Source organism: Kangiella spongicola (genome assembly GCF_003194565.2).
GTDB classification, from domain to species: Bacteria; Pseudomonadota; Gammaproteobacteria; order Enterobacterales; family Kangiellaceae; genus Kangiella; species Kangiella spongicola.
In genome coordinates, this window is record NZ_QICH01000001.1 from 1,093,952 (window position 1) to 1,151,622 (window position 57,671).

48 protein-coding genes, 1 tRNA gene and 1 riboswitch (1 of these 50 cut by a window edge) are annotated in these 57,671 nt (G+C 45.1%); of the genes, 38 read left to right on the top strand and 11 right to left on the bottom strand.

Going from position 1 to position 57,671, the window contains the following annotated elements:
• Positions 1 to 201 precede the first annotated feature (201 nt).
• The 4 genes from coxB to DL796_RS05005 are packed head-to-tail and all read left to right on the top strand — an operon-like array spanning position 202 to position 4,482.
• Complete coding sequence (gene coxB / locus DL796_RS04990) at positions 202 to 1,374, top strand: cytochrome c oxidase subunit II (protein ID WP_110200554.1); 1,173 nt, start codon at positions 202 to 204, stop codon at positions 1,372 to 1,374.
• A 2-nt stretch (positions 1,375 to 1,376) separates the two neighbouring features.
• Positions 1,377 to 2,936 carry a cytochrome c oxidase subunit I gene (ctaD, locus tag DL796_RS04995; protein WP_110200555.1) on the top strand — a complete coding sequence of 520 codons (1,560 nt, stop codon included), beginning with the start codon at positions 1,377 to 1,379 and terminating at the stop codon, positions 2,934 to 2,936.
• Positions 2,937 to 2,993: 57 nt separating this feature from the next.
• Complete coding sequence (locus DL796_RS05000; protein WP_110200556.1) at positions 2,994 to 3,548, top strand: cytochrome c oxidase assembly protein; 555 nt, start codon at positions 2,994 to 2,996, stop codon at positions 3,546 to 3,548.
• Positions 3,549 to 3,588: 40 nt separating this feature from the next.
• Positions 3,589 to 4,482 carry a cytochrome c oxidase subunit 3 gene (locus DL796_RS05005; protein WP_110200557.1) on the top strand — a complete coding sequence of 298 codons (894 nt, stop codon included), beginning with the start codon at positions 3,589 to 3,591 and terminating at the stop codon, positions 4,480 to 4,482.
• Positions 4,483 to 4,568: 86 nt separating this feature from the next.
• Here the strand turns inward: DL796_RS05005 and DL796_RS05010 are convergent, their stop codons facing one another.
• Positions 4,569 to 5,225 (bottom strand): Fe2+-dependent dioxygenase, encoded by a 657-nt coding sequence (locus DL796_RS05010; RefSeq protein ID WP_110200558.1) that lies wholly within the window; start codon positions 5,223 to 5,225, stop codon positions 4,569 to 4,571.
• Positions 5,226 to 5,320: 95 nt separating this feature from the next.
• On the opposite strand from DL796_RS05010, the gene DL796_RS05015 reads away from it, so the two are divergent.
• Both DL796_RS05015 and DL796_RS05020 read left to right on the top strand, forming a co-directional pair.
• Positions 5,321 to 6,163 (top strand): hypothetical protein, encoded by an 843-nt coding sequence (locus tag DL796_RS05015; protein WP_110200559.1) that lies wholly within the window; start codon positions 5,321 to 5,323, stop codon positions 6,161 to 6,163.
• Between the two features lie 163 nt (positions 6,164 to 6,326).
• A complete protein-coding gene (locus tag DL796_RS05020; RefSeq protein WP_110200560.1) occupies positions 6,327 to 8,114 on the top strand; it encodes a DUF11 domain-containing protein in 1,788 nt (595 codons plus the stop codon).
• Between the two features lie 37 nt (positions 8,115 to 8,151).
• Here the strand turns inward: DL796_RS05020 and DL796_RS05025 are convergent, their stop codons facing one another.
• Together DL796_RS05025 and DL796_RS05030 are read right to left on the bottom strand one after the other, a co-directional pair.
• Complete coding sequence (locus tag DL796_RS05025) at positions 8,152 to 9,174, bottom strand: YheT family hydrolase (protein WP_110200561.1); 1,023 nt, start codon at positions 9,172 to 9,174, stop codon at positions 8,152 to 8,154.
• 129 nt (positions 9,175 to 9,303) lie between these two features.
• The gene (locus tag DL796_RS05030) at positions 9,304 to 10,608 is read right to left on the bottom strand and encodes an HD-GYP domain-containing protein (RefSeq protein WP_110200562.1); all 1,305 of its coding nucleotides are present in this window, start codon (positions 10,606 to 10,608) and stop codon (positions 9,304 to 9,306) included.
• Between the two features lie 285 nt (positions 10,609 to 10,893).
• Between DL796_RS05030 and ndhC the strand changes: the two genes are divergently transcribed.
• The 23 genes from ndhC (at position 10,894) to pnp (ending at position 35,422) form a co-directional block, all read left to right on the top strand.
• Positions 10,894 to 11,250 carry an NADH-quinone oxidoreductase subunit A gene (gene ndhC, locus DL796_RS05035; protein ID WP_110200563.1) on the top strand — a complete coding sequence of 119 codons (357 nt, stop codon included), beginning with the start codon at positions 10,894 to 10,896 and terminating at the stop codon, positions 11,248 to 11,250.
• Between the two features lie 3 nt (positions 11,251 to 11,253).
• Positions 11,254 to 11,820, top strand: a complete 567-nt coding sequence (locus DL796_RS05040) for a NuoB/complex I 20 kDa subunit family protein (RefSeq protein WP_227592970.1) — start codon at positions 11,254 to 11,256, stop codon at positions 11,818 to 11,820.
• Positions 11,813 to 12,505, top strand: a complete 693-nt coding sequence (locus DL796_RS05045) for an NADH-quinone oxidoreductase subunit C (protein ID WP_110200564.1) — start codon at positions 11,813 to 11,815, stop codon at positions 12,503 to 12,505. Before DL796_RS05040 ends, DL796_RS05045 begins: the two co-directional genes overlap by 8 nt.
• Positions 12,498 to 13,751: an NADH-quinone oxidoreductase subunit D gene (locus tag DL796_RS05050; RefSeq protein ID WP_110200565.1), complete on the top strand. Its 1,254-nt coding sequence runs from the start codon at positions 12,498 to 12,500 to the stop codon at positions 13,749 to 13,751. The genes DL796_RS05045 and DL796_RS05050 overlap by 8 nt, the downstream gene beginning before the upstream one ends.
• Entirely contained in the window at positions 13,732 to 14,286 is a 555-nt protein-coding gene (locus DL796_RS05055; protein ID WP_227592972.1) for an NADH-quinone oxidoreductase subunit NuoE family protein, read from the top strand. The genes DL796_RS05050 and DL796_RS05055 overlap by 20 nt, the downstream gene beginning before the upstream one ends.
• 19 nt (positions 14,287 to 14,305) lie before the next feature.
• Positions 14,306 to 15,589, top strand: coding sequence for an NADH-quinone oxidoreductase subunit NuoF (gene nuoF / locus DL796_RS05060; protein WP_110200566.1), 1,284 nt, complete (start codon positions 14,306 to 14,308; stop codon positions 15,587 to 15,589).
• A 33-nt stretch (positions 15,590 to 15,622) separates the two neighbouring features.
• Positions 15,623 to 17,857, top strand: coding sequence for an NADH-quinone oxidoreductase subunit NuoG (nuoG, locus tag DL796_RS05065; RefSeq protein WP_110200567.1), 2,235 nt, complete (start codon positions 15,623 to 15,625; stop codon positions 17,855 to 17,857).
• Entirely contained in the window at positions 17,857 to 18,897 is a 1,041-nt protein-coding gene (gene nuoH / locus DL796_RS05070) for an NADH-quinone oxidoreductase subunit NuoH (RefSeq protein ID WP_110200568.1), read from the top strand. Before nuoG ends, nuoH begins: the two co-directional genes overlap by 1 nt.
• Entirely contained in the window at positions 18,897 to 19,388 is a 492-nt protein-coding gene (gene nuoI / locus DL796_RS05075; protein WP_110200569.1) for an NADH-quinone oxidoreductase subunit NuoI, read from the top strand. The genes nuoH and nuoI overlap by 1 nt, the downstream gene beginning before the upstream one ends.
• A 32-nt stretch (positions 19,389 to 19,420) precedes the next feature.
• The gene (locus DL796_RS05080; protein WP_110200570.1) at positions 19,421 to 20,158 is read left to right on the top strand and encodes an NADH-quinone oxidoreductase subunit J; all 738 of its coding nucleotides are present in this window, start codon (positions 19,421 to 19,423) and stop codon (positions 20,156 to 20,158) included.
• Complete coding sequence (nuoK, locus tag DL796_RS05085) at positions 20,155 to 20,457, top strand: NADH-quinone oxidoreductase subunit NuoK (RefSeq protein ID WP_110200571.1); 303 nt, start codon at positions 20,155 to 20,157, stop codon at positions 20,455 to 20,457. The genes DL796_RS05080 and nuoK overlap by 4 nt, the downstream gene beginning before the upstream one ends.
• Complete coding sequence (nuoL, locus tag DL796_RS05090) at positions 20,457 to 22,475, top strand: NADH-quinone oxidoreductase subunit L (protein ID WP_110200572.1); 2,019 nt, start codon at positions 20,457 to 20,459, stop codon at positions 22,473 to 22,475. Before nuoK ends, nuoL begins: the two co-directional genes overlap by 1 nt.
• 27 nt (positions 22,476 to 22,502) lie before the next feature.
• On the top strand, positions 22,503 to 24,014 hold the full coding sequence (locus tag DL796_RS05095) for an NADH-quinone oxidoreductase subunit M (RefSeq protein ID WP_110200573.1): 1,512 nt from the start codon (positions 22,503 to 22,505) through the stop codon (positions 24,012 to 24,014).
• A 2-nt stretch (positions 24,015 to 24,016) separates the two neighbouring features.
• A complete protein-coding gene (gene nuoN / locus DL796_RS05100; RefSeq protein WP_110200574.1) occupies positions 24,017 to 25,447 on the top strand; it encodes an NADH-quinone oxidoreductase subunit NuoN in 1,431 nt (476 codons plus the stop codon).
• Between the two features lie 176 nt (positions 25,448 to 25,623).
• Positions 25,624 to 25,700, top strand: a tRNA-Met gene (locus DL796_RS05105).
• Between the two features lie 420 nt (positions 25,701 to 26,120).
• Positions 26,121 to 26,573: a ribosome maturation factor RimP gene (gene rimP, locus DL796_RS05110; RefSeq protein WP_110200576.1), complete on the top strand. Its 453-nt coding sequence runs from the start codon at positions 26,121 to 26,123 to the stop codon at positions 26,571 to 26,573.
• 65 nt (positions 26,574 to 26,638) lie between these two features.
• On the top strand, positions 26,639 to 28,132 hold the full coding sequence (gene nusA, locus DL796_RS05115) for a transcription termination factor NusA (protein ID WP_110200577.1): 1,494 nt from the start codon (positions 26,639 to 26,641) through the stop codon (positions 28,130 to 28,132).
• A gap of 37 nt (positions 28,133 to 28,169) precedes the next feature.
• A complete protein-coding gene (infB, locus tag DL796_RS05120; RefSeq protein WP_110200578.1) occupies positions 28,170 to 30,815 on the top strand; it encodes a translation initiation factor IF-2 in 2,646 nt (881 codons plus the stop codon).
• Between the two features lie 27 nt (positions 30,816 to 30,842).
• Positions 30,843 to 31,244 (top strand): 30S ribosome-binding factor RbfA, encoded by a 402-nt coding sequence (gene rbfA, locus DL796_RS05125; protein ID WP_110200579.1) that lies wholly within the window; start codon positions 30,843 to 30,845, stop codon positions 31,242 to 31,244.
• Positions 31,245 to 31,272: 28 nt separating this feature from the next.
• Positions 31,273 to 32,190: a tRNA pseudouridine(55) synthase TruB gene (gene truB, locus DL796_RS05130; RefSeq protein WP_110200580.1), complete on the top strand. Its 918-nt coding sequence runs from the start codon at positions 31,273 to 31,275 to the stop codon at positions 32,188 to 32,190.
• A gap of 7 nt (positions 32,191 to 32,197) precedes the next feature.
• Positions 32,198 to 32,770, top strand: coding sequence for an alpha/beta hydrolase (locus tag DL796_RS05135; protein ID WP_110200581.1), 573 nt, complete (start codon positions 32,198 to 32,200; stop codon positions 32,768 to 32,770).
• Positions 32,771 to 32,925: 155 nt separating this feature from the next.
• Complete coding sequence (rpsO, locus tag DL796_RS05140) at positions 32,926 to 33,195, top strand: 30S ribosomal protein S15 (RefSeq protein WP_110200582.1); 270 nt, start codon at positions 32,926 to 32,928, stop codon at positions 33,193 to 33,195.
• Positions 33,196 to 33,301: 106 nt separating this feature from the next.
• Positions 33,302 to 35,422: a polyribonucleotide nucleotidyltransferase gene (gene pnp, locus DL796_RS05145; protein ID WP_146205069.1), complete on the top strand. Its 2,121-nt coding sequence runs from the start codon at positions 33,302 to 33,304 to the stop codon at positions 35,420 to 35,422.
• Between the two features lie 249 nt (positions 35,423 to 35,671).
• On the opposite strand, the gene DL796_RS05150 is transcribed toward pnp, so the two are convergent.
• Positions 35,672 to 35,848, bottom strand: a complete 177-nt coding sequence (locus DL796_RS05150; protein WP_170114214.1) for a hypothetical protein — start codon at positions 35,846 to 35,848, stop codon at positions 35,672 to 35,674.
• Between the two features lie 562 nt (positions 35,849 to 36,410).
• Between DL796_RS05150 and DL796_RS05155 the strand changes: the two genes are divergently transcribed.
• Together DL796_RS05155 and DL796_RS05160 are read left to right on the top strand one after the other, a co-directional pair.
• A complete protein-coding gene (locus DL796_RS05155) occupies positions 36,411 to 36,929 on the top strand; it encodes a hypothetical protein (protein WP_110200584.1) in 519 nt (172 codons plus the stop codon).
• A 2-nt stretch (positions 36,930 to 36,931) separates the two neighbouring features.
• Positions 36,932 to 37,324 carry a hypothetical protein gene (locus DL796_RS05160; protein WP_110200585.1) on the top strand — a complete coding sequence of 131 codons (393 nt, stop codon included), beginning with the start codon at positions 36,932 to 36,934 and terminating at the stop codon, positions 37,322 to 37,324.
• Between the two features lie 30 nt (positions 37,325 to 37,354).
• Here the strand turns inward: DL796_RS05160 and DL796_RS05165 are convergent, their stop codons facing one another.
• The 7 genes from DL796_RS05165 to DL796_RS05195 all read right to left on the bottom strand — a co-directional run bounded on the left by DL796_RS05165 (position 37,355) and on the right by DL796_RS05195 (position 49,718).
• On the bottom strand, positions 37,355 to 38,434 hold the full coding sequence (locus DL796_RS05165) for an endonuclease/exonuclease/phosphatase family protein (protein WP_110200727.1): 1,080 nt from the start codon (positions 38,432 to 38,434) through the stop codon (positions 37,355 to 37,357).
• 149 nt (positions 38,435 to 38,583) lie between these two features.
• Complete coding sequence (gene thrA / locus DL796_RS05170) at positions 38,584 to 41,982, bottom strand: bifunctional aspartate kinase/homoserine dehydrogenase I (RefSeq protein WP_110200586.1); 3,399 nt, start codon at positions 41,980 to 41,982, stop codon at positions 38,584 to 38,586.
• An 8-nt stretch (positions 41,983 to 41,990) separates the two neighbouring features.
• A complete protein-coding gene (locus DL796_RS05175; RefSeq protein WP_110200587.1) occupies positions 41,991 to 43,274 on the bottom strand; it encodes an O-acetylhomoserine aminocarboxypropyltransferase/cysteine synthase family protein in 1,284 nt (427 codons plus the stop codon).
• 109 nt (positions 43,275 to 43,383) lie between these two features.
• Positions 43,384 to 43,497, bottom strand: a riboswitch (SAM riboswitch).
• Positions 43,498 to 43,776: 279 nt separating this feature from the next.
• Positions 43,777 to 45,687, bottom strand: a complete 1,911-nt coding sequence (locus DL796_RS11820; RefSeq protein WP_110200588.1) for a M20/M25/M40 family metallo-hydrolase — start codon at positions 45,685 to 45,687, stop codon at positions 43,777 to 43,779.
• Between the two features lie 95 nt (positions 45,688 to 45,782).
• Positions 45,783 to 47,996: a M4 family metallopeptidase gene (locus tag DL796_RS05185; RefSeq protein WP_110200589.1), complete on the bottom strand. Its 2,214-nt coding sequence runs from the start codon at positions 47,994 to 47,996 to the stop codon at positions 45,783 to 45,785.
• Between the two features lie 428 nt (positions 47,997 to 48,424).
• The gene (locus DL796_RS05190) at positions 48,425 to 48,934 is read right to left on the bottom strand and encodes a hypothetical protein (protein WP_146205070.1); all 510 of its coding nucleotides are present in this window, start codon (positions 48,932 to 48,934) and stop codon (positions 48,425 to 48,427) included.
• A gap of 172 nt (positions 48,935 to 49,106) precedes the next feature.
• Positions 49,107 to 49,718, bottom strand: a complete 612-nt coding sequence (locus DL796_RS05195) for a YceI family protein (RefSeq protein ID WP_110200591.1) — start codon at positions 49,716 to 49,718, stop codon at positions 49,107 to 49,109.
• A 209-nt stretch (positions 49,719 to 49,927) separates the two neighbouring features.
• Here DL796_RS05195 and miaB point away from each other — a divergent pair, with 209 nt between their 5' ends.
• From miaB to leuS, 7 genes are all read left to right on the top strand, one after another.
• On the top strand, positions 49,928 to 51,277 hold the full coding sequence (gene miaB / locus DL796_RS05200; protein ID WP_110200592.1) for a tRNA (N6-isopentenyl adenosine(37)-C2)-methylthiotransferase MiaB: 1,350 nt from the start codon (positions 49,928 to 49,930) through the stop codon (positions 51,275 to 51,277).
• 26 nt (positions 51,278 to 51,303) lie between these two features.
• Positions 51,304 to 52,323 (top strand): PhoH family protein, encoded by a 1,020-nt coding sequence (locus DL796_RS05205; RefSeq protein ID WP_110200593.1) that lies wholly within the window; start codon positions 51,304 to 51,306, stop codon positions 52,321 to 52,323.
• 49 nt (positions 52,324 to 52,372) lie between these two features.
• A complete protein-coding gene (gene ybeY, locus DL796_RS05210; protein WP_110200594.1) occupies positions 52,373 to 52,897 on the top strand; it encodes an rRNA maturation RNase YbeY in 525 nt (174 codons plus the stop codon).
• A gap of 47 nt (positions 52,898 to 52,944) precedes the next feature.
• Complete coding sequence (locus tag DL796_RS05215) at positions 52,945 to 53,796, top strand: HlyC/CorC family transporter (protein ID WP_110200595.1); 852 nt, start codon at positions 52,945 to 52,947, stop codon at positions 53,794 to 53,796.
• 334 nt (positions 53,797 to 54,130) lie between these two features.
• Positions 54,131 to 55,663, top strand: coding sequence for an apolipoprotein N-acyltransferase (gene lnt / locus DL796_RS05220; protein WP_110200596.1), 1,533 nt, complete (start codon positions 54,131 to 54,133; stop codon positions 55,661 to 55,663).
• Positions 55,663 to 55,941, top strand: a complete 279-nt coding sequence (locus tag DL796_RS05225; protein ID WP_110200597.1) for a hypothetical protein — start codon at positions 55,663 to 55,665, stop codon at positions 55,939 to 55,941. The genes lnt and DL796_RS05225 overlap by 1 nt, the downstream gene beginning before the upstream one ends.
• Positions 55,942 to 56,451: 510 nt before the next feature.
• A protein-coding gene (leuS, locus tag DL796_RS05230) for a leucine--tRNA ligase (protein ID WP_110200598.1) crosses the window boundary here: on the top strand, positions 56,452 to 57,671 show its start. The gene runs 1,387 nt beyond the window's last position; the window shows 1,220 of its 2,607 coding nt (coding positions 1-1,220); its start codon is at positions 56,452 to 56,454; the stop codon falls past the right edge of the window.

The window sequence follows — 57,671 nt, forward strand, 5'->3', positions numbered from 1 at the left end:
ATAACTTTTTTGATAGAAAATGTTGTGGTCTGCCTAGTTTTTTTCATACATTGGGAGTAGTATGTTTGCCTAAATGTTGACCCAAATCATTGTGAAGCTGTTCTGCTTTAGAGTAGGACGGGGGTTTTTTTAGTGTTTGGGCCGTTTGTTTTTTAATAATAAATTCCGCATCAGCGGATAAATAGTAATGGAGAGAAGAGCATGTCATTGTTCCGCAAAATGGCTTTGTTCGTTGCTTCTTTCTCAGCCTTATTGTTGAGTGGTTGTGGTGACGATATAAAGTACAATATGCGTGAGGGTGTGACCGAAATTAGTAGAGAAGTCTACGAATTGCATATGATCGCTATCTGGGTCTGTGTGATTATCGGTATTATCACGTTCGGCGTAATGTTTTATTCGATGTTCGCACATCGTAAAAGTAAAAATCCAAACCCTGCTAAGTTTTCTCACAGCACCGTTGTTGAGATTATCTGGACTGCCATCCCTTTTATTATTCTTATCGCACTAGCTGTTCCTGCGATTGGTTTATTAATCAAAATGGAAGACGCTAGTGATTCAGAACTTACCGTTATGGTTAAGGGCTATCAGTGGAAGTGGGAATATAAGTATATTGATGGCGACGACAACTTAGCGAATGACGTAAGATTCTTTTCTAACTTAGATCAAGCTTCGCGTGATATGTCGAGAAATGCCGGCTCTGGCTTCTCTGGCGTTAAGATTGAAGACGAAAACTATCTATTAGAAGTCGACAACCCATTGGTAATCCCTGTTAATAAAAAAGTTCGCTTCTTAGTCACTTCGGATGATGTGATTCACTCTTTCTGGGTGCCTGATTTCTCAGTGAAGAAGGACGCTATTCCAGGTTTCATCAATGAAGTTTGGGCCAAAGTAGACGAGCCAGGCACTTATCGAGGTGTTTGTGCTGAGCTTTGTGGCCAAGACCATGGCTTCATGCCGATTGTGGTCAAAGTATTACCGCAGGATGAGTACGATGCTTGGTATGCCGAGAAGGTTGCCGAAGCAGAAGCAGGTCCTGATTTGAACGAGCGTACCATGAGCCAGTTAATGGCTGAAGGTGAAGCTGCGTACAACACTTATTGTAAAGCATGTCATATGGAAAATGGTCAGGGTAGTGGTCCATTCCCATCATTGGTCGGCACCGAGATGGTAACTGGTGAAGGTAGCTTAACCAAGCATATCGACACTGTATTAAACGGTGTACCAGGAACGGCCATGCAAGCGTTCGGCAATCAATTAACCGAAGCCGAAATTGCTGCAATTATCACTTATGAGCGTAATGCTTGGGGCAACGATACGGGTGATATAGTACAGCCACAAGAAATTCACGATATTAAAAATGGTGGAGGGGAATAATCATGGCTGACCATAAACCAAAAGGTATTTCTCGCTGGTTGTTTACGACCAACCACAAAGACATTGGTACTATGTACCTTGTGTTCTCATTCATCATGTTCTTAGTTGGTGGCGCCATGGCAATGGTTATCCGTGCCGAGCTATTCCAACCTGGGTTACAGTTTGTGGAACCAGATTTCTTCAACCAGATGACCACCATGCACGGCTTGGTGATGGTCTTTGGTGCTGTAATGCCAGCGACCGTAGGTTTAGCGAACTGGCTGATCCCAATGATGATTGGGGCGCCAGATATGGCGTTACCTCGTATGAACAACTGGAGCTTCTGGATCTTGCCAGCAGCTTTCGGCTTGTTGTTATCAACGCTATTCATGGAAGGCGGTGCGCCTAACTTCGGTTGGACTTTCTACGCGCCACTTTCGACAACCTATGGTCCAGAATCAACGGACTTCTTTATTTTTGCCATCCATTTAATGGGTATTTCATCCATCATGGGTGCGATTAACGTTATTGTGACTGTATTTAATATGCGTGCACCAGGAATGACGTTGATGAAGATGCCGATGTTCGTTTGGACTTGGTTGATTACAGCGTTCTTGTTAGTCATGGTTATGCCAGTACTTGCTGGTGCAGTGACTATGATGCTGACCGATCGTAACTTCGGCACTTCGTTCTTTGATGCTGCCGGTGGTGGTGACCCTGTCTTATTCCAGCACGTGTTCTGGTTCTTCGGTCACCCAGAAGTTTACATCATGATCTTACCAGCGTTTGGTATCGCTTCTGCGATTATCCCGACCTTCGCACGTAAGAAATTGTTTGGTTATTCTTCGATGGTTTACGCTACAGCGTCGATTGCGTTCCTATCCTTCATCGTTTGGGCGCACCACATGTTCACCGTGGGTATGCCAGTTAAGGGTGAGCTCTTCTTTATGATAGCGACCATGCTGATTGCGGTGCCAACAGGGGTAAAAGTCTTCAACTGGATCGCAACCATGTGGAGAGGTTCGATTACCTATGAAACTCCAATGCTTTACGCTTTGGCGTTCGTTATCCTCTTTACCATTGGTGGCTTCTCTGGAGTAATGTTAGCGTTAACTCCAGTCGATTGGCAGTATCACGATACTTATTTCGTGGTAGCGCATTTCCACTATGTATTGTTCCCAGGTGCGATTTTCGGAACCATGGCGGCAGTGTATTATTGGCTACCTAAGTGGACAGGCCGTATGTACGATGAGAAGTTGGCGAAGTGGCACTTCTGGTTATCGATTGTATTCGTTAACTTGACCTTCTTCCCAATGCACTTCTCGGGTCTTGCGGGAATGCAGCGTCGTGTTCCAGACTATGCAATCATGTTCTCAGACTTCAATATGATGTCGAGTATTGGCGCATTCGGACTCGGCTTAATGCAGTTACTTTTCGCTTGGATCCTAATCAAAGTATGTATTCTTGAGAAAGGTGAGAAAGCGACTGATCGAGTTTGGGAAGATGCTGAAGGGCTTGAGTTTACTCACCTGCCTTCGCCAGCGCCGTATCACACCTTTGATACGCCACCAAAAATTGATTAGTTTGAACTGATTAACGAGTTTAATAATTGTTGATAAGACGAAACCGAGGTTAAAGCAATGAGCCAAGAGCAAGTCCAGAATGATAATAAAGTAATGACAAAGAAGTTATTTGTCGTTGTTATCATCATGGTGGCTTTTGGCTTTGCGATGGTGCCTTTATACGATGTCTTTTGCCAGATCACAGGCCTTAATGGAAAGGTTAATGGCTTAGCCGTTTACGAAGAACAAGAGCCGGATATGAGTCGTGAGATTAAGATCCAATTCATGACCATTAACAAAGGCGATATGCCTTGGGACTTCCGCCCAGTTCAAACCGAAATTAAGGTACATCCTGGTAAAGAGTATGAAGTGCTTTTTGCAGTGAAAAATCGTACTGGTAAGAAAATGATAGGACAGGCTATTCCAAGCTTTTCGCCAAATTTAACGGCTCAGTATTTCAATAAAACGGAATGCTTCTGCTTTAATCAGCAGATTTTAGCCGCTGGTGAAAGCGAAGAAATGCCTATGCGCTTCTTTGTCGACAAAGACATTCCAGAGCGTTACGACACTATCACTCTGGCTTACACGTTGCATAACGTAACGCCAGAAGACGACCAAATCGCATCAAAATAATAGTAACCATAAGTGGTACGTCTTAAACGGAGACCGAAACATGAGTGAACAAGAAAATACGGAATACGAAAAGTATTATGTACCAGCACAGAGTAAGCTGCCGTTTATTGGTTCAATTGGCTTATTGCTGACAGCCTACGGCGCGGCTCGAATGGTACAGGGTAATTACCCAGAAGCATACATACTATATTTGGGCTTAGCGGTATTAATTTATATGCTATCCACATGGTGGAGCAGCACTATCCGAGAATCTCGAGATGGGTTGTATAGCGCGCAAATGAGCCGCTCTTTCCGCCAAGGTATGATTTGGTTTATTACATCAGAAGTGATGTTCTTCGCCGCCTTCTTTGGTGCGCTTTTCTATGGCCGTGTATTGGTTATGGAGTGGCTAGGTGGTAGCAGCAATAATGCAGCAACCCACGATTTTCTATATCCTGATTGGGTGCCAAGTTGGCCAATGACTGCAACGCCAGGTGAGCTGAACAATGATGCGCCTAAATCTTGGGAAGCAATGGGTGCCTGGGGCTTGCCAGCAATTAATACGGCAATCCTATTATTCTCATCATTTACCTTAACCATTGCACACCACGCGTTACTTGAGAAGAACCGCCAAACGCTAATCTTATTCACCGCCATTACGGCAGCTCTTGGTTGTATCTTCCTTGGATTGCAGGTTTGGGAATACATTCATGCTTACCAAGAAATGGGCTTGACTCTAGGAAGTGGTTTCTATGGCTCAACATTCTTTATGTTAACCGGCTTCCACGGCTTGCACGTTACCGTGGGTACCATCTTCTTGATTGTCATGACCCTGCGTTGTGCTAAGGGTCACTTTACTCCAAAAGACCATTTCGCTTATGAAGCGGGAGCATGGTACTGGCACTTCGTTGATGTGGTGTGGGTATTACTCTTTATCTTTGTTTACGTACTGTAGACAAGTGAGTGGAAATTAAAAGAACCGCCTTCGGGCGGTTTTTTTATGGCTGTCTTAAGTGGCTAGGGTGAACTATGTAATAACTCTTAATCAGCCCATTCACGTAGCAGGTTATTGTAACTTTTACTTAATCGATCGTACTGTGGTGTTTTGCCGCGCTGATCAAATTCTTCTTGCATTGAGCATTTTAAATCAAACAATAGCTCGCGCTGATGAGGATGACGAATATGACTTTGAATCCAACCAACCATAGCCAGACGCTGGCCCTTGCGGACCGGGTTAACCCGATGTAAATAATGGCTGGGGTAAAGCAGCAGATCGCCCGAGCCGAGTTTCCAGCTCCGTTCACCGGTCATATCTTCGATAACAAGCTCGCCACCTTCAAAAGTGTTTATGTCACTTAAGCCGAGGGTAAAAGAAATATCAGTACGAACCTGGCCCATAAGAGCGTCATCCACATGAAGGCCGTATTCTTGTTGGGCTTGATACTGATTGACCATAACGTTTGTGAATTGCTTTACAAAGGTAGCGCTTTGAAACAGGCGGTTCTTTTTAAGGTGATTTAATAACATAAAAAGTGCAGCAGGCTTTTCGCCGCGTAGCCGTAATTGACGGTTGTTTTTGACCTGCTTAGCAGCGCGTCCAGCAGTGTCGCGGCCGTCGGTGAAAGGCTCCTGCAAAAGGGCTTCAGTGATAGCAGCCAACGTAGCCGGCTCTACTGCATTTTGGATCTGTAAAATCATAGTGTTTCAACTTTTTGCTATTGTGCTATTGAGAATTATTCGCATTTATGAAACTATGCACAGTATATCAATATCGAGTATCGAAAGGTAATCTTATGTCGAGTAAAAGTTTTGAGAAGCGTAAAGTTTGGATGAGTGTTGGTACGGCGCTATTAGCAACCAGCGTGACGGCCGCAAGTGCCAATGGACAAGAGGCGTTTGATTCTGTTTCTGCATCTGCTTCGATGATGAGTGTATCTGCTGCAGCGCTGAATGAGGGCGAAGGCGGTGAAGGTGAGGGTGGCGAGGGCGAAGGCTCAGCCAAAGCCGACTTACGCACAGATAATGCCGCTTATTTAGCACGATTAGGCTTAATACGCGGGCATTTATGGGTTGGTATTAAGCTGTATCAAGAAGGTCATTTAGCGATGGCGAAAACACACATGAAACACCCAAAAGATGAATTGTATGCAGGTTTAGAGCCAGTATTTGAAGCTCGTGGAGTAAGCGGGTTTGCAAAAGAGTTGTCAGCGCTAGCAGATGCCGTGAACAATGAGCAAGGTGACGAGGCTGTGAATAGTGCTTACTCAGCTTTGCTTAAAGCCATCGATCGTAGCGAAAACCTTGCAAGCAAGAGTGCCAAAGAGGCCTTGATAAGTATTAGCCAAATGATTCGAACTGCGGCTGATGAGTATGCGATTGGCGTTAAGAAAGGCGCCATCGTTAATGTACACGAGTATCAAGACGCTTACGGTTTTACTGAAATTGCGATTGAGCGTTTAGATCGATTGACGGCTGAACAACAGAAGCAGGCGGCGGAAGATATTGAGCGCACAAAGCAGTTATTGCTCGAGCTGCGCACCTTATGGCCTAAGGTGAACCCAGAAGGCAGCGTTGAAGGCGACGCGGCCAGTTTGTATGGCACCGCTGCCCGTATCGAGTTAATGGCACTGAACTAAACATTGATAAGATTAATAAAGCCGCCTTCGGGCGGTTTTTTTATGATTGTTAAATTTTATTTAGATGATTGTTTATAAGGTATCGAAGGCTATAATAAGTTTTGATTGAAAATGATGAATTTATCGGCAAATCAAACTTTTTTGCCGTATTTTTGGTACTCATATGAACAATAAAAATGTTGCGCGCTTGATAACTTTTTTTGCTATTACTTGCTTATTCCTAGCCTCTGGAGCTAAAGCTGCCATGTGTGCGGTTCCTGCGAGCGATGGCGATCAGTCTATTTCTGGGGTAGTCAATACGTACTACGAAGGAGCCAGCAGTGCCTCAGCTGGGTCTACGACTATAACTGTTGGTGCCTCGAGTGGTGCTATAAACCCTTTAGCTGCGGGTGACTTGGTGATCATCATGCAAATGCAGGATGCCCAATTTAATTCAGCTAACTCGAGCGCTTATGGTAGTGGTGGCACCTCAGGGCGAGGCTACACAGCCCTTAATCAAACTGGGAGGTATGAGTTTGCTAGAGTCGATTCGGTGGTTGGCTCAAGTGTAACTTTAAGTGAAGGGCTGACTTACAGTTATACCAACGCTAACGCTACTTTGACTCGAGGACAACGCCGATTCCAAGTGATAAAAGTTCCACAATATAATAATGTTAACATCAGTGGTACTGTCACTGCTGCGCCGTGGGATGGACGCAAAGGTGGTGTGGTCGCAATTGATGTGGCGAACACACTAAATGGTGCGGGCGGTACTATCGATGTCAGTGGGCTCGGTTTCCGAGGTGGAGCACACCGCCGTACAGGTTTTGCTGCTGACGCCACTAGCCGTTTCTTTTATGTAGATACAGAAGCTAACAATAATAGCGGCACTAACTTGCGTCACTCTAGTAAAGGCGAAGGTATCGCCGGCACACCGCAATATGTTTTTGACGGTACACTTGTTATTGACACTAACGGGCTTTCCAATGCGGATGGTTACCCTGGTGGTGATTATGGTCGTGGTGCGCCTGGCAACGCAGGTGGTGGCGGTAATGAGTGGAGTAACGCGGGTAATGACTCTGGTGGTGGCGGTGGCGCTAACGTTAGCAACGGTGGTAATGGTGGTGCTGGCTGGAACTTAGATCCAGCTACACAGAATGTCGGTGGTTTAGGCGGAGCGAGTTTTCCTGCGTCTTTGTCAAGTATTGTCATGGGTGGCGGCGGTGGCGCTGGCTTGGCCAACAATAGTGGTCAGCCACACGGTGGTGCCGGAGGCGGTATTATCATCATAAGAGCTAACATCGTCGTCGGTAGTCTTACGCTTAACGCAGCCGGAGCTGATGGTGTCCAGTCGACTCAAAACGATGGTGGTGGCGGTGCGGGTGCCGGCGGTAGTGTCGCGTTAACTGCAACATCGGGTTTAGGCAGTGTTACTGTGGATATCAGTGGTGGACAAGGCGGGGATGCTTGGCCTGTAGACAGCAGTGCCAATGGTATGCATGGCCCTGGTGGCGGTGGAGGTGGTGGTTACCTAATCTATTCGCCGGGTGCTGGAACTCCAAGCGTAAATTTAAGCGCGGGTGCCGGTGGAACTACCACCACTCGTAATGAGCCACATGGTGCAACCAGTGGTGTTGCGGGCTCACAGTCCTCTGCGGCGGGTCGTTATCCTTGTGTAGCAGATATACAGGTAACGAAAAGTGATACTCTTGGGGATTACCAGCCCGGAGCGACACGCACTTATTCTATTGCAGTGACTAATAATGGCCCCGGAGATGTAATCGGGGCATCAGTTACTGATACCGTTCCAGTAGGTTTGAATATTGACGCGATCAGTTGTGCGCCAGTATCTAATTGTTCAAGTCTTACCACGACAGGGCAAAATATCGAAGCTACGGTTGATGTAGGTTTAGGCGAGACCGTTACCATTTCCGTCGATGTGACTTACTCGACGGCGCCAGAAGACTATTAGGCAGTTTTCTCTTTCCCTTTCTCTTCTTTCTCTTTATTTAGCGCGGCGCGGGTTCAGATAGCAGAGCTCGCGCTTCTTTCGCGATAATATCATCCATCCAACTTTCTAGCCGACGATTTTTAACATAACCGCAATGTCCGCCATGTCGGGTGAGATATTTGTGGATATGAGGCTTATCAGGGAGTGTATAGATGCCCCGATAATCAATAATTGGGTCGTCCTGGCTCATGATGATCGTCGTTTTAGTATTGATATTATTCAGCCTGTCGTGACAAATATTATAGCCATCGAAATAATCGTTGATAGTCTCGTACTCACCATAAAACTTCACTAGCTTTTCAGTTAATTCACGCATCGAGTCTGTTTGTAAGTCATCTTCGAGATCGTATAAATCAGGGAAGATACTTTGTTTTTTACGGATAGAGCGTTTCCACTTGAGCATGAAATAACGAATGTATAAAGACCAACTGGTTTCAAGTTTAATTAAAACATCGGCTGGATCTAATGCAGGGCAAAAAGCTATGGTGTGGTCGAGATGGATGTTATATGCGTTCGCTTGGTTGGTTACACGCAACGCGAAATTCCCGCCTAGAGAAAAGCCACAAAGAAGGGTTTTGTTAGGCTTATATTTCGATTGAATGGTTTGTACCGCCTGCACCACTTCATCTAGTCGATTAGAATGGAATAAGTCGGGATTAAGGTGATGGCTACTGCCATGGTCGCGCAAATTAAGCCTTACGACAGCGTAACCTAGTTGGTAAAGCGTGTTTGCCGCAGATAGCAAATATAAGGACTCATGACTGCCTTCCCAGCCGTGAATAAGAATAGCCAGTGGTTTACGATCCGCTTGATTCGATTTAGATGGGGTATAAAAACTCTGCAGGCGCACGCCGTCTTCGCACTGAATGATGTGCTCTTGGCAGTTGTTGATGAGAGCTCTAGCTTTTTTCTTTAGGCGTGAACGTCTAAGTTTAAAGCTCGCTAATAGCGATTGTAGGTGTTGGTTCTGACACCAAAGCGGCGCTCGATAATCTAAGTATTGTACAGAGTTTGATGGCATATCAATCAAATGTGACTACTAAAAGTCCATACTCTAGAGCAATAGCGCTGTGAGTACAATCCAGTGAGTGGCGTTATTGTAGGTTCTGTCGGGGATTAGAATATTTTTGTAAAGGAGAGCTATTAAAAATTAGGCCGCACCGTTGATAAAGGCTTCAAGGTCAAAATCTACTTCATTGTCTGCTAAAGTTTGTTTTATTTTTAGTGACTGACCATCTTCGTCTTTGGGGTGTTTAGTTAAATCTATTGAGACTGGTTTGATCAAGTTGCGCTCAGTGTCCGTTACGAGCTCAACAACAGGCTCTAGTTTGCTGTGTTCATTTACCGATAACACCACACCTACTTGACCATTATTCATTTCTACTAAGCTGCCTACAGGATAGACCCCAACCATTTGAATAAACTGTTTCACAAGCTCAGCATCGTAGAGCTCAGATTTACCTTTATACAATTGATTAAGTGCCCTCGATGGCGACATACCCTTACGATAGCAACGATCACTAATCATAGCGTCATAACTGTCGATAATGGCAATAATTCTGTCGTACTGAGATAACACTTCTTCGTTCGCTTTGCGTGGATAACCGTTACCGTTGAGGCGCTCGTGATGGTTGTATGCGGCAGTACAAACTTGCTCATCAATGCCACCGTGATTCTTTAGGAAAACGTATCCTAAGACGGTATGTTCTTTAACAATCTTGTATTCATCGGGGGTTAAAGGCCCTTCTTTATTAAGGATATGCTGCGGCACTTTCATCTTTCCAACATCGTGCAAAATCCCACATAAGCCAAGCATTTCGAGCTGTTCGCGTGGTAGTTGTAAATACTTCCCAAAGGCGATGGCTAGGATCCCCACTCGCACACAGTGTTCCGAAGTGTACTCATCTTTATTCTTGATTTTTGATAACCAGAATAGTGCAGTTTCATTACTTAAAATGCTGTCTACGCAACTCGAAACCAGCTCCTTAGAGCCTTCTATATCAATCTTACTATCACGCTGCACATCAGCCATGAGCTTATTAATGTGTTTCTGCGACTTATCGAAGGTTTTTTTTGCCCTAGGCATCTCTTCTCGCAGTTTTGCACTAGCTTCCTGAGGCGTTAGATTAGGCTTTTTATATATAGGGGTACGCTTGCGCTGGCGCAGTTGCTCTGCATAGATAGTGTTATAAGAGTGGTAATCAATATAAACGTATTGGCAATACTTTTGCAGAAGAGCGATTTCTTTATCGGATTCGATGGTTATTTCTTGGAAGAGGACAGGGATTTCAGTCCAAGGTCTATCTAACTCAATAACCGTCATGCCTTTAGCAAGTTTATGGACAGGGATTTTCTTCTTTTCGACCTTATGCGAGGTAATAGGTTTTGTTGAGGCTACCACTGAAGCCCTTGGCTTTGGCTTTATTCCTATAAACTGAAGTAAAGAGTCAAACATATCCAATTCCTTGAGTCCCCCGATTACCCATAATAAAACAATGAGTCATATTTGCAATAAAAAGTGACCGATATCACAAAATGTAAAATCTTATAGTATCTATTGCAATTGTTGATATGTGGCGTATTTAGCGGTGCTTATAAGATAAGCTTTGCACAATCTGTGAAGCAACAAAACATCACTAGCCAAAGTTAAAATCTACTGGTAAGGTATTCCATAAGAATGCCTAAATATGATTGATTTATAACAAGTTAGAGTTAATTCCACAGGCAAAATAATAGATCTATGATAGAACAATATGCACCAATTCTCGTCTTCATCCTGATAGGCTTGCTATTTGGGGTTGGCTTACTATTGGTCGGCTATTTTGCCAGTCCCAGCGAACCAAACGAAGCAAAAAACAAACCTTTCGAATGTGGTTTTGATGCCTTTGAAGACTCTCGAATGAAGTTCGATGTGCGTTTTTATCTGGTCGCCATTCTCTTTATCATCTTTGATCTTGAAATCGCTTTCTTGTTTCCATGGGCCGTAGTGTTAGATGAAATAGGTTGGTTTGGCTTGACCACGATGGCTGTGTTTCTATTGTTGTTATTGATCGGCTTTGCCTATGAATGGAAAAAAGGCGCATTAGAGTGGGAGTAAGGCATGGGTTTAGAGGATAAATTAAATAGCGATGGATTTGTAACCACCAGTATTCAGGATTTACTGGACTGGGCGCGTACAGGCTCTATGTGGCCAGTGACCTTTGGCCTTGCCTGCTGTGCGGTTGAGATGATGCATGCCGGCGCTGCTCGTTATGATATGGATCGCTTCGGTGTTATTTTTAGACCAAGCCCTCGTCAGTCTGATGTTATGATTGTGGCGGGAACTCTTACCAATAAAATGGCGCCAGCTTTGCGCCGTGTCTACGAACAAATGCCAGAACCGAAGTGGGTTATTTCAATGGGCTCGTGCGCTAACGGCGGCGGCTATTATCATTATTCCTATTCAGTCGTACGTGGTTGTGATCGCATTATCCCTGTGGATATTTATGTCCCAGGCTGTCCGCCGACAGCAGAGGCTTTGCTATACGGTATCATTCAGCTACAAAATAAAATTAAGCGTCAGACCGTGATTGCCAGAAATAGTCGTCGTAACCGTGACTTAGAAAACAATAGCACTAATGCTAGCGACACTAGGCAAGGTTCTGACAGCGAGGTGACTAATGCCTGAAGCTTTAAAACAGCAACTTAACGACGTATTTACGGATGCTTTGATTGCTAATGAAGAAGCTCTTGGCGAAGTGACGATTGAGGTCAGTAAAGAGAATTTATTGGATGTTTGCCGCAAGCTTCGCGATCATGATGAATTGGCGTTTGAACAGCTGATTGATCTAACCGTGGTCGATTACAAGACTTATGGCCAAGATGAATGGGCAACCACCGAAGCTACCGGCGTTGGTTTTAGTCGCGGTCGGGAAGAGTCACAGGCGGTGAATCAACCTTGGCAACGTGAGCGTTTTGCTGTGGTCTACCATTTGCTTTCCATCAGCCTTAATCAGCGCCTTCGAGTGAAGTGCTTTGTAGAGGAAAACCGGCCTACGCTACCTTCTGTTATTAATATTTGGGCCAGTGCCAACTGGTATGAACGTGAGGCCTTCGACCTTTTTGGTGTCTTATTTACTGGACATCCTGATCTGCGCCGCATACTAACCGATTATGGTTTCGTCGGACATCCTTTCAGAAAAGATTTCCCACTCATTGGCAATGTTGAATTACGTTTTGATGCCAAGCAGAATCGCTGCATTTATGAGCCGGTATCGATTGAACCACGAGTACTAGTCCCACGGGTAATCCGAAAGCATAAAGAGCAGACGGTGTATGTTGCCGCTCCTGAGCAGGGAGGTCGCGATGCCTGAAATTCGTAACTATACGATTAACTTTGGGCCACAGCATCCAGCGGCGCACGGTGTCTTGAGGTTAATTTTAGAGATGGATGGCGAGACAGTGGTTCGCGCCGATCCGCATGTCGGTTTGTTACATCGCGCCACCGAAAAACTTGCCGAAAGTAAGCCCTATAATCAAAGCATCGGCTACATGGATCGCTTGGATTATGTGTCGATGATGTCGAATGAACATGCTTATGTGATGGCGATTGAAAAGCTGATGGGGATTACACCGCCTAAGCGTGCGCAATACATTCGTGTGATGTTTGCAGAAATTACGAGGATCCTAAATCACTTAATGTGGCTAGGGGCACACGGCTTGGATATCGGCGCCATGACGGTATTTCTTTATACCTTCCGCGAACGCGAAGCTTTGATGGACGCGTATGAGGCAGTTAGTGGCGCGCGGATGCATGCGACCTATTTCCGCCCAGGTGGGGTCTATCGAGATTTGCCCGACAGCATGCCGCAATATAAAGAATCCCCATTCACCGATAAGAAAAAAGCCGAAGAATTAAATGCTGATCGCCAAGGTTCTTTGTTGGACTATTTGTGGGATTTTACAGAACGCTTTCCAGGCTGTATCGACGATTACGAAGGCTTATTAACGGACAATCGGATTTGGAAACAGCGCACGGTGGGGGTTGGTGTTGTGCCAGCTGAGCGTGCTTTGCAACTCGGCTTCTCTGGCCCTATGTTGCGAGGTTCTGGAGTTGCTTGGGACTTGCGCAAAAAGCAGCCCTACGAAGTGTATGACGAATTAGAATTTGATATTCCATTAGGCAAAACTGGCGATTGTTATGATCGTTATTTGGTTCGTATCGAAGAGATGCGCCAGTCTAACCACATAATCCGCCAGTGTATCGAGTGGTTGCGTAAAAACCCAGGCCCTGTAATGCTGGATAATCACAAGGTCACGCCACCGAACCGCGAAACCATGAAGGATGATATGGAAGCGTTAATTCATCACTTTAAGTTATTCACCGAAGGTTATTGTGTGCCAGAAGGCGAGGCTTATTCCGCGGTTGAACACCCTAAAGGTGAGTTCGGTATTTACTTAGTATCCGACGGCGCTAATAAACCATATCGAGTAAAGATTCGCGCTGCGGGGTTTGCGCACCTAGCGGCGATGAACGAAATGGTCAAAGGGCACATGTTAGCGGATGTGGTGGCGGTAATCGGCACACAAGATATCGTTTTTGGCGAAATTGATCGTTAGTGATGAGCAAGTGACGAGTAATAAGAAAACTATGACAAACTCAGAAACGACAAAATTACAGGAACTGCTCAGCGCAGAAGCGCTGGAGCAAGCTGCTAACTGGGTAAGTAAATATCCAGAAGAGCGCAAGCGTGCAGCGATAATTCCTATATTGACGATCGTTCAGGAAGAGCATGGCTACCTGACTCAAGAGTTGATGGATGCTGTGGCTGAATATCTAAGTTGTCCAAAAATTGCCGCTTATGAAGTCGCGACTTTTTATTCCATGTTCCGCTTAAAGGAAGCAGGTAAATATGTGGTTTCTTTGTGCACCAACGTGTCATGTATGTTGGCTGGTAGCGAAGATATTAAAAAGTGGTTCAAAGATGAGCTTGGAATTGGGCCTGGCGAAACCACGGAAGACGGTATTTTTACACTAAAAGAAGTGGAGTGCATGGCCGCCTGTGGCGGTGCGCCAATGCTCGAAGTGAATAAGCAGTTCCATGAAAATTTAACCGTGGATAAGGTGGCAAACCTTATTCATGAATTGAAATAGGTTCGGGATAAACACTGATATGGCGAATGAAGTTTGCTTTAGGACATTACAGCTCGATAAGCCGTGGACGCTAAAGACCTATGAGTCGGCTGGCGGCTATGCTATGTGGCGTAAGATCCTAGCCGAGCAAACGCCTCCTGAAGAAATTATAGAAGAATTAAAACTGTCAGCACTGCGCGGTCGCGGTGGCGCCGGCTTCCCCACTGGCTTGAAGTGGAGCTTTATGCCAAAGCACGCGCCAGGGCAAAAATACGTGGTGTGCAATTCGGACGAAGGCGAACCGGGTACTTTTAAAGATCGCGATATTTTACGTTACAACCCACATCAGCTTATAGAAGGCATGGCGATTGGCGGTTACGTCATGGGCGCAACGGTTGGTTATAACTATATGCGCGGCGAGTTTTATGAGCCGACTGAGCGTTTCGAGCAGGCGCTTAAAGAAGCCTACGAGGCGGGATTATTGGGTAAAAACATCCTGCAATCAGGCGTGGATTTTGATTTGCACAGTCATATTGGTGCCGGCGCTTATATTTGCGGTGAAGAAACCGCGCTTTTAGAATCGCTTGAAGGCAAAAAAGGGCAGCCACGTTTTAAACCTCCATTCCCTGCAAACTATGGACTATTTGGTCGCCCAACCAACGTTAATAATACGGAAAGCTTTGCTTCAGTTCCGGTGATATTAGAAAAAGGCGGACAGTGGTTTTTAGAATTAGGTAAAGAGAATAATGGTGGCACCAAAATTTTCTCGGTGTCGGGCCATGTCAATAAGCCTGGGAACTATGAAATAGGGTTGGGCACACCCTTTAAAGACTTGCTCGAAATGGCCGGCGGCATGAAGGATGGTAAAAAACTCAAAGCGGTTATTCCAGGGGGCTCGAGTGCGCCTGTGTTACCGGCGAAAACCATGATGGATCTGACCATGGATTATGATGCGATCGGAAAAGCTGGCTCAATGCTAGGTTCTGGCGCCGTCATCATCATGGATGAAGACACTGATATGGTGGAAGTGTTAGCTCGAATCGCTCACTTTTATTACGAGGAATCTTGTGGCCAGTGCACGCCATGTCGCGAAGGGACTGGTTGGATGTCGCGTATGATCATGCGGATCAATCGTGGCGAAGGCAACCTTGAAGACTTAGATACGCTGGATGAAATCGCTGGCAACATTATGGGCCGAACTATTTGCGCTCTAGGTGATGCCGCCGCTATGCCAGTGCAAAGTTTTATTAAACATTTTAGAGATGAGTTTGTGGCCAAAATTAAGCAGTCACAAACCCGTAAGACAAAACGCAAAGTTAGTTAGGCGCGAAAAATTTAACGAGGAAGAGTTTAGCCAATGGTTTCAATCGAAATTGATGGTAAAAAAATAGAAGCCGAACAAGGCTCTATGATTATTGAAGTGGCTGATGCTCATGGCATCACCATTCCTCGTTTTTGTTATCACAAAAAACTGTCGATTGCGGCTAACTGCCGTATGTGCTTGGTCGAAGTCGATGGTGGTCGAAAGCCTTTACCAGCCTGTGCCACACCAATATCAGATGGCATGGTGATTAATACGCAATCTGATTTTGCTCAGGATTCGCAAAAGTCCGTGATGGAGTTTTTACTCATCAACCATCCGCTGGACTGTCCGATTTGTGATCAGGGTGGTGAGTGTGAACTGCAAGATGTGGCTTTGGAGTACGGCAACGATGTGTCGCGCTTTAGCGAGAAAAAGCGAGCGGTAGTGGATGAAGATCTTGGGCCTTTAATCGAAACGGAAATGACGCGCTGTATTCACTGCACACGTTGTGTACGCTTTGGTCGAGAGATTGCAGGAATCCGTGAACTCGGTGCGGTTGGCCGTGGTGAGCATATGGAAATCAGCACCTTTATCGAGCAGTCGGTAGACTCGGAAGTGTCGGGCAATATTATTGATTTATGTCCTGTCGGCGCCTTAACTGCAAAACCTTCACGTTATCAAGCGCGCGCATGGGAAATGACCCAGCATGATTCAGTCTCACCGCATGATTGTATTGGCGCTAATATTCACGTTCACACCTTACGCGATCGCGTTATTCGTGTTGTGCCGAAAGATAACGAAGCGGTGAATGAAGTCTGGTTAGCGGATCGCGATCGCTATTCTTACGAAGCGATCGATAAGAGTGAGCGGTTACTTACACCCATGATCAAGCACAACGGCGAGTGGAAAGAAACCGACTGGGAAAGCGCTTTAGAGCGAACTGCGAGCAAGCTGAACATGATGGTGCAAACCGATGGTGCTAATCAAATCGCAGCAATAGCACATCCAAGCTCGACCACTGAAGAAATGTATTTATTGCAAAAAGTGATGCGTGGTTTAGGCTCGAACAATATCGATCATCGTTTGCGCATAACCGATTTTTCCTGCCAGCAGTTCGAGCCTCTGCATCCAGAGTTAGGGATTGAGCTATCCGAGCTGGAAAATCTGGATGCTGCATTGTTGATTGGGGCAAACCTACGAAAAGAACAGCCGCTGGCCTCTTTGCGACTGCGTAAAGCCACGCGCTTTGGTCGCGTTGCTTCGGTTGGGCTTTACCCCGTGTACCATAACTTTAGCTTGAGTCATGAAATCTTAGCGGATGCAGAAACTTGGTTAATTCAATTAGCCGGCATCACCAAATATTTATACCAACATCAGCCTGATAAAAACAAAGAGCAGTGGGCCGACACTATGGATATCGAGGGGCTAGAAGAGTTATTGGCACCGATAAATGTCAGTCAGGAACACCGCGAAATAGGAGAGATGTTATTACAAGGCGAGCATTCGAGTATTATTCTCGGCGCCACAGCGCTAGAGTTTAGTTATGCTGGCCAGATCCGATTAATGGCAAAAGCGATTGCAAACTTGTCGGGCTCTACTTATGGCTTCTTACCGCACGGCGGTAACAGTGTTGGTGCTTATTTGGCCGGAGCGATACCTCATCGTGGTCCTGCGGGGGCCGACGTTGAACAAGACGGTCAGCACATCAAAGATATTTTTGAGCAAGGCAAGAAAGGCTTCGTCTTATTAAAAACTGAGCCAGGAAAAGAGTCGGTGATTGGGGAGGCAGCAAAGCAGTCGCTACATAACGCGGACTTTGTGGTTTCACTGACCTGCCATGCCGACGACGAAGCTTTTGAATATGCGGATGTGATTCTGCCTATTGCAAGTTTCTTAGAATCCTCAGGCTCTTATGTCAACGTTAACGGTTTATGGCAGGAATTCTCGGCTTCGATTAATGCCCCTGGCGAAGCAAAGCCCGCTTGGAAGGTGTTACGGGTACTTGGCAACTTACTGAATTTAAAGAATTTTGAGTATGTCTCAGCGCAAGAAGTGCGCAAAGAGGTTAAAGGTCGCTTGAGTGCGGTTGGTGATCGAATTAAGCCTAAATGGCAGTGCCCAGAGCGCTTACCGCGAGATGGTTTCTCGCCTCGTCCGGTGAATATGTACCAGATCGACGGCTGGCTACGTCGTGCGCCTTCGCTACAGCAAACGGCTTTAGCAAAGGGACAGGAAATTTTAAAACGACCACGACTAAGCCCTTTCCATAATATTGTGGGAGGTGTCTAATGCTCGACATCCTTATCGACTTTTTTATTATCGGCGCAAAAACAGGCTTGATCCTAGGGCCTCTAATCTTGGCCGTGGCCTACACCACTTACGCTGAACGTAAGATTATCGGCTATATGCAGATGCGACTGGGGCCAAATCGAGTTGGCCCTAAGGGCTGGCTACAACCTATAGCTGATGTGATAAAGCTTTTGATGAAGGAAGTAGTGGTACCGTCCGGTGCCAATAAAGGTTTGTTTTTACTTGCCCCAGTTTTGTTCATTGCGCCATCCTTTGCTGCTTGGGCCGTGATTCCATTTGATGTAGAAATGGTACTTGCCGACACCGATGTTGGGCTACTTTATATTTTGGCCATGACCTCTATTGCAGTCTATGGCGTGATTATCGCAGGGTGGGCATCTAACTCGAAATATGCACTCATTGGCTCGCTTCGCTCCGCGTCACAAATTATTTCCTACGAAATTGCCATGGGCTTTGCTTTAGTCGGTGTCTTAATGGCATCTGGCACCATGAATCTTGGTCAAATCGTAATGGGTCAAGAAGGCGGCTTTTGGCATTGGTACTGGATCCCATTATTGCCGTTGTTGGTGATTTACTGGATATCAGGAGTGGCCGAAACGAATCGAGCGCCGTTTGATTTGCCAGAAGGCGAATCAGAAATCGTGGCGGGGTTTCATGTCGAGTATGCCGGTATTTCTTTCGCACTCTTTTTCTTAGCGGAATATGCCAATATGATCTTAATTTCAGTGCTGACAGCGCTGTTTTTCTTCGGCGGGTGGCTTAATCCATTTCAAGGAATTCCTTTTATGGAAGGAATAACCGAGTGGGTGCCAGGCATTGCATGGTTATTGCTAAAAGCGGGCTTCTTCTTGTTCCTGATGATTTGGCTTCGAGCGACCTTCCCACGCTATCGTTATGATCAAATAATGCGCTTAGGCTGGAAAGTCTTTATCCCTGTAACGGTGGTGTGGCTGATGGTACTGGCGTTTATGATTAAAGCTGGCGTTGGCCCTTGGTTTGCTGGGCGAGGTGTTTTCTGATGTCGAAATTAAAACACCTATTTTCAAGCTTCACATTAAAAGACCTGCTTCATGGATTGCGCGTGACCGGTAAGCATTTATGGCGCCGCAAAGTGACGATTCAGTTCCCAGAAGAACAAACTCCGCAGTCGCCGCGCTTCCGTGGTTTGCATGCGTTACGACGTTACCCTAATGGTGAAGAGCGTTGTATCGGCTGTAAACTATGCGAGGCTGTTTGTCCGGCGGCAGCTATTACGATTGATGCTGGCCCAAGACAGAGCGATGGCACTCGACGCACCACGCGTTATGAAATTGATATGTTTAAGTGTATCTACTGCGGCTTTTGCGAAGAATCTTGCCCAGTGGACTCGATTGTCGAAACCAGAGTGATGGATTATCACTTTGAAAAGCGTGGCGACAATATTTTAACGAAAGCACAGTTATTGGCGATTGGCGATAAATACGAAGAGCAGATCGCTGAGGATAGAAAGCAAGATGCAAAATATCGATAACCCGAAAGTGACATTGATGTTTAGGAATGGCTATGACCGTTGAGTCTATAGTGTTTTATGTCTTCGCCACGCTAACAGTAGTTGGCGCTTTAGGCGTGATCAGCATGAAAAATGCGGTACAAGCAGTGCTGTGTCTAGTGCTGACTTTTTTCTCGGCGGCAGCTTTATGGATGCTATTAGAAGCTGAATTTTTAGCGGTGACGTTGGTGTTGGTTTATGTCGGCGCGGTGATGGTGCTATTCCTCTTTGTGGTGATGATGCTAGATGTTGATTATGCCAGTCTAAGGGCAGGATTTAGTAAGTATTTACCTTTAGGGGTTATTACGGCCTTGGCTTTATTCGGCGCTATTTATTGGGTCATTCGAAGCCAAGTCTTAGGCGAGATTCCAGAGCCCGCTAAAAATAGCGCAGACTATAGTAACGTCACGGTTTTAGGTCGCTTGCTTTACACCGACTATTTTTACGCCTTCGAAATTGCAGGGGTTATTTTATTGGTCGCCATCATCGCGGCAATCAGCTTAACCTTCCGTGGTCGTCGCGAGCGTAGGGGGCAAAGCGTTCCTTTACAGCATCAAACGATGCGTGAGGAGCGGTTGAAGATTGTGTCTATGGAGTCGGGGCGCCGCCAAGACGCACACCTAAAACCTAAAAAAACGTCATCGAAGAAAGAAGCACCCAAGGATGGGGTGGCTAAGAAAAGTTCATCTAAGAAAGAACCATCCAAAAACAAACAAGACGAAGCGGAAAAGAGTGAGGGGAAAGGCTCATGAGTTTAACGCATTATTTAGTCGTCAGTGCCTTACTATTTACCATTAGCGTGGTCGGCATCATCATTAATCGTAAAAACGTAATCACATTATTAATGTGTATCGAGCTGATGCTACTTGCGGTAAACACTAACTTTATTGCCTTTTCGCGCTACCTTAATGATGAAGTCGGGCAGGTTTTTGTATTCTTTATTCTGACAGTAGCGGCGGCAGAAGCAGCTATCGGTTTAGCTATTTTGGTGGTCTTGTTCCGCACCAATAAGAAAATTGATGTAGCTGAACTAAAGGAGCTAAAAGGCTAATGACTATTCAAGCTCAATTATTATTAGCGGTATTGGCGCCATTGGTTGGCGCTATTATTGCTGGGTTGTTGGGCAAGAAACTCGGTAAGGTCACGACACACCGAGTCACCATCTTAGGTGTCTTGGTATCATTTGTCATAGCCGTGAAGTGGTTCTTTGTGTTCCTGTGGGGCGATGCCACTGCGGTAGATCTCACAGTTTATGAATGGGCCAGCTTTGGCGATGTCACTATCCAAATAGGATTTATGCTGGATAGCTTAACCGCGATCATGATGCTGGTGGTGACTTTTGTCAGTCTAATGGTGCATATTTACTCAATAGGCTATATGCACGACGATCTGGGCTATCAGCGGTTCTTTAGCTATATTTCTCTGTTTACTTTTTCCATGCTGATGCTGGTTATGTCAAATAACTTCCTACAGCTTTTCTTCGGTTGGGAAGCGGTCGGCGTGGTGTCATATCTACTGATTGGCTTTTGGTATCAAAAAGACTCGGCAATATTCGCCAACATGAAAGCTTTTCTAGTTAATAGAGTCGGTGACTTTGGGTTTATATTAGGCATCGGTGGCATCTTCTTATTATTTGGCACATTCGATTATGCGCCTATATTTACGACTATGGGAGTGGCGCAAGAGTTAGTCTCGCTCGGTGGTCAGCCACAAGAAAATGCACTGGCGTTGATGGACTTAAATAAAACCTTTGCCGTGTGGGGAGATATAGAGTGGGCGGCCATGAGCTTTATTTGTATCTGCCTATTTATTGGCGCCATGGGTAAATCGGCCCAGGTTCCACTGCATATTTGGCTGCCAGATTCGATGGAAGGCCCAACGCCAATTTCTGCTTTAATTCATGCGGCCACCATGGTCACAGCAGGCGTCTTTATGGTGGCGAGAATGTCGCCGCTATTTGAATTTTCAGAAACCGCACTCGCCATGATCACGGTGATTGGCGCCATTACTGCTTTATTCATGGGGCTAGTGGCCATCGTTCAGAACGACATCAAGCGAATTATCGCTTACTCCACTCTATCGCAACTTGGCTACATGGTGGTAGCGCTAGGAGTTTCAGCTTACTCGGCCGCTATATTCCATCTATTCACTCATGCCTTCTTCAAGGCTTTACTATTCCTTGGCGCCGGCTCGGTCATTATTGCGCTACACCATGAGCAAGATATTCGCAAAATGGGCGGGCTTTATAAGAAGCTACCGATTACCTATTGGTGCACATTAATCGGAACTTTGGCGCTGATTGGAACGCCGTTCTTCTCAGGCTTTTATTCTAAAGACACGATTATTTCAGCGAGCGCCGAAGCAAGCGGCGGCTTTAGTGGCTTTGCCTATTTCGCAGTGCTGACAGGTGTTGTAGTGACTGCTATATACAGTGTTCGATTATTGTTGATCGTGTTCCATGGCAAAACTCGAACCGAAGAGAAGCAGTTCCAACAGATACAAGAGTCTCCAAGGGTAATCACTTGGCCCTTGATAGCACTAGCCATTCCATCCCTATTCGCAGGCTTTGTCTTTGGTAAACCTTTACTCTTTGGCTCCTTTTTCAGAGATTCGATAAGCGTTTTGGAAGAGCATAATGTCTTACAAGCCGTCGAAGCTCATTACACTAGCGCCATAGATTTCGCACTACACGGTTTCACCAGCCCAGTATTTTTGATGCTTATATTGGGGATTGTTATCGCTGTAATCGTCTATGGCTGGGCACCACGCTTTATCACCATGTGGGCCATATTCTTAAAACCTGTAAAGAAGTTGTTGGAGAAAAAGTATTTCTTTGATGACCTTAATGAAAAGGTGGTTGCTCGCAGTGGGCGTTGGCTTGGGCAGGTCTTTTGGCGCTATGGTGACAAGGCCATTATCGACGAAGGGATCATTGATGGTGGTACCAATACGGTAAAAAGTATCGCCTCTAAAATTCGAAAAATTCAAACTGGCTACTTATACCACTATGCTTTGATGATGGTCATAGGTTTGGTCGCTTTGCTCATGTGGCTTCTGTTTAAGGGCTAGGGGTATGGCAATGGATAAAACAACATTATGTTAGAACAGTTACCCGTTTTAAGCTTATTAATATGGCTACCGCTACTAACCGGCGTGCTAGTGCTTTTAGGGCCTGGCGACAAACTACTGGCCTGGACTCAGCGCGTCGCGGTTGCTATTTCGCTAGTAGTCTTGGCGTTAAGTGTCTGGATCTTAATTGGCTTTAGCACCAGTACTGCAGAGTTCCAGTTTATAGAGCGTGGCGAATGGATTCCTTCTTTAAATATTGCTTATGAACTCGGCGTCGACGGTATAGCCTTGCCTCTCATTGTTTTGACCTGCTTGATAAATGTATTAGTGTTGTGCGGTTCCACCGCATCCATCAAGTTCCGTAAAACACAGTTTGTTGCAGCGACCTTGTTGATGACGGGCTGTATGAACGGTGTTTTCTTAGCTCAGGACAGCATCTTATTTTATGTGTTCTGGGAAGCCATGCTGATCCCGATGTTTTTGATGATTGGTATATGGGGTGGCCCTAATCGAATCTATGCCACCCTGAAATTTTTTCTTTACACCTTCTTCGGCTCGATCTTTATGTTGGTGGCGCTGATATATATGGGACGCGAAGCTGGCGATTTTTCGATTCAAGCGTTACAACAAATGCCGCTTAGTGAAACCGAGCAAAAGTGGATCTTCTGGGCTTTTCTGATTGCTTTTGCGGTAAAAATCCCGATGTTCCCAGTGCACACATGGCTTCCTGATGCGCACGTTGAGGCGCCAACTGGCGGTTCTGTAATCCTGGCCGCAATTATGCTTAAGATGGGCGGTTATGGTTTCTTAAGGTTTAGCCTGCCGGTTACTCCGGACGCTAGCGAAACTTACGCCATGATCCTAATAGTGCTCTCCTTGATTGCGATTGTGTATATCGGTTTTGTGGCTATCGCGCAGAAAGACATGAAGAAATTAATTGCTTATTCTTCGGTTGCCCACATGGGCTTTGTGACCCTGGGGACTTTTGTTATCGCACAGCTAGCCAGCGCGGATGCCCAGTCCATGGCATTACAAGGCGCAATGGTACAGATGATATCGCATGGCTTAGTATCCGGGGCGCTATTCTTCTCGATAGGAGTTTTATATGACCGACTGCACACGCGCCAAATCAGCGACTTTGGCGGTGTGGTAAACAGTATGCCTGTTTTCGCTACGCTATTAATGCTTTTCATCTTTGCCAACGCTGGCTTGCCAGGAACCTCTGGCTTTGTGGGAGAGTTTTTTGTGATTGTTTCCTCGTTCCAAGCGGATTGGCGCATCGCCTTGTTTGCAGCCCTGACGCTAATCTTAGGAGCGGCTTACAGCCTATGGTTTTATAAGAGAGTCATCTTCGGCAAAGCTGCGAATGAAAAGATTGAGCGTTTAGAGGATGTTAATACTAGGGAGAAATCAGTGTTAATAGTACTTGCTGTATTGATAATTGCTTTAGGCGTCTACCCGCAGTTTCTTATCGACATAATGCAGCCAAGTATCGAGCAGTTACTTGAGTTAAGCAGCGTTAGTAAGTTGGGAGGTTAAAAGTGCCCTATAATTTAATGCATTTACTGCCTGAGATATTCTTGCTAACTGCAGGCTGTGTGATTTTATTGGTTGATGTGTTCTCCAAAGACCTCGACCGAAATTTAACCTACCGCTTAACCCAGCTAGCGTTATTAGCCACGGCAATTATTTGCATGGTGCAATTCCCAAGCGTGCAATACCATCTCTATGAGCGTCATTTTATTCTCGATCCGATGGCGGGCATCATCAAGATTAGTGTCATCTTCCTAGCCATGTTAGCGCTTTTGTTCGCACGGCCATATATATTGCCGCGGAGAATCTTGCGCGGTGAATATTACTTGCTGCACCTTTTTGCGGTACTTGGAATGATGGTCTTGGTAAGCGGTGGCAGCTTGCTTACCTTGTACCTAGGCTTGGAGTTGTTATCGCTTTCCTTATACGCGTTAGTGGCGATGCAACGTCATTCTTACCGTGCGGCGGAGGCTGCCGTAAAGTATTTCGTCATGGGCGCTATCGCTAGTGGCTTCTTACTCTATGGTATGTCATTGGTTTATGGCGTGACCCAGCATATCCACCTGACCGACATCGCGAATTATATTGCGACCAATGATGCTAGCTTAACCTTACGCTTTGGTCTGGTCTTTATCGTGGTCGCGATTGGCTTCAAATTTGGTGCCGTACCGTTTCAAATGTGGGTGCCGGATGTTTATGATGGCGCACCGACCTCAACCACAGCCTTTTTATCCTCTGCCCCAAAAGTAGCGGCCTTTGGTTTTATGGTGAGAATATTTGCCTATGGTTTTATTGGCGCACTGGTGGATTGGCAGGGGCTTTTAATCATTCTTGCCTGTTTATCAATGTTGATCGGTAATATCGTTGCCTTGGTGCAGAATAACCTGAAACGACTACTAGCCTATTCAGCGATAGCGCATATGGGCTATTTCTTGTTAGGGGCTTTAACCGGAACTTCTGAGGGCTTTGCGGCATCCTTCTTTTATATCCTAGCCTACTCGATTATGTCGCTAGGTGGGTTTGGATGTTTAATTTATTTAGGTAAAGGTGTCGAAGACGTTAAAAACCTAGATCAGCTCAAAGGCCTTGGTCGCTCCAACCCTTGGGGAGGCCTATTGATCAGCGTTCTATTTTTATCGATGGCGGGCTTACCCCCCTTTATTGGCTTCTGGGCAAAGCTTGAAGTATTCCTAGCAGTATTAAACGCAGGCTTTGTGTGGCTAGCGGTGTTCGCTGCAGTGATGTCGATTATTGGTCTCTTCTATTATCTCAAAGTAGTCAAAGTTATTTTCTTCGATGAGTCTGAAAAAGAAGAAAAGATCGTGGCAGTACGGGGGCTACGGCTTGGCTTAGGGATCACCAGTTTAAGTGTGGTTGCACTAGGATTATTCCCAGGCAAGTTAATGCAGCTATGCGCCCAGGCCTTCGAGTATTTATAGCGATAAATATTTCTGTAATTTATTGTTATATGCCCCTTGTCAAAGTCATTTAAGTCAGTATAATGCGTTTCACGTTGAGGTAGGCAGTAAGAAAAACCTACGGCAACGAGGCTTTAAGCCGAACTTATTAGAACGACCAGAATCTAATAGGATACTCTTGAAATAGAGAACATGGATGCGGGGTGGAGCAGCCTGGTAGCTCGTCGGGCTCATAACCCGAAGGTCGTCAGTTCAAATCTGGCCCCCGCTACCAATTTTAAGTTTGTAGTTTGTTTATATCAGCCCGACTAAGTCGGACTCAGCTTTCGATAGGCATAGCCAGCGAAGAGCCTGAGTTGAAATGACCTACTACCAACTTCCTCAGAATGAGGGTGGTTTTGTCTATAGGCGAACCTGAAGTCAGCCAGTAACTTAAGTTGACTGACTTTCTATTATGAATATAATAATAAGGCCCCTTTATAGGGGCTTTATTGTTTGTAGCAAAGTTAAGTGTGTTATAAACAGTGTGGGTCGTTGAAATCTGTTTAGACAGATGGAAGCCCATCATAATAATGAATCTTGTGACTTTGATGACGCAAGGTTTGTCAGATAGATAAATGATGGGGCCGTATGGGCCTTTTTTTGTATATGGCATTTATGCAATGCCAAGCGAAAGTAATGAATTGAGAGCGTAATGAGCAAGCAGTCACAACTGGAAAAAATTATTCGTCCAGCCGTCGAAGCCGCAGGTTTTGAATTTTGGGGCCTAGAGTATCTATCTCAGGGTAAACACTCTATTTTAAGAGTATTTATTGAACACGAGAATGGTATTGATGTGGATGATTGCGCTGAAGTGAGTCATCAGGTGAGTGGCGTTTTAGATGTGGAAGATCCAATCAGTGGTTTCTACAATTTAGAAATCTCATCACCAGGTATGGATAGACCTTTATTTACAGAGCAACAGTTCGCGCAGTACGTAGGCGAAACTGTGGAGCTGCGTTTGTCATTCCCATTGAATGGACGTCGTAAGTTTAAAGGTACTATTGAACAAGTAAATAATGGCCAGATCGAATTGTTGGTTGACGGTGAAGTTTATGACATTAGCGTCCAGCAGATTGAAAAAGCCCAATTAATCGCAAAGTATTAATCTTAAAGATTAGTCTCGGAAGGGTTAAGAAATAATAATCGCGAGTTTATTGAAGGTTGACACGTATGAGCAATAAAGAAATTTTGTTAGTGGTTGAGGCTGTTTCCAACGAAAAGGACGTCAAGCCAGAGGTTATTTTTGGTGCACTAGAAGCAGCTCTAGCGACAGCTACAAAGAAAAAGCGTGGTGTGGATATCGACGTGCGCGTTGACATCGATCGTGAAACTGGTGAGTACGATACTTATCGTCGCTGGACCGTAGTTGGCGATGAAGATGTGGAAGATCCGTTAACGGAAACCACTCTATCAGCGGCACAAGTCGAAGATCCAGAAGTGCAGGTTGGCGACTTTGTCGAAGAGCAGATCGAGTCGATTGAGTTCGGTCGAATTGCTGCGCAAACGGCGAAGCAAGTTATCGTACAAAAAGTACGTGAAGCTGAGCGTGCAAAAACAGTTGAAGCTTTCCGTGACCGTGTTGGCGAATTAGTCACAGGTGTCGTTAAGAAAATTACTCGTGATTACATTTTCCTAGACCTTGGAAATAACGCTGAAGCCGTAATTCAACGTGACGAAATGATGCCACGTGAAACTGTACGTGCTGGCGACCGTGTGCGTGGTTTGTTGTTTAACATTAACGACGAAAATCGCGGGCCACAATTATTCGTGAGCCGTACGCGTCCTGAAATGTTGGAAGAATTGTTCCGCATCGAAGTGCCTGAAATTGGCGAGCAAGTGATTGAAATTAAAGGCGCGGCTCGCGATCCTGGTTCGCGTGCAAAAGTTGCCGTTAAAACTAACGATAAGCGTATTGATCCTGTCGGTGCTTGTGTTGGTATGCGTGGTGCGCGTGTACAAGCAGTTACTGGTGAACTGAATGGCGAGCGAATTGATATCGTGTTGTACGACGACAACCCAGCTCAGTTTGTTATCAATGCAATGGCACCAGCAGAAGTGGTATCTATCGTTGTGGATGAAGATTCACGTAGCATGGATATCGCTGTTGATGAAGATCAATTGGCACAAGCTATTGGTCGAAATGGCCAAAACATCCGCCTAGCCAGTGAGTTGACGGGTTGGGAATTAAACGTGATGACTGAGGAAGAGTTCGCTAAAAAGAATCAGTCAGAAGAAGAATCTATCATCAAGCTATTCACTGATGAGCTTGGTGTTGATGAAGATCTGGCAGGAATTTTGGCGCAAGAAGGCTTCACAACCTTAGAAGAAGTTGCCTATGTTCCACATTCGGAAATGTTGGAAATTGAAGGCTTCGATGAAGATTTAATCGACGCGTTGAAATCACGAGCCAAGGATATTTTATTGACCAAAGCAATTGCGAGTGAAGAAAAGCTAGAAAAAAATGAGCCAGCGGAAGACTTATTAAATATGGACGGCATGGATCGTCACTTGGCTTTTGTTTTAGCAAGTCGCGGCGTTATTACTATGGAAGACTTGGCGGAACAGTCAGTAGATGATTTGACCGATATAGAAGAATTGAATGATGAGCGTGCTGCTCAATTAATTATGACCGCGCGTGCCCCTTGGTTTGAAGATCAGGAATAAGCCTAGGAGCAAGAATAGCATTAAGCGGGGAGACTAAATGTCAGATACAACAGTTAAACAATTTGCCGATACTCTTAAAACTTCAGTGGATAGACTACTGGAGCAGCTAGAGGCTGCCGGTACAAAAGTTAAAAGTGCAGATGACACCATTACTGAAGAGCAAAAAAAGTCGTTGTTGGCTTATTTGCAAAAATCTCATGGTGGTGATGAGGCTACAGGTCCTAAGAAAATTACTCTAAGCCGTACGAAAAAAAGTACTCTGAGCGTAACTTCATCTGAAGGCAAGAAGAAATCGGTACAGGTCGCTGTAAAGAAAAAGCGTACCTATGTGAAGCGCTCGAACGAAGAAATTCAAAGACTTGCTGAGGAAGAAGAAGCAAAAGCAAGAGAAGCTGAAGAAGCAAAGCGCAAAGCTGAAGAAGCAGAACGTAAAGCGAAAGAAGAAGCTGAAGCCGAAGCTAAACGAAAAGCTGAGGAAGCTGAGCGTAAAGCAAAAGAAGAAGCTGAGGCTAAGCGCAAAGAAGAAGAGAAACGTCAGGCAGAAGAAAAAAGTAAGCCAGCTGCATCAGAAAAAGCTGAGGATAAAGGTAAAGCGAAAAAAGATGCTAAGCCAAAAGCTGCTGATGATGTTAAGAAGAAGATTGAAAAACAGCTTGAAGAGAAGCAAGAAACCGAAGAAAAAGTGGTTAAAGCTGATCCAAGCAAACCTGCTAAGCCAATGTCGATTCGTGATTTCGAAGAAAAGACTGGTCCAGGTAAAAGCCGTCGTAAAAAGAAGAAAGGTAAAAAGAAATCTAGCGACGCAGATTTAGTTGCTAACGCTTTTGAAGATAAAAATAGGCGTGGTGGAAATCAAAAGAAAAAAGTATATCAGGCTCCAGACAATATGAAAAAACACGGTTTCAAAAAGCCAACGGACACTATCATCCACAATGTGGAAATTCCTGAAGCGATTACCGTGGGTGAGCTCGCTAAGGCTATGGCTGTTAAGGCGCCAGAGCTAATGAAAGCAATGATGAAAGTCGGCGTAATGGCTACGGTTAACCAGTCAATCGATCAAGAAACAGCAAGTCTGATCGTTGAAGAAATGGGCCATAAACCAGTCCTGATTAACGAAAACGCGATGGAAGAAGCGGCTCTTTCAGATGCCATGACCGATGAAGGTGATGGTAAACCAAGAGCGCCAGTAGTAACCATCATGGGACACGTTGACCACGGTAAAACGTCATTACTTGATTATATCCGTGCGAGTCACGTAGCGACTGGCGAAGCCGGTGGTATTACTCAGCACATTGGTGCATATCACGTAGAAACTGATCGCGGAATGGTTACCTTCCTCGATACACCGGGTCACGCAGCATTTACTTCGATGCGTGCGCGTGGTGCTGAAGTGACGGATATTGTTATTCTAATCGTTGCGGCGGATGATGGCGTAATGCCACAGACAGTCGAGGCGGTTCAGCACGCTAAAGCAGCGGGCGTTCCAATGATCGTTGCGGTTAACAAAATTGATAAGCCAGAAGCTGATCCGGATCGTGTTAAAAACGAACTATCTCAACATGATGTTATCCCTGAAGACTGGGGTGGCGATGTTCAGTTTGTACACGTTTCTGCGAAATCAGGTGAAGGTATTGATGATTTACTCGAGTCGATCTTATTGCAGGCAGAAGTTCTTGAACTAACTGCTGTTGACGAAGGTGCTGCTAAAGGCTTTGTTATTGAAGCACGTCTTGATAAGGGCCGTGGTGCGATTGCTTCTGTATTAGTACAGAAAGGTCAGTTAAACAAAGGCGACATTCTATTAGCAGGCCAGCATTATGGTCGTGTGCGCGCTTTACTTGACGAAAATGGTCAGGCAATTGATTCGGCAGGTCCTTCTATTCCAGTTGAGGTGCTAGGTTTATCCGGTGTGCCTGTAGCTGGTGATGAAGCTACTGTGGTTGCTGACGAAAGAACCGCACGTGAAATTGCCGAGCGCCGTGAAATTAAGCAGCGTGAAGAGTTCCAGGCTCGCCAACAAAAAGCTAAGCTTGAGAACATGTTTGCTAACATGGGTAGTAGCGATGAACTGCAACAGCTCAACGTTATTATTAAAGCAGACGTACAAGGTTCTGTAGAAGCATTGAGCAAGTCATTAACAGACTTTGCGACGGATGAAGTTGAAGTTAAAGTAATCTCTAGCGGTGTTGGTGGTATTAAGGAAACAGACGTTTCTTTAGCGGCAGCTTCGAACGCGATTATTATTGGTTTCAACGTTCGTGCTGATGCTACTGCACGTAAGATTGCTGAGCGTGATGCCGTGGAAATTCGTTACTACAGCGTAATTTACGAAGCGATTGAAGAAGTGAAAGCTGCTCTAAGTGGTATGCTATCACCAGAATCACGTCAAGAAATCATCGGTTTAGCTGAAGTTCGTGACGTCTTTAAGTCGCCAAAACTTGGTGCTATCGCAGGTTGTATGGTGACTGAGGGCGTGGTTAAACGTAATAACCCTATCCGCGTATTGCGTGATAACGTGGTGATTTATGAAGGCGAACTTGAGTCATTACGTCGTTTTAAAGATGACGTACAGGAAGTTCGTAAAGATATGGAATGTGGTATTGGTGTTAAAAACTACAACGATGTAAAGCCTGGTGATCAGATCGAGGTCTTTGAGATTGTTGAAGTTCAACGTAGCCTTTAATCCATCATTCGAATGACGAGAAACTAAATGTCACAAGCAAGAGCTAATCGAGTTGCCGATCAGATCCAGCGTGAGCTGGCTCTGGTCTTCCAGCGCGAAATGAAAGACCCCCGTTTGGGTTTAGCAACTGTATCTGCAGTTGAGGTCACCAGCGATCTTCAAAACGCTAAAGTGTTTGTTACCTTTTTGGGCAAAGACGAGCCAGAAGAGATCGAGGAAGCATTAGAAGTTGTGCGTGGTGCAGCAGGTTTTCTACGTTCACAACTAGCGAAAGAAATGCGTATGCGTAGTGTTCCTTCACTACGCTTCTTTTTCGATAAGTCGATCCAAGAAGGCCAGCGTATGTCGAGCCTGATTGAAAAAGCTGTATCCGAGGATCAGCAAAAATCGGCTAACAAGCAACAGTCTGATAAAGACGATCATTCCTAAGCGTTAACCGCTACCTTCGGAGTTACCCATGGCAAGACGACGTAAACGCGGTCGCGATATTACGGGTATATTGTTACTCGATAAACCCACCGATATGACCTCGAACAAAGCTTTGCAGCAGGCTAAGTTTTTGTATTTTGCACAAAAAGCGGGCCATACAGGTGCTTTAGATCCAATTGCGACGGGTGTTTTACCGATCTGTTTTGGTGAGGCAACAAAGTTTTCACATTTTCTTCTAAACGCAGATAAAAAGTATCGTGTTGTCGCTAAATTAGGGCAAAAGACGACAACTGCGGATAGAGAAGGTGAGGTTGTCGAAGAGAAGCCGGTTGATGTGAGCGAAGAGCAACTTGTCACGGTAGTGCAACAATTTAAAGGTACTATCAGCCAGGTTCCATCGATGTACTCGGCCTTAAAGAAAGATGGTGTGCCTCTTTACAAGTTGGCGCGTCAAGGCATCGAGGTGGAGCGTAAGGCACGCGAAGTGACCATTCACTCCATCGATATTTTACGTCTTGAGGGTGATGAATTTGAGCTTGATGTTCACTGCTCGAAGGGAACTTATATCAGAAATCTGGTCGAAGATATTGGAGATGAGCTGGGTTGCGGCGCGCACGTACAAGAATTACGTCGAACTGCGGTGAGTCATTTGCAACTGGAAGATTGCGTCACCATGACTCAGCTTGAGGCGATGAAACAGGCCGATGAAAAATTAGCTATGGATGAGCTGTTGATGCCACTGGAACAGGCGTTACACCATTTACCCATTGTCGAGCTGAACGATGATGAAACTTATTACATCTGCTTGGGGCAATCGCTACAGATTGGTGAACTGCCGGAAGAAGATGAGTTTATTCTTAAAGGTCCAAGAGGCTTTTTGGGAATAGGCTTTATTGACGATGATGGCAAAGTAGCCCCACGTCGATTAATAAAACAGAATAATTAGGAAAACTATGAACCCATCAATGAAGCCTTTAGTGATCTTTTCACACGGTAAAGTGTCAGGTCCAAAAGGAAATCGAATTCAGGCCTTATCCAAAGTATGCGAGGAGCAGGGCTTTGATGTGGAGTCTTTGGACTACCGCCGTTTACACACCAACGAACGTGTGACTAAGCTAAATAACTACCTGATGAATTTGTCACGTCCGTATATCCTAGTAGGAACCAGTATGGGCGGTTATGTCTCAGCGGTAGCTGGATTGAGCAATGACCCAATGGGCATTTTCTTAATTTCACCGGCGGTCTATATGGATGGTTATGCCGAAGCGGATCTAGAACGACTTGAGTGCCCTGTAACTGTGGTTCACGGTTGGCAAGACGACATTGTTCCTGTGGAAAATGTGATTCGCTTTGCACAAGCAGCAAAAGCAGACTTACACGTCTTCGATGGTGGCCACCGTTTACGTGAAAAACTGGATGAAACAGAGTCTTGTTTCGCGCAATTTTTGCGGAATTGTCGTAAGCAAAACCCGCATATTCGATTGCAAACACTGAGCAGTCATTACGGAACTAGTATTTCTGGGTAATAGCTCGTAAATAAAGGCCCTTCAGCGCTAATTAGACTTGCTGAAAAGGATTGGTTTAGGGTACAATCGCGCATTCATTGGGTTGGCTGAATTAGTGATTGGCTAACTCGTTAGTACACACCGAGTGAAATCACTCGTCATTGGAGATATAAAATATGTCACTAAGTGCAGAAAAGAAAGCTGAAATTGTTCAAGAACACGCTCGCGGAGAAGGCGATACGGGTTCACCAGAAGTGCAGGTTGCATTGCTATCAGCGCAAATCAACCACCTACAAGACCACTTCAAAGCGCATAAGCATGACCACCACTCGCGCCGTGGTTTGCTTCGCATGGTAAGTCAGCGTCGTAAATTGCTAGACTACTTGAAGCGTAAAGATCATAGCCGTTACTCAGACTTGATTAAAAAGCTGGGTCTACGTCGCTAAGAATTAAAGGGGCCTTGCAGGCCCCTTTTTTGTTTGCTTTCAGACGATGTGGGTTCTGATTGCAAGTGGGTAAATTAAGCCCAAGTAACTTAAATAGGAAAAAATTGTGGATTATACAAAAAAATCATTTCAATACGGTGGCCGTGAAGTCACTATCGAAACAGGTCGCGTTGCACGTCAGGCTTCTGGCGCAGTAATCGTAGATGTAGAAGGTACTACCGCATTCGTTACGGTTGTCGGTAAAAAAGAAGCGAAAGAAGGTCAAGACTTCTTCCCGCTAACCGTGAACTACCAAGAAAAAACATATGCCGCGGGTAAAATCCCGGGTGGTTTCTTGAAGCGTGAAGGCCGCCCCTCAGACGAAGAGACATTAACTGCTCGTTTGATTGACCGCCCGTTACGCCCATTATTCCCAAAAGGTTTCGTAAACGAAGTACAAGTTGTTATTACTGTCGTTTCTATCAACCCAGAGGTTGATCCAGCTGTACCAGCAATGCTTGGTGCATCAGCTGCTCTAGCTATTTCAGGCATTCCTTTTGGCGGCCCTATCGGTGCTGCGCGTGTTGGCTATATCGATGGTGAATACGCTTTAAATCCATCAACGACAGAAATGGCTAACTCAAAGTTAGATCTTATGGTTGCGGGTACTGATAAAGCAGTGTTAATGGTAGAGTCAGAAGCTGACGAACTACCAGAAAACGTCATGCTTGGCGCTGTCATGTACGGCCACCAAGAACTACAAGTCGCGATTCAAGCGATTAAAGAATTACAAGCTGAAGCGGGCAAGCCTGCGTGGGATTGGACGCCTCCAGCTAAAAACACGGCGCTTTATGACGCAGTTAAAGAAAAAATGTATGCAGCGATTGAAGATGCGTACCAGATTGCTGAAAAGTCAGAGCGTTATGAAAAAATTAGCGAACTATCAGCACAAACTGTTGAAGCTTTAGCGGGTGAAGAAGAAGGTCAACCTTCAGCTGACGAAGTTAAAGAAGTCTTCCATGACATTGAAAAAGAAGTGGTTCGTACTCGAATCGTTTCTGGTAAGCCTCGTATCGATGGCCGTGAACCTGATATGGTTCGTGCGCTAGATATCCGTACTGGCGTATTACCGCGTACTCACGGTTCTGCAATCTTTACTCGTGGTGAAACTCAGGCTCTAGTTGTTGCAACTTTAGGTACTGAGCGTGATGCACAGATTAAAGACAGCATTATGGGCGAAGGTAAAGACCACTTCATGATGCACTATAACTTCCCTCCGTACAGTGTGGGCGAGACAGGCTTCATGGGCTCTCCGAAGCGTCGTGAAATTGGTCACGGTCGTTTAGCTAAGCGTGGTGTTGCTGCGATGGTTCCAACCATTGCTGAATTCCCATACACATTACGTGTGGTTTCGGAAATTACTGAATCGAACGGCTCTAGCTCGATGGCTTCAGTTTGTGGTACATCTCTAGCGTTGATGGACGCTGGTGTTCCAATGAAAGCTCCAGTCGCTGGTATCGCTATGGGTCTTGTTAAAGAAGGCGACAAATCAGTTGTTCTTTCTGACATCTTAGGTGATGAAGATCACTTAGGCGATATGGACTTTAAAGTAGCGGGTACTGCAGAAGGTATTACTGCACTTCAAATGGACATCAAAATTGACGGTATTACTCAAGAAATTATGGAAAAAGCGCTACACCAAGCTAAGGGTGGCCGTTTACATATCTTGAGCGTCATGAACGAAGCACTAGCGAAGCCACGCGAAGATATCTCTGAGCACGCACCTCGCATCACAGCGATTAAGATTCCAGTCGACAAGATTTCAGAAGTTATCGGTAAAGGTGGTTCTACTATCCGTGCCCTAACTGAAGAAACTGGCGCAACAATCGAAATCGAAGATGACGGTACCGTTAAAGTTGCTTCTAGCGATTCAGAAGGCGCAGCTGAAGCGATTCGTCGTATCGAAATGATTACTATGGAAATTACGGCAGGCATGGAATTTGAAGGTAAAGTCGTTCGTCTTGCAGACTTCGGCGCATTCGTTCAAATCACTCCTGGAAAAGATGGTCTGGTTCATATTTCACAAATCGCTCACGAGCGTGTGAACAAAGTAACCGACTACTTGAAAGAAGGTGACATGGTTAAAGTTAAAGTACTAGAAGTCGATCGCCAAGGTCGTATTCGTCTAAGTATGAAAGCTTTGATTGACCCACCAGCGCAAGAACAAGCGCCAGCTGGTCAAGAGTAATCATTTACTCGTTATAATAAAAAGGGAGCTTCGGCTCCCTTTTTTAATACGTTGCACCGCAACTGGGACACTTATACTTGGCTAAATCCTGAAAGTCTTCTGGAATTCCGGAAAGTCGTACTTTGCTTTTTTTGGTGTCGTAACAACCTGAACAAAAAGGCCCATCTCCAGTAGGGGAGTAATATGCGTTGCTCTCAAGATTAAAACTTAACTCTGATTCTTTATCACCTTGCGTATGTTTTAGTCGATCTAATTCTCGTTTAGTTCAGAGTTTTCAATAATTAAATCGCTCATACTAGACTTTACTTCAGCAAGCTCTAACTTAAGGTCAGATAGATGATTGGAAAGGTCTGCGTCTTGTATCTTCTTATTAATTTCTAAAAGCTTTTTGGTTAATTGAATAGACTTTTCTACAGTTTGTATCATATTATTCCTCCAATTCCTTTCTGAGTAATCTTATGTTCATTTTCTTTGCTTGTCCAAAGAAAACGAACCAAAAGAAAAGACACCCCAAGTCGCTCGGCCTTCGGCTACCCTCGTTTCTCGAGATTATTGGCGCATTTGAAACTCGCGTTGCTCAAACACTCAAATGCTTAGATCCAATAATCTCTGTGAGACTCGGCAAGCTTTAAGGGGTACTGGAGTTTGCCTGCTTGTGCTCTGTGTACCCATAAAGCTAGCTGAGAGAGGTAAAGTTATAGAGTAAATTGATAAGTGACCGCAGGGAATCCCCTTGGGGAAACAGGCCAATTTAGAAAAGACAAAACAGGATGTTTTGTTTTGCGGCGCGTGATTAACTTTAACGAAAGAAGGGAGTGCGACAGCGACTAGCGTCAGGGGCCACTTTCTTTGGTTCGCTTTTTTGTTGTAGTAAACGACTATAGGAGTCTCTTTAGAGGGGAATGAACAAATAAAACATGGTCATTGGACAAGCAAAGAAAATGAACATATAACATAAATAGGGTATGGATAAAAAATGAGGGGCTTTATGAAATACTTAACAATATTGGTACTTATTCTGCTAACTTCAATCGCTTATTCCGCTGAAGAGTCGATACAGACTCCACCCTGTTCTGGTGAGGAATATAATCAGTTCGATTTCTGGGTTGGTGAGTGGGAAGTGTTTAACCCCGAAGGACAGAAAGTTGGTGAGAACAAGGTTGAGAAGATTCTAGGCGGTTGTAGCGTACAAGAAAATTGGGTTGGTGAGAGCGGTAATATTGGGCATAGTTTTAATATCTATGATCGTACCACCGCATCTTGGCATCAAACGTGGGTCGATAATAGCGGGACTTTGCTAAAGCTCAATGGTGCACTAAGTCATCGCTCAATGATTTTACAAGGTGTCACTAAGGGGCCTAAAGGGCCAGTTTTGAATCAAATCACCTGGACGCCAAAAGAAGACGGTACGGTCAAACAATTGTGGGAAGTTTCAGTAAATAAAGGCGGAACTTGGGTAACCGTGTTTGATGGTACCTATAAAAAGAAACAGATTGAGGGAGAGTAATTGTGGCTAAAAATATCTTAGCGGTCATTATCGGTGTTATTGTGGGCGGACTCGTGATTTACGGCATTGAGTCCATCAATATGGTGCGATTTCCGTGGCCAGAGAATTTAAGCATGGAGGACAAAGAGGCTTTCGCTGAGTATGTGGTTTCATTGCCAGTGGATGCTTTATTGACCGTGATAATAGCTCATGCCTTGGGCTCGTTAGTCGCAGGTTTTGTCTGTGGCAATATTACCCCGAATAAGCAAATAACTTTGGGGCTTATTTGTGGTGTGGTATTTCTACTGGGCGGAATCATGAATCTAGTTATGATCCCGCACCCATTATGGTTTATGGTCGCTGACCTTTTAGTCTTTTTACCTTTTGCTTGGCTAGGTGCTAGGTTAGCAAAGTAACCCTTGAAGCTACTTCTGAGTTATGTCGGATTATGAACGCTGGTGCTGGCTGGTAGCGTTTTTATTCGACATAATCTCTTCTGCTAGCTGGTCATCGCCATCTTCTTTGTCCACCCCAGATTGTTGCGGGGCTTTTGCTGGCTCTAAACTGAGTTGCGTATAGAGTGCAAAATGGTCAGAGCCATAAGCTGGTAAACGTGTGATTGTATCTAGCGTAAAGTGTTCACTATGGAATAGATGGTCGAGCGGCCAGCGCATAAACCAATAATTAGCATGGAAGGTGTTAAACATACCACGACCAATACGAGGGTCGAGTAAGCCGCTAATTTTTCGGAACAAGCGTGTTGTACGTGACCAAGCGACATCGTTCATATCGCCAGTCACAATAATCGGCTGGGACTTATCTTTACTTTTTTCAATATTCTTCGCCACCATCACTAATTCTGCATCACGCTCGGCAGACTCTTCGTTTTCGGTTGGGCTTGGCGGTGCTGGGTGTAGGAAATGGAGTCGTATACTTTGCCCATTGTCGAGCAGGGCTTGGGCGTGAATAGAAGGCACATCTTCTTCTATGAGATATTGAATCTCAGCATTTTCCAGCGGTAGTTTTGAATAAACGTGCATGCCATAAAGGTTCTCAAGGGGGCACTTAACGGTGTGTGGGTAGTGCTCTTCAAGTTGATCGAGATGAGACTGCCACCATTGATTCGTTTCCAAAGTGACCAGAATATCAGGGTTATAGCGGCGTACTAACTGCAACAGTTGGCGTGCATTACGGTTAGTCATCAGCACATTAGCAGTAACGATACTGATTGTGTTTTTTTGCTGGTTAGTTGATTTCTGAACTTCGGGTTTAACTAGCTTTGTATAGGGTAAAATCCACCAACCTTGGTAACACAAGCAAAAGAATGTCGGCACAATAAGGAGCCAGCTTTGTGTCTGTGTTAACGGCAAGAAGAACAGTTGAAGTAGCAGTAAAATAGCAGACAATATTCCAAGCTGTAGGCGTGGGAAATCAAAACCTCGTACCCACCATTTCTCTATTCGAGAAATTGGAAGCAGAGTCATAATCGCAATGAGGCAAGTGCTAATAACGATAATGGTAAACATAAAAAGCATGAACCTTAAGCTTGGTGACTTGAATGATTTAATGCTACTGGAAATAGGCAAGATTTTCTGCCAAAAGTTTTAAAGTTCGATAAAAAAGCACACTTCCTTGTGTGCAATTGTCCGATCAAGTCGCTCTGCCTGTCAATTCTCTAGCTGCGCTGAGAAGCAATTCGTAAAATATCACCAAGGACACCACGGGCCGTGACCTGAGCTCCGGCGCCAGCGCCTTGAATAATGACTGGGTGTGCGCCGTAGGATTCAGTGTAGATTTCAAATAATGAGTCGCTACCCTGAACACGGCCTAGCGGACCGCTACTATCCACGGCTTCAAGCGAAACGGTTAAGCGGGTGCTCTCAGTGTGCATCAAGTTACCACTTAACTCACCAACATAACGCAAAACTTGTCCAGGGGTTAAGTTGGATTTCTTGGCAGCAAAAATATCATCTAACTTACTAAGGTTTTGTCTAAACTCAGCTAAACTTATTTCGCTTAAGCTATCTGGCACTAGATTCTCAATCGTAACATCCTTCATTGAGACCGCTAAGTCCAACTCCCGAGCTAGAATTAATAGCTTACGCGCCACATCCAGTCCACTTAAATCCGATCGCGGATCAGGTTCAGTAAACCCCTGTTTAACGGCAGCATTAACAACGTCACTAAAAGCCAAATCTTCGGAACTAAAGCGGTTGAATATGTAGCTCAGGGAGCCTGAAAAAATTCCACGTATTGCAGTAATATTCTCTCCCGACTGATGTAACGTTCTAATGGTATCGATAAGTGGCAGACCTGCACCAACGTTGGTCTCATAGAGGTAACGTTTTTGGTGGTGTTTTAATAGTTGATGTAGTCGTTGGTAATACCCATAGTCGAGTGTGTTGGCAACTTTATTGGACGAAACCAGATCATAGCCAGCTGTGATTAGCTTAGCGTATTGACTACAAAGAGCTTCGCTAGCTGTATTATCGACAGCGATGACATTTTCTAAATGGTGGCGTTCGACATAATCAATAATGGTTTGGACATTTGACGCTTGGTCACTTTTGTTGATACGAGATAGCCAATCAGAGCCAAGCCCGTTTTTATCCAGAAGCAGTTGTCTGGAGTTTGCTATGCCAATAATTTTTAGTTCAATATTTTTTGTTTCCCGAATTGACGCTTGTGCCGATAAAATCTGTTCAATCAAAGCACTGCCAACTACACCATGACCAAAAAGCACTAGGTGCACCCGCTTGATGGCACCAAATATTGCACTATGAATAACATTAACCGCTTTAATCAGCTCACTTTTTTGGACCACTAAGCTCACACTATTACCGCTTACCGCATTGCTCATTACGAGGGGCGTTATTCGATTATTAACTAAGGCTGTCAGAGGGCGACTAAAGTCGGTTAATGATAAACCGACAGCGGTGATGACGGAAACCTGTTCGTCAACACGAATATCACTGACATCACGGCGCTTAATATCCTCCTTAAACTCATCGCGTAAAACTCGCAAAGCCAACTGGGCATCTTCATTACTGACCACTAAGCCGATACCACGCTCAGCACCGCTTTGTGAAATAATGTTGACACTAATATCATGACGCGAAAGGGTATTAAATATCCGACTATCAATCCCTACTCGTCCCAATAAGCCCCGTCCAGTTAAAGTAAGCAATGCGCGATGCGGATCAGCGCTAATACATTTTATCCCCGTTCGATCGCTATCAGCTGATATTAGAGTTCCGGGTTCATCAGGCTTAAAGGTATTGAGTAGTCGCAATGGAATATTCTTTTCTAGTAAAGGCAACATGGTTTTAGCATGTAGCACCGAAGTTCCCAGTTGTGCTAGTTCGTTAGCCTCGGCAAAACTTAGCTGCTCTATTTTGGTTGCGCGGTCTACCCACTCAGGATTGGCGGTATAAATGCCGTCTACGTGAGTGTAATTTTCGACTTCATCAGCGTCTAAAAAGTTTGCTAATAAAGCCGCGCTATAATTACTACCATTTAACCCTAATGTGGTTGTCTCCCCTTGTTCGGTCGAAGCGACAAAGCCTGCAGCGAGTATAACGTTATGGCTTTTCAGATGCTCGATAGCCTGGCGTACAGCTACTTGCGACAGATCTGTTAAAGGTGTGGCGCGGTTGAAATTGTTATCACTTTTAAGCAATGAATGGGTATCGAGCAGTCCGGCGCTGATTCCTCGGGAACTTAGGCCAGCGGCAACCGCTTTGACTGACATCAGCTCGCCTTGAGCGAGGATCTTATCTAAAGTTTTTTTGCTGTAATCGCCAATCATGGCAATACCTTTAAGCAGTCGACTGATTAAGTTGATATTGTCTTGCCAGTCGATAAGCAATCCTGGTGGCGTTTGATCCTTGATAAGTTGTTCTAAGTCATCGGTATAGTCTTCACCCGAAGCCGCCTTGAGTACCAGCTTATGTAATCGCTGTGTGGTATCCGCTCGCGCTGATACCACAACAACGATATTTTCTAAGTCGGCTTTACGACTTTCAATAATATCTAAAACTCTAGAAAAACCTCCATTATCATCAGCCAAAGAGCGCCCACCAAACTTCAACACGCGACAAGCTTTAAACCTATTATTGGGTGTTAAAATTGAACCGATAATCAGTGCTGTTTGTTGCTTCTCCATAAGGAAAGCATCGTGCCCATGGGGTGATGTGATTTCATGGTAGTCGACCTGACCTGTTGGTAAATGCTGCTTTAAAAAAGATAACAAGTTTTTAGTATCTGCCGCAGGATAAAATAAATCAGAATCTATCGCGACCAGATGAATCTGTGCCTTAATTTGTGCTACTAGCTTGGGGCTACTTCTAACTCCAGCATCGACTGTTTTTAAAAGCTGATTCATTAACTGATACGATGATAAAGAGAACCGCTTGCTTAAGCTGTCACCATGGTGATTAAGCCAACTTTCAACCTGAAACAGCGATTGGTCCTGCTGTTTTTTACGTTGAAAGCGTTGGCTGAACGATGAAGGCGTTCGGTAACACATCATGGCGTGTTTTCGAGCATCAGGCACTGGCTGCTTTGAGTTTAGTAAAATTTGTTCCTGCAAATGGCAGTTTGCAATTAGCCAGTCGGATGAAACGCAATCCGTCGCTACAGGAATAAAGTGGCGGCACAGTTTCGATGCTTGGGCTAACATTTCCCAAGCGATCCCTCCGCCTAAAGAGGCTCCAATCAAAGCATGGAGCTTATGAATTTTTAAACTCGACAGTGCTGACAGTAAAATACGGGCCATGTCTTTCGCCACAAAGTCATGGTAGTTTTTTATGACAAAGTCATTGCTACCATTGCCGGGCAAATCGAAGGCTAATACCGTAAAGTGGTTCGTATCAATAACTTTATCGGGGCCTACTAAGTCCCGCCACCATCCAGCCTCTCCGCTAACCTGAGAGTTACCAGTCAGGGCATGATTAATACAAATAATCGGTGCCTGATGTAACTCGGGGCCAAATAGTCGATAACTTATTGGTATTCGCTGATAGCTTGCGCCTGATAAGGTCGTAAAATTATCGAGAATGATTGTTCTACTCATTACCAGCCTCACTGTGCTATTTCAGCAAAAGCCTGCTGTAAGTCAGATTTCAAATCTTCTAATGCTTCTAAGCCCACTGACAGTCGAATAAGATCGGGGCTGACACCAGCAGCTTCTTGATCTTGTTTGCTCAGTTGCTGATGGGTCGTACTCGCGGGGTGAATGATCAAAGATTTGGTATCGCCGATATTCGCTAGAAGGGAGAAAATCTTGGTTTTGTTGACGACTGTTTTTGCTGCTTCAAAACCTGCTTTTAAACCAAATGTAAGAACACCGCTTTGCCCCTTGGGCAGGTATTTTTGCGCTAGCTCGTGGTACGGACTCTCCGGCAAACCAGGGTAGTTAACCCATGCCACTTGTGGCTGTTCTTGTAACCATTGCGCTAACTGTAAGGCATTGTCACTGTGCTGCTTAATTCGTAAGGATAAAGTTTCTAAGCCTTGCAAAGTGGCAAAAGCATTAAACGGACTTAATGCCGCTCCTAAGTCGCGTAAACCTTCTATTCGTAAACGTGCCACATACGCCAAATTGCCCAAAGCTTCGTGATAAATCAGACCGTGGTAACCTGGCGCAGGATTAGTAAATTCTGGAAACTTACCATTAGCCCAATCGAATCGACCGGCGTCAATAATCACCCCGCCCATGCCAGTACCGTTGCCAGTAATGTACTTAGTCAACGAATGGATGACGATATCAGCACCATGGTCAATCGGTTTGAGTAATGCCGGCGTGGCGATAGTGTTATCAACGATCAAAGGAATGCCGTGTTTATGACTAACGTTGGCAATCGCGTTTATATCCAGAACATCCAGCTTAGGATTACCTAAAGATTCAATAAATACAGCACGGGTATTTTCACGAATAGCCGCATTCACAGCATCAGGGTTGTCGGCGTTAACAAATGTAGTGGTAATGCCAAATCTCGGTAGGGTGACATTTAATAGATTGAAGGTACCACCATATAGACTTCCCGAAGCAACGATATGATCACCGGCTTTAAGTAGTGTCAGTAAAGCAGTGCTAATAGCTGCCGTACCAGATGCCGTAACTACTGCGCCGACACCGCCTTCTAAGGCCGCCAGTCGTTGCTCAAGAATATCGTTGGTAGGATTATTTAAGCGGGTATAAATAAAACCGGGCTGAGACAAATTGAATAAGTTAGCAGCATGATCTGCATCTTTAAAGACGTAGCTAGAAGTGAGGTAAATAGGGACTGCGCGGGTGTCGCCGTGTTGTGTAACATCATGGCCCGAGTGAAGGGCTTGGGTTTCTTGCTGGTTTGACTGTGTCATTTTTCATACCTTTACAATATCAATAAAAGTCCACATAACGCATCGCGTTATGACGAATGAAAAATGTTAAAAAGAAATTCTGAACAACCACAGAACAGTGGTTTTATCTCAGTTATCTATCTTCATTGTCATAAGACAAGAAGTAGAACGTAGCACCTTCTTTACAAGGAAAGGGTTGCTAAGGCGTCATAGGGTCTAGTCCCTCGGCCTTTCTTGATAACATTTTTTGAGTGAGTTCAACATGGAGTACATTGAACCATCAAACGCATGATACACAGGATTGGAACAAAAACTCAAGCTCTTTTAATTTGACTGGTAATAGTTATGGCGAGCTATGAGCTTGCACGATAATTTTGGAGTCAAATGAAAGGTGAGAAGGGGAGTGAGAAGGTATCTGAGAGAAAGTGCTAAGCAAGACTGATGTGAAAGTCGGCACTAATATTGCGGCATTAAAATGCACACATCCTTGTGTGCACTACCGTGGAACTAGGAACAGTTTAAATTATTGTGGTGTTGCTTGGATGGTGAGAGTGACGCCTGAAGTGGCGCTGTATCCGCGCAAACCGATGTACCATGTGCCTGATTGTGGCGCATTGATGGTGCAACTTTCTTCGTTACCCCATTTGTAAGGGCGGCAGTCATAGCTTGATGTTGAAGGCTGTGAGCCGTGACGAAGATACAAGTCGGCGTCGCCTGAGCCGCCCGAAATAGTAACGGTTAGCAAGCTGTAGTCGCCGTCGAGCTCTTGGGAGTAGCGAGCCCAAGCATTTTTTTCAACAGAGACGTTGCTGTAAGTTTCGTCGATTGGAGGTGTGCCAGGACCAGTGTTGTCTTCGAAGCTACCGGTCAGTGTGACACCTGAAAAGCTAGTGTAAGCTTTTAGGCGAACAAAGTAGGTTCCTTCACCACTACCTGAGCAACTTTCATTGTTACCGTTTCTGTAAGGGCGGCAATCGTAAGTCGAGTCCGTTGGTGCTGCGCCTTTGAGAACGTATAAGTCAGCGTCACCGGAGCCACCACTGATAGCAAAATTGATGTTGCTCGCACCAGCAGGAACTTCCATGGTGTAAAGGATATCGTTGCCAGTGGTAGCGGATAAATCCGTTACGGGAACGCCATTCTTTATGACTTTGTCGCCAGGTGGCGGCGGTGGTGGGGTGTCACCATCGACGGTGCCTTTCGCTAACTCCGCTAAAAAAGCTACAGACAGCTTCGCAAAATTTACCGAGTGGTTCGCGTTAAAGTGGTCGTCATTTACGGTGTGGATATCGCCATTGGTGCTACCCATGTGAGACTCAAATGGCATCGAAGCGGCAAAACCCTGGTTATGCCAAGAAGCATGATCGGAACAACCGTAACCACATCGGTCGTAGCCGTAGCTAATCGATGGCAAGTATGTATCGGCCAGATCGGCGAGAAACTGATTTTGCTCTTGATTGGTATAATCCGTAATAAATACAATGTCTTGTGAGCTGCCTTTATAACCGGACATATCGAACTGGACGACTCCCAGTACATTGGTGTTATTGTTTTTATGCTCAGCGGCAATTTCTTGCGAGCCTCGAAGACCAACTTCTTCAGCCGCGTAACCCATAATTTTAACCGTTCGCTCAGGCTTAAAACCCGACTCGACGATGGCTTCTAGTGATTCAGTTAATACGGCAATGCCTGAAGCATTGTCATCGGCGCCTGGTGCTCTGCCAGAGCGGTTGTAGGAGTTAATAGAGTCGAGGTGACCACCAATAATAACGATTTCATCGGGGTAAGTTGTGCCCGTAATGGTGGCGATTACCGATGGCTGATTCCAACTATTGTGTCCATACAGTTTTACATCGATATCACTTCGATCTGCGGCTATGGATTGCCAATGATTTTTAATCCAATTGGCGGAGTCGACACCGGTTGACGAAGTGTAATAGCGGTTGTAATAGCTCGTCAGGCTGTTAACCGTAGCGATTAGATCGGCGCTACTGACTTTGGAGATTAAGGCATTCACCGCCTGCGGATTGTCGATGCTGTAGTTAACCGAGGCAAAGTTTTGGGTTTGATGAATATTGTGTGCGTGCTCTTGCGCTTGCTGCTGAGTACTGTGGTAGAAAAAGCCGCCACAACGCTTATGTTCATCATGCATGAGCTGGCTTAGCTCAATGACTTTAGACTCTGGGATTTGGGCTATAGCGACTGGGTTAGCACTATTTTTGCCGACAATTCCCGATAGCGTCATGGGGATGTCTGTTTGAAATTTATTTTGTACGGTTTCAGCGGCATCAGCGCCAAGCGTGATCCATACTGTTTGTTCGGATTGGGATGGATTTTGGTCTGAAGTTGAGTCTGTTTTTGCTGTCGCCGTACTTGTTAAAGACAAAGAGGTGGCGGCCACAGACATTAAAAATATGGTGGTTAGATGCTTCATAGTGAGCTACCTATTCTGTGATTAAAATGTAAATATTGCTCGAAGGATGTTTATAGAAAGAGGGGCGGGAAGCCCCTCTAAAGTTGGTAACCGGGTTACTGAGGAGTTGCTGTGATGTTTAGAGTGACACCAGAAGCAGCGTTATAACCACGTAAACCTATGTGCCATGTGCCCGACTGTGGCGCGTTGATGGTACAAGTTTCTTCGTTGCCCCATCTGTACGGACGACAATCGTAGCTTGAGGTTGTTGGTTGTGAGCCGTGACGAACGTATAAGTCAGCATCACCAGAACCACCAGTGATTGTGACGGTTAGTGAGCTATAGTCACCGTTTAGGTCTTGCGTATAGCGTGTCCAAGCACCTTGTGGGACGGAAACGTTGCTGTAAGTTTCGTCGATTGGCGGTGTGCCAGGGCCTGTGTTGTCGTCGAAGCTACCAGTTAGCGTAACGCCAGAGAAGCTTGAGTAGGCTTTTACGCGCACATAATAAGTGCCTTCGCCACTGCCTGAGCAGCTTTCGTTGTTACCGTTGCGGTATGGGCGGCAATCGTAAGTCGAGTCAGTTGGCGCGGCGCCTTTACGAACGTATAAGTCGGCATCGCCTGAACCGCCAGTGATGGCAAAGCTAATGTTAGTTGCACCAGCAGGTACTTCCATGGTGTAAAGAATATCGTTACCAGTGGTGGCTGAAAGGTTTGTTTCCGGCTCACCGTTTTTCAGAACATTATCGCCAGGAGGTGGTGGAGTTGTACCGCCACAATCACGACCAGGGCTAACGCTACTGCTAATACCTACGGCTTGTAGCGTGGCGTTTACGTCATCAACGCTGTAACCTAAATCACAAGCTGAATCTAAAACACCGTCGCCAGCATCATCCCAGTTTGTGCGTGAGGTCCAGTAGTTTTGGTTGGCGCGGGTGTAGACTTCAAAAGCTTTTTTCGTATCCCAGCCACTGGTCGTTGCGAGTAAATAGAAAGCTTTGTTATAAACACCTGAGCTGTGGTGAACGTCCATACCTGAAGTAAAGTTGCTTTGGTGATCAATCGATCTACCATCTTGTGGCGGATTGTTCATGTAGCGTAAGGCACCGTTACTTTTGAAAATTTGCTCACCAACTAAGAAGTCGTTAGTGCCATGCATATAAAATTCAGCAGCTTCACCGGCCATATCTGAAAAGGCTTCGTTCAAACCACCAGACTTATTGCTGTACACCAAACCTGAGTTTTGTTCAGTGAAACCGTGGCTGACTTCGTGCGCCATAACGTCTAGTGACACTAGTGGATAGAAAGTGCTAGCGCCATCGCCGAAGGTCATTTGCTGGCCATCCCAGAAGGCATTCTCATAGTTGTTGCCATAATGAACACGAACACGTAGTTTTTGTGTTAGTGGTGCTGAATTGAACCAGTCGTTGTACATATTAAAAACAACGCCACCAAAGAAATGACCATCGTTTAATGGCGAGTATGCGCCGTTAATTTCTTTCACAGTATTGTCAGGACAAGTGAAGCTGTGGATGTTGCCACCGTACTGCGAATTATTCATATTGATAGTGTCGACATTGCTGTTACTCATGCGACAAGTATTGCCAGACTGTGCCACATTCATCGGATCAAAGTCCGTACCGTAAAAGTATTTGCCCGTCTTTTGGTTACCGCCTGGACCTGTGCCGTTAGCCGTTTGCAGATTCTCATAAGAATGCAGCACATCGCCGGTCTTTGCATCAACAAACATTTGTGGGCGAGAAGGTTCGTCGCCGTGTGCAACGTAGCTTACAGAGTAAACCAATTTCGCTGCGCCATCGTTGTCTTGCCAAATAACGAGATCAGACTTTTCATTCTCATAGTGTGAAACAGGGCGGCTTGTTTTGCCTTGTGCGTTAAAGGCTTGTGTATTTTTAGCGATCGATAATGCTTCAGCAGAAGTAATGCTTGGCTTGACACTTGGGACGTCTTGCTCGATGGCTTGAAGCACCGCGCCATGGGCAAAACTGAATTGACCAGAAGCTTTGCGCGTAATAATGACGTCATCGCCGATAACCGGAATACCTTTATAAAACTGCTGATAGCGCTTGGTTACGGTGCCGTTATCGTTGTGGTAGCTTTTGCGAACCTGTAAAGCGTCGCTATTGCCTTGTAGACCAACAAGCTGTTTCGCGTTCATCGAAACAGAGCCCGGTAGAGCTTGCTGCTCAGCGATAAGATTGTTGATAACAGGATTGTCTCGTAGCGATTGGCGTTCAGCCGCATGGCCGACGACGGTTAACATGCTAAGCGACAAAGCGCTAAGCATGAACTTTGAACTTCTGTTCATAGATATCTCCTTCTCATTAGTGAGTCGATAGTTGTTCTGATTATTGATGCTGAAGCATCTAATCGATGGCAGCGCTTAGCACAAACTCATCGATTAGATGTACCCCCTTCAGCCCTTGTGTTTTAAATCGAATAAAATTTATTAATAACACGGCACCCAAACTAGCAACCTCAAAGATGCTGTTCAATTGTAAAACTGTATCGTTTTGTAGAGTTATGTACCTTTGTGAACTGGCAGGGTTTTGCTGTGTGAGGGAGTACTTTTTTTTATGTGACCTAGAGCCAAATTAATGCAAGTGTGGCTTGCTCGACTCATATTTGACTTACAAAAAAAGGACGCTGTGCGTCCTAAGGGTGGAGGAGACTATTGTCTTTGTAGATAAAATGACGTCCGTGTCTGAGAGTCTTCCTATGCTTTGGGGATAATAGTTAGTTTTGTGCGATAGCAGTTTCTACATCTAAGTTAGCGTCCTCAAACATTGGCTCATGTGCTTGGTGGAAGCCTACCAGTAAGTCTGAATGCAACTCATAACGAACCGTGTATGTAATGCTTTGCCCTTTTTCCAGCGAAACCTTTTGTGGATCAGACAGCTCGTTGATTGCACCATCAGAACTCACTTCATAGTGAATCAGTGCGCTTGGGTTCGGCAGCGGAATTTGGTAGTAACCGCTTAGAGCGCTGTCACTAGTATTACTGAAGCTTTGCGACAAGGTAAGAACGGTGAGGCCATCGAAACGTTCTTCTTTAATAGTGCTAGCTTGTGGCTGTAAAGTGATTAAGTTGCGTTCGCTATCGAGCGTATTAACGACACCGAAAAGCTTAACATTTTCTAATGGTTCGGTCGGCTGATCGGCTTGTAAGTTGGCGCTTAAGCCTAACGCCATCATAGCAACGAAAGCAAAAGTAGCTTGTTTTAATTTAGTTGTGGTATTCATCATTGACTCCTTGAAGCTTCCTCTTTGTTGGAAGCTATTGCGTTGTTCGATGATGTTATTAAAACGCAATATTATGGAGCTGTTGTGTGAATAAAGTGATGGAAACTATAGTGATTCGGGCAGAAAAATGGCGACCTGTAAGTCGCCATTGATGAAGCTTAAATAAGGCTGAACCTTAGTAGTGATGCAACAAGGTAAGTGAAAAAGTCACTGGCACCTCATCACTAATACTATTTAGGCCAGCAATTTCACGAAGCTTTTCTACACCATCGGCAACGCCAAGCTTTTTAACAGAAAGCACCACAGGCTCTTCGGTGGTGACGATTAGCATTCCTTTAGCAGGAGTCACGCTAATTTCCGCGCTAAAATCTGTCGACTGCCCTGCGAGCGACAAAGTACCTTTGATAGTCGTTTTAGTTTTGTCTTTAACGCTTAGTAGCTGTGGGTCAATATTGGCTGTGATGAGCGCTTTTGGATGCTGCTCAGTATTGAAAACGTGCTTTTGCAGACGCTCGTCACGAATAGGGATGTTGGTATCAACGCTAGTCAGATCGACAGTAACTTGCACTTCGCCAGTTTTAGAGACAGAGCCGGTGATGCCGTTGAATTCATGCTTTTCTTCAATGTCGCCATTTTTAGTGCTGCTGAAGTTTAACAAAGATTGATTGCTTTTAATGGTCCAACCGCTACTTTTTTGGATTTGTTTTTTTTCTGCTTCTGTCGAGCAGGCGGCAAGGGCAAAAATACTGATTCCACACAATACTTTTAGAATGTTGCTTTTCATCATGTTTGACTCCTATTTTTTGATTCAAAAGAGTTTAACAAAATAAAATCAAAAAATACTAGAAAGATTAGGAACAGGCCACAACTCTGCTTAAAAAATAGTCAGCGAATACTGGCTTAGGGCGCCCCCGTGATGGTATAATTCGCGCCCTTTTTTGAACAAATCGGCTAATTTTAGCTAAATTGCGAAGCGTCAGGAGCAAGTAGGGTCACATGAGCAAGAAATTATTTATTAAAACCTGGGGTTGTCAGATGAACGAGTACGATTCGTCTCGTATGTCGGATCTACTTAACAAAACTCACGGTTTGGAAGCGGCGGCGTCGGCTGAAGAAGCTGATGTGGTGTTGCTTAACACTTGCTCGATCCGCGAAAAGGCTCAGGAGAAGGTGTTCTCTCAGTTGGGCCAGTGGAAAAACCTGAAAAATGACAAGCCTGATTTGATTATTGGCGTAGGCGGTTGTGTTGCTTCGCAAGAAGGTGAAGCTATTCGCCAGCGCGCGCCCTACGTGGACGTGATTTTTGGCCCGCAGACCTTACATCGCTTGCCTGAAATGATTAAAGAAGCCAGCGGTGACGGCACTAAGCGTAAAGCTGTTGTCGATATTACGTTCCCAGAAATCGAGAAATTCGATCGTTTACCTGAGCCACGCGCCGAAGGCCCTACGGCGTTCGTGTCGATTATGGAAGGTTGCTCGAAGTATTGCTCTTTCTGCGTTGTGCCTTATACGCGCGGTGAAGAAGTGAGTCGCCCGTTTGATGACGTTTTAGCGGAATGTGCTCAGCTGGCTGAACAAGGCGTGCGTGAAGTGAACTTATTAGGCCAAAACGTTAATGCTTATCGAGGCCCAACGCACGAAGGCCATACGGCTGACTTAGCTGAGCTGATTACCTATGTCGCGGCGATTGATGGTATTGACCGTATTCGCTTTACCACATCGCATCCGGTTGAGTTCTCAGATCGACTCATTGATGTTTACGCGGAAGTACCTGAGTTAGTGAGTCATTTACACCTGCCGGTACAAAGCGGCTCAGATCGCGTTTTAGCATTAATGAAGCGTGGTCACACAGCGCTTGAGTACAAGTCTAAAATCCGCCGTTTGCGTAAAATCCGCCCAAATATGTCGATGTCTTCTGACTTTATTATTGGTTTCCCTGGTGAAAGCGAGGCTGATTTTGAAGATACGATGAAGTTGATTGGCGATATTGGTTATGATCACTCGTTCAGCTTCATTTACAGCGCGCGTCCAGGTACGCCAGCGTCGGATATCGTCGATGATACGCCGATGGAAGTGAAGAAACAGCGTTTATCAATTTTACAACAGCGTATCAACCAGCAGGCATTCTCAATCAGCCGCAACATGATTGGCAATAAAGAAAAAGTGTTGGTTGAAGGCCCATCAAAGAAAGATCCGATGGAGCTTCGTGGTCGTACTGAAAACAATCGTATTGTGAATTTTGTCGGCCCGCACAGCTTAATTGGAAAGTTTGCTGAAGTGACCATTACTGACGCTTTCCCAAATTCTTTACGTGGTGAATTCGAGCCAGACGGCTTGGTTCATTAAGTCATCAATTGTCCAAAGGTTAATTCTTGTCCAAATTATCTAACGAAACTTTTGAATTAGTTCCAGCCGATAACAAGCGTTTATCGGCTTTATGTGGCTACCTTGACGAGCATTTAAAGCATATAGAACGCCGACTAGGCATTGAAGTGAATGTTCGTGGAAATTCAGTCAGCTTAATCGGCGAAGGCATTAATATTGCCGCTGGACGCCAGGTGGTGGAAGGTTTGTATGCCGATACCGCCAAGAAAAAGGTACTCGATAGCGCTGATATTCACTTAGCGATTCAAGAAATTTCGACTGAGTTAGAATCAGCCAAGCCGAAAGGCCATGTTGATGACAATGTGACATTAGTGACTAAGCGTGGATTAATTAAGCCACGTAGTCCGAACCAAAAGCAATACCTGCAAAACATCATCCACCATGACATTAGCTTTGGTATTGGCCCTGCCGGAACGGGTAAAACCTACCTAGCAGTGGCGAATGCGGTGGATGCACTCGAAAAGCAGCAGGTTCGTCGTATTCTTTTAACACGCCCAGCGGTTGAGGCGGGTGAGCGCTTAGGTTTCCTACCTGGCGACTTGGCACAAAAAGTCGATCCTTACTTACGTCCTTTATACGATGCGCTTTACGAAATGTTCGGCTTCGAGAAAGTGGCGAAGTTAATGGAGCGCAACGTGATTGAGGTTGCGCCGCTTGCCTATATGCGCGGACGTACTTTAAACGACGCCTTTATTATTCTGGACGAAAGCCAAAATACCACCGTCGAGCAGATGAAAATGTTCTTGACGCGAATTGGCTTTAGCTCGAAAGCGGTGGTGACTGGCGATATTACCCAAGTCGACTTACCGCGCGGCCAAAAGTCAGGTTTACGTCATGTGATTGACGTATTAAAAGACGTCGATGGCATCAGTTTCACTTTCTTCCAGTCAAAAGACGTGGTGCGCCATCCAGTAGTTCAGAGAATCGTGCAAGCGTATGAAGATGCTGATATAGCGGAAGCAAAGCGTTCGGCTGATACCGGCAACGACGCGGCTAAAAAGCTATAATGGCAGGTCGATGGATTAATTCACAGATACCATTGTTGATGCATCGTTAATGAGTACTTTGGATTTAGAACTACAAATTGCCGTTGATGCTGAAAGCTTGCCACAAGGGAGCTTACCAAAAGAGGCACAGTTTTCAGCGTGGGCGCAAGCCGCCGTTAGCAAGGTGTTAAATAACCAAAAGCCGACGGCTTTAACTATCCGTATTGTGTCGAGCGATGAAAGCCAGGAGCTGAATCATCAGTTTCGTAGTAAAAATCGTCCGACAAACGTTTTATCCTTTCCCTTTGAACTGCCTGAGGGCTTACCGCCTGAGTTAATGCAAGAACTATTGCAAGAGATGCTACCTGAAGAGAAGGTTTTAGGCGATCTTGCTATCTGCGCCGAGGTGGTGGCGAAAGAAGCAGAGCAGCAAGGGAAAAAGCTCGAAGACCACTGGGCACACATGGTGATACATGGGTGCTTGCATTTATTGGGCTACGATCATATAAAAGATGAAGAGGCTGAAATTATGGAAGCTTTAGAAGCTGAAATTTTAGCCGAACTAGGGATAAACAATCCCTATATCATTGATTAATCAACTATTTATACTATGTTTTGGCAACTAGAGGACAACCGAGCGCCATGAGCGATGACAAACCTCCGTCGAGGAGTTTTCTCCAAAGAATTTTCGATATTTTCCAATCTGAACCTCAAGATCGCCAGCAACTGGTTGAAGTGTTGCGGGTCGCAAAAGACGATAAACTGATAAAAACTGACTCCTTAGCAATGATGGAAGGGGTCTTACAGGTGGCTGAAATGCAGGTGCGCGATATTATGATCCCGCGCTCGCAGATGAATGTTATTCATGAAGATGCCTCCTTGCAGGAAATTCTGCCGATTGTCAGCGAAACTCAACACTCACGCTATCCTGTGGTTGGTGAGAATCGCGATGACATCGAAGGCATCATGCTCGCTAAAGAGCTTTTAAGTTATGCTTATGATGAAAACGGCAGCCAAAAGTTTGATATTAAAGATATTTTACGCCCAGCCTACATCATCCCAGAAAGTAAACGCCTCGATGTGCTATTGACGGAATTCCGCTCAAAACGCAATCACATGGCAATTGTGGTGGATGAGTATGGTTGTGTATCTGGCCTTGTGACCATTGAAGACGTGCTAGAGCAAATTGTCGGCGATATTGAAGATGAGTTTGATATCGATGATGAAGAAAGCAATATCAAGTTGCACTCGAATGGTGAATACATCATTAAAGCGCAAACGGATATCGAAGACTTCAACGAACGTTTAGGCTCAGACTTCCCAGATCAAGAGTTTGACACCATCGGTGGCTTACTTGTTAATAAGTTCGGTCACATGCCACAGCGAGAAGAAACGATTAAAATGGGGGACTTTAAATTTACGGTTTTGAACGCTGATCAGCGTCGAGTTCATCTACTTAGAGTCAAGCCTCTGGCGCAAGAACAGAGTTCTTAATGGTCTTCTTTCTTTGAATTTATACTGAGCGTTGGGATAAGGTGATAATAGCTTTTGGGGTATTATTTCCAACGTTCATTTTTTGGCGAGCAAAAAACGAACCAAAAAACTCGCCCCTGAAAGTTAGGCCCTAAAGGGCAAACCCCAGCACTAAAAATTATTTACGTGCCGCAAAACGAAACTTCCTGTTTCGATTTTGCTAAATTGGGCTGTCCTGCCCAATTTGCCCTATAATTTTTGAGTCCTGAGGCTAACTTTTAAGGGGATAATATGGAGCTGGCTTCAAGTTCTGTACTACAATCTAAACTGATAAAAAAATTTTAGAGAGCCAACAATGACACAAAAATTTGCCAGTCCGAACGGCTGGCTGGCATTTTTTATTGCCTTAATCGCGGGAGCCGTTTATCCCTTAGCGTTTGCTCCCCTGAACTGGTGGCCGCTGGCGTTAGTTTCTATAGGCGCCTTCTGGTGGCTATTGACCGATAAAACGCCTAAACAGGCTTTTCGTCTTGGCTGGGGCTACGGTTTTGGTGTGTTTATTGCCGGCGTCTCTTGGGTCTATGTATCGATAAACACCTTCGGTAACGCCGCACCCTGGTTAGCGGTAACGCTGACCATTGTCTTCGCCATGATATTAGCCTTGTTCTACAGTATTCTTGGCTGGGTCATGCAGAAGCTCTTTAGTAAGTACTCACTTGTCTCGCGAGTATTGCTATTCAGTGTCTTCTGGATTGGTTTAGACATTGCCAGAGGCTCTGGATTTGTCAGTTTCCCGTGGCTATATGCGGGTTACAGCCAAACCGAAGCTTTAATGCAGGGTTTAGCAGGTTTCCTCGGTGTGCATGGCGTTACTTTATTTGTGGTTATCCTAAGTTGCTTATTATCTGAAGTAGTGGCGACCAAGGGTTACGCACAACTACGGCGCTTTCTAATCCCTATTTTAACGGTGTTGCTGATTCCTTTTATGGCCACGCTGTATATGTTTTCCAAAGCTCCAAGCAAAGAGCAAACCCTGACGATTGCATTAGTACAACCAAACGTCGATCAGCATATTAAGTGGAATTCGGAATACTTTAATCAGATCATGTACGGTCTGTTCGAACAAACCGATGCATATTGGGGCGCGGATTTGGTGGTGTGGCCTGAAGGTGGCATTCCAGCGTTTGAAAACAGAGTACCAGGTTTAATGTCTGAGCTCGAAGGGAAAGCTAAAGAGTCGGGTAGCACATTTATTACGGGGATACCGATGCATGAGCCCGATAATCGCAAAATTTACTACTCAGGGGTGCGCCTGCTCGGTGAAGACTCCCAGCATTATCATAAGCAACAGTTAGTCCCTTTTGGCGAATACATTCCATTTACCGAGCTTTTACGTGGCGCCATCGACTTTTTTAATTTACCAATGTCGAGTTTTACGCCAGGTAGTCCTGAGCAAGCACCACTACGTACCGAAAAAGCAGCGTTAGTACCTGCGATTTGTTACGAAATAGCTTTTTCAGGCCTAATACAAGGGCTTGGCAAACAATCCCAAGACCAATTCACCGCAATTCTAACCATCAGCAACGACACTTGGTTTGGCGACAGCTGGGGCCCCCTGCAACATTTCCAGATCGCCCAAATGCGCGCCATCGAAACAGGCCTTCCCGTAATCCGCGGCACCAATAATGGCCTTACCGCCGTCATCGCCTCAAACGGACGTGTGATGCAACAAATCCCACGCTTCGAACGTAAAGTTCTCGCAGGAGCATTTGTTCTCGATAATAAACCCACCTGGTTTTTGCAGTACGGCTATTGGACGTTATTGGTGTTGGTTATTGGTTTGTTGGGAGTGGCGTTTGGTTTGAGGGGAGTTTACAGGGAACAATAATGGATGGTTTATTTGAAGGTATTGTTGGTGGCTCCTTAGGCGTTTTACTATTGAATATTAAATTTAAAAAAGATAAGCCGATTTGGTTAAAAAGCCTTTACCTATCAGTAATATTTTTTGTGTTATTTAGCGTAATTGAATTGATATTTAGGGAAAGCTCGATTACTACTTTCTGGGATACACTGTTCGGTTTTTTCTGTTGGATATACTTGCCCTTTACTGGCCTCCTTTATTTATTCTGGTACGGGGACAAGTTGAGAGAAGAGCATAAAGATTAAATTCTGGGTTTATAGTCTGCGGTGCATAACACAACTTAAATTAGCACCAATTTCCCCATAAAAGTTAGCCTCATCATTTGAAATTATAGGGCAAATTGGGCAGGACAGCCCAATTTAGCAAAGACGAAACAAGGATGTTTCGTTTTGCGGCACGTAAATAATTTTTAGTGCTGGGGTTTGCCCTTTAGGGCCTAACTTTTGGGGCGAGTTTTTTGGTTCGTTTTTTGCTCGTTCAAAAAATGAACGTAAAAGAAGAAACCACATGACATTAAGTATAGTGATTAGATTTAATCATATTTGCCCTATCTAAAGATCCTTCGCCGCCACGGGAGTGACAACCAGTGATACTGCTAAAGGCTACATCAGGCCACTAAACCTAGTAAACCCTAACAATTAACCTTGTTGCTATGCCCCCTGTCAGGTAACATTAACAGCTTGTAGTTTGAGGCTGTGCGGGGCTTTTGGCCTGTTTCCTCCTAATCATATTCAATAACTAAAGATTTTCAGACAATGCAACTAACTGAGCACTACCAACCTTCTGAAATTGAAGGGAAAATTCAAGAGAAGTGGCAAAAAAATCAAACCTTTAAAGCGGTCGAAGATGCTTCTAAAGAGAAGTATTACTGCTTGAGTATGTTTCCATACCCGAGTGGTCGCTTACACATGGGACATGTGCGCAATTATACGATTGGTGATGTGATCTCGCGTTTCCAGCGTATGCAGGGCAAAAATGTGATGCAACCGTTTGGTTGGGATGCGTTTGGTTTGCCGGCGGAAAATGCGGCGGTAAAGAATAATGCCTCGCCTGCACCTTGGACTTATGAAAATATCGAGTACATGAAAGGTCAGTTGCAGACGTTAGGTTTTGCTTTTGATTGGGATCGTGAATTTGCGACCTGTCAGCCTGAATATTATCGCTGGGAGCAGTGGTTTTTCACGAAATTGTATGAAAAAGGCTTGGTTTATAAGAAAACCTCGTCGGTCAACTGGTGCCCGAATGATCAGACGGTTTTGGCGAATGAGCAGGTGGTGGACGGTACTTGCTGGCGCTGTGATACGCCGGTTGAGCAGAAAGAAATTCCACAGTGGTTTATTAAAATTACTGAGTACGCGGAAGAGTTATTGCAGGATCTGGAGACGCTTGAGGGTTGGCCTGAGATGGTCAAAACCATGCAGAAGAACTGGATCGGCCGTTCGGAAGGCGTTGAGGTTGAGTTCGATTTTTCTGAAGGTGAGAATTTACGTGTTTATACCACGCGCCCAGACACTTTGTATGGCGTGACGTATCTTGCGGTTGCTGCGGGGCATCCGATCGTAGCGATGGCAGCTGAGAAAAACGAAAAACTTGCTGATTTTGTGCATGAGTGTAAAAACAGCAAGGTATCGGAAGCCGAAATGGCGACCATGGAAAAGAAAGGTATGGCGACTGGCTTATATGCTAAGCATCCGCTGACCGGTAAAGAGATTCCAATCTGGGTCGCGAACTTTGTTTTGATGGACTATGGCACCGGCGCTGTGATGGCGGTTCCGGCACATGATCAGCGCGATTATGAATTCGCGACAAAGTACGGCATCGACAAAGCTGCGGTGGTGAAGCCTGCCGATGGTTCTGAGCTAGATATTAGCGAAGCGGCTTATACTGAAAAAGGCATCGTGATTAACTCGGATGAGTTTTCGGAGATGCCATTTCAGCAAGCGTTCGATGCTATTGCTGAAAAATTAGAATCGCT

Coding starts and splice junctions, on each gene's coding strand:
- DL796_RS05195 (WP_110200591.1), bottom strand. CDS start 49,718: ATGATGAAAAGCAACATTCTAAAAGTATTGTGTGGAATCAGTATTTTT.
- DL796_RS05175 (WP_110200587.1), bottom strand. CDS start 43,274: ATGACACAGTCAAACCAGCAAGAAACCCAAGCCCTTCACTCGGGCCAT.
- nusA (WP_110200577.1), top strand. CDS start 26,639: ATGAGCAATAAAGAAATTTTGTTAGTGGTTGAGGCTGTTTCCAACGAA.
- rpsO (WP_110200582.1), top strand. CDS start 32,926: ATGTCACTAAGTGCAGAAAAGAAAGCTGAAATTGTTCAAGAACACGCT.
- DL796_RS05215 (WP_110200595.1), top strand. CDS start 52,945: ATGAGCGATGACAAACCTCCGTCGAGGAGTTTTCTCCAAAGAATTTTC.
- DL796_RS05040 (WP_227592970.1), top strand. CDS start 11,254: ATGGGTTTAGAGGATAAATTAAATAGCGATGGATTTGTAACCACCAGT.
- nuoI (WP_110200569.1), top strand. CDS start 18,897: ATGTCGAAATTAAAACACCTATTTTCAAGCTTCACATTAAAAGACCTG.
- ybeY (WP_110200594.1), top strand. CDS start 52,373: ATGAGTACTTTGGATTTAGAACTACAAATTGCCGTTGATGCTGAAAGC.
- ndhC (WP_110200563.1), top strand. CDS start 10,894: ATGATAGAACAATATGCACCAATTCTCGTCTTCATCCTGATAGGCTTG.
- DL796_RS05150 (WP_170114214.1), bottom strand. CDS start 35,848: ATGATACAAACTGTAGAAAAGTCTATTCAATTAACCAAAAAGCTTTTA.
- truB (WP_110200580.1), top strand. CDS start 31,273: ATGGCAAGACGACGTAAACGCGGTCGCGATATTACGGGTATATTGTTA.
- nuoG (WP_110200567.1), top strand. CDS start 15,623: ATGGTTTCAATCGAAATTGATGGTAAAAAAATAGAAGCCGAACAAGGC.
- rbfA (WP_110200579.1), top strand. CDS start 30,843: ATGTCACAAGCAAGAGCTAATCGAGTTGCCGATCAGATCCAGCGTGAG.
- DL796_RS05155 (WP_110200584.1), top strand. CDS start 36,411: ATGAAATACTTAACAATATTGGTACTTATTCTGCTAACTTCAATCGCT.
- thrA (WP_110200586.1), bottom strand. CDS start 41,982: ATGAGTAGAACAATCATTCTCGATAATTTTACGACCTTATCAGGCGCA.
- DL796_RS05020 (WP_110200560.1), top strand. CDS start 6,327: ATGAACAATAAAAATGTTGCGCGCTTGATAACTTTTTTTGCTATTACT.
- DL796_RS05000 (WP_110200556.1), top strand. CDS start 2,994: ATGAGCCAAGAGCAAGTCCAGAATGATAATAAAGTAATGACAAAGAAG.
- DL796_RS05010 (WP_110200558.1), bottom strand. CDS start 5,225: ATGATTTTACAGATCCAAAATGCAGTAGAGCCGGCTACGTTGGCTGCT.
- DL796_RS05050 (WP_110200565.1), top strand. CDS start 12,498: ATGCCTGAAATTCGTAACTATACGATTAACTTTGGGCCACAGCATCCA.
- DL796_RS05095 (WP_110200573.1), top strand. CDS start 22,503: ATGTTAGAACAGTTACCCGTTTTAAGCTTATTAATATGGCTACCGCTA.
- coxB (WP_110200554.1), top strand. CDS start 202: ATGTCATTGTTCCGCAAAATGGCTTTGTTCGTTGCTTCTTTCTCAGCC.
- DL796_RS05165 (WP_110200727.1), bottom strand. CDS start 38,434: ATGTTTACCATTATCGTTATTAGCACTTGCCTCATTGCGATTATGACT.
- DL796_RS05025 (WP_110200561.1), bottom strand. CDS start 9,174: ATGCCATCAAACTCTGTACAATACTTAGATTATCGAGCGCCGCTTTGG.
- DL796_RS05005 (WP_110200557.1), top strand. CDS start 3,589: ATGAGTGAACAAGAAAATACGGAATACGAAAAGTATTATGTACCAGCA.
- nuoF (WP_110200566.1), top strand. CDS start 14,306: ATGGCGAATGAAGTTTGCTTTAGGACATTACAGCTCGATAAGCCGTGG.
- ctaD (WP_110200555.1), top strand. CDS start 1,377: ATGGCTGACCATAAACCAAAAGGTATTTCTCGCTGGTTGTTTACGACC.
- DL796_RS05045 (WP_110200564.1), top strand. CDS start 11,813: ATGCCTGAAGCTTTAAAACAGCAACTTAACGACGTATTTACGGATGCT.
- rimP (WP_110200576.1), top strand. CDS start 26,121: ATGAGCAAGCAGTCACAACTGGAAAAAATTATTCGTCCAGCCGTCGAA.
- DL796_RS05185 (WP_110200589.1), bottom strand. CDS start 47,996: ATGAACAGAAGTTCAAAGTTCATGCTTAGCGCTTTGTCGCTTAGCATG.
- infB (WP_110200578.1), top strand. CDS start 28,170: ATGTCAGATACAACAGTTAAACAATTTGCCGATACTCTTAAAACTTCA.
- DL796_RS05080 (WP_110200570.1), top strand. CDS start 19,421: ATGACCGTTGAGTCTATAGTGTTTTATGTCTTCGCCACGCTAACAGTA.
- DL796_RS05030 (WP_110200562.1), bottom strand. CDS start 10,608: ATGTTTGACTCTTTACTTCAGTTTATAGGAATAAAGCCAAAGCCAAGG.
- DL796_RS11820 (WP_110200588.1), bottom strand. CDS start 45,687: ATGAAGCATCTAACCACCATATTTTTAATGTCTGTGGCCGCCACCTCT.
- nuoL (WP_110200572.1), top strand. CDS start 20,457: ATGACTATTCAAGCTCAATTATTATTAGCGGTATTGGCGCCATTGGTT.
- DL796_RS05225 (WP_110200597.1), top strand. CDS start 55,663: ATGGATGGTTTATTTGAAGGTATTGTTGGTGGCTCCTTAGGCGTTTTA.
- miaB (WP_110200592.1), top strand. CDS start 49,928: ATGAGCAAGAAATTATTTATTAAAACCTGGGGTTGTCAGATGAACGAG.
- DL796_RS05015 (WP_110200559.1), top strand. CDS start 5,321: ATGTCGAGTAAAAGTTTTGAGAAGCGTAAAGTTTGGATGAGTGTTGGT.
- nuoK (WP_110200571.1), top strand. CDS start 20,155: ATGAGTTTAACGCATTATTTAGTCGTCAGTGCCTTACTATTTACCATT.
- nuoH (WP_110200568.1), top strand. CDS start 17,857: ATGCTCGACATCCTTATCGACTTTTTTATTATCGGCGCAAAAACAGGC.
- lnt (WP_110200596.1), top strand. CDS start 54,131: ATGACACAAAAATTTGCCAGTCCGAACGGCTGGCTGGCATTTTTTATT.
- DL796_RS05135 (WP_110200581.1), top strand. CDS start 32,198: ATGAACCCATCAATGAAGCCTTTAGTGATCTTTTCACACGGTAAAGTG.
- DL796_RS05190 (WP_146205070.1), bottom strand. CDS start 48,934: ATGATGAATACCACAACTAAATTAAAACAAGCTACTTTTGCTTTCGTT.